The organism is Streptomyces sp. NPDC021100 (assembly GCF_044333095.1).
Lineage (GTDB): Bacteria > Actinomycetota > Actinomycetes > Streptomycetales > Streptomycetaceae > Streptomyces.
In genome coordinates this window covers 1-55,539 of the sequence record NZ_JBIRQH010000025.1, presented here as the reverse complement: position 1 = coordinate 55,539, position 55,539 = coordinate 1, and the positions used below count along the sequence as shown (strand labels likewise).

The 55,539-nt window shown below is 72.6% G+C and carries 53 protein-coding genes and 1 tRNA gene (1 of these 54 only partly in view); 16 read left to right on the top strand and 38 right to left on the bottom strand.

From position 1 onward, the window contains the following. Nucleotides 1–254, top strand: partial view of an ABC transporter ATP-binding protein gene (locus tag ACH4PU_RS31650; RefSeq protein ID WP_398279799.1) — the 3' portion only. It extends 925 nt beyond the left edge of the window; the window shows 254 of its 1,179 coding nt (coding positions 926–1,179); its start codon lies beyond the left edge, outside the window; its stop codon occupies nt 252–254. 32 nt (nt 255–286) lie between these two features. Here ACH4PU_RS31650 and ACH4PU_RS31645 read toward each other — a convergent pair whose 3' ends face one another. From ACH4PU_RS31645 to ACH4PU_RS31620, 6 genes are all read right to left on the bottom strand, one after another. After that, on the bottom strand, nt 287–775 hold the full coding sequence (locus ACH4PU_RS31645; protein WP_398279796.1) for a DUF3180 domain-containing protein: 489 nt from the start codon (nt 773–775) through the stop codon (nt 287–289). 82 nt (nt 776–857) lie between these two features. Then, nucleotides 858–1,451 carry a 2-amino-4-hydroxy-6-hydroxymethyldihydropteridine diphosphokinase gene (folK, locus tag ACH4PU_RS31640; RefSeq protein WP_398279793.1) on the bottom strand — a complete coding sequence of 198 codons (594 nt, stop codon included), beginning with the start codon at nt 1,449–1,451 and terminating at the stop codon, nt 858–860. Beyond that, the gene (folB, locus tag ACH4PU_RS31635) at nt 1,448–1,807 is read right to left on the bottom strand and encodes a dihydroneopterin aldolase (protein WP_185942274.1); all 360 of its coding nucleotides are present in this window, start codon (nt 1,805–1,807) and stop codon (nt 1,448–1,450) included. Before folB ends, folK begins: the two co-directional genes overlap by 4 nt. Nucleotides 1,808–2,188: 381 nt before the next feature. Further along, complete coding sequence (locus ACH4PU_RS31630; RefSeq protein ID WP_398279790.1) at nt 2,189–2,698, bottom strand: nuclear transport factor 2 family protein; 510 nt, start codon at nt 2,696–2,698, stop codon at nt 2,189–2,191. Then, entirely contained in the window at nt 2,695–3,582 is an 888-nt protein-coding gene (gene folP, locus ACH4PU_RS31625; protein ID WP_398279787.1) for a dihydropteroate synthase, read from the bottom strand. Before folP ends, ACH4PU_RS31630 begins: the two co-directional genes overlap by 4 nt. 111 nt (nt 3,583–3,693) lie before the next feature. Next, nucleotides 3,694–5,544 carry a phosphatidylglycerol lysyltransferase domain-containing protein gene (locus ACH4PU_RS31620; protein ID WP_398279784.1) on the bottom strand — a complete coding sequence of 617 codons (1,851 nt, stop codon included), beginning with the start codon at nt 5,542–5,544 and terminating at the stop codon, nt 3,694–3,696. A gap of 170 nt (nt 5,545–5,714) precedes the next feature. Between ACH4PU_RS31620 and ACH4PU_RS31615 the strand changes: the two genes are divergently transcribed. Next, nucleotides 5,715–6,827 (top strand): alpha/beta hydrolase, encoded by a 1,113-nt coding sequence (locus tag ACH4PU_RS31615; protein WP_398279781.1) that lies wholly within the window; start codon nt 5,715–5,717, stop codon nt 6,825–6,827. 72 nt (nt 6,828–6,899) lie between these two features. On the opposite strand, the gene folE is transcribed toward ACH4PU_RS31615, so the two are convergent. From folE to dacB, 6 genes are all read right to left on the bottom strand, one after another. Continuing rightward, nucleotides 6,900–7,508, bottom strand: coding sequence for a GTP cyclohydrolase I FolE (folE, locus tag ACH4PU_RS31610; protein ID WP_004940397.1), 609 nt, complete (start codon nt 7,506–7,508; stop codon nt 6,900–6,902). Between the two features lie 154 nt (nt 7,509–7,662). Continuing rightward, complete coding sequence (gene ftsH / locus ACH4PU_RS31605) at nt 7,663–9,675, bottom strand: ATP-dependent zinc metalloprotease FtsH (RefSeq protein WP_398279777.1); 2,013 nt, start codon at nt 9,673–9,675, stop codon at nt 7,663–7,665. 302 nt (nt 9,676–9,977) lie between these two features. Continuing rightward, nucleotides 9,978–10,517 (bottom strand): hypoxanthine phosphoribosyltransferase, encoded by a 540-nt coding sequence (gene hpt / locus ACH4PU_RS31600; RefSeq protein WP_004940393.1) that lies wholly within the window; start codon nt 10,515–10,517, stop codon nt 9,978–9,980. A gap of 118 nt (nt 10,518–10,635) precedes the next feature. Further along, nucleotides 10,636–11,664 carry a tRNA lysidine(34) synthetase TilS gene (tilS, locus tag ACH4PU_RS31595; RefSeq protein ID WP_398279774.1) on the bottom strand — a complete coding sequence of 343 codons (1,029 nt, stop codon included), beginning with the start codon at nt 11,662–11,664 and terminating at the stop codon, nt 10,636–10,638. A gap of 194 nt (nt 11,665–11,858) precedes the next feature. Beyond that, a complete protein-coding gene (locus ACH4PU_RS31590) occupies nt 11,859–12,986 on the bottom strand; it encodes a zinc-dependent metalloprotease (RefSeq protein WP_185942280.1) in 1,128 nt (375 codons plus the stop codon). 264 nt (nt 12,987–13,250) lie between these two features. Continuing rightward, nucleotides 13,251–14,669, bottom strand: a complete 1,419-nt coding sequence (gene dacB, locus ACH4PU_RS31585; RefSeq protein WP_398279771.1) for a D-alanyl-D-alanine carboxypeptidase/D-alanyl-D-alanine-endopeptidase — start codon at nt 14,667–14,669, stop codon at nt 13,251–13,253. Nucleotides 14,670–14,800: 131 nt separating this feature from the next. Between dacB and ACH4PU_RS31580 the strand changes: the two genes are divergently transcribed. Then, the gene (locus ACH4PU_RS31580; RefSeq protein ID WP_004940362.1) at nt 14,801–15,298 is read left to right on the top strand and encodes an inorganic diphosphatase; all 498 of its coding nucleotides are present in this window, start codon (nt 14,801–14,803) and stop codon (nt 15,296–15,298) included. 136 nt (nt 15,299–15,434) lie between these two features. On the opposite strand, the gene ACH4PU_RS31575 is transcribed toward ACH4PU_RS31580, so the two are convergent. Together ACH4PU_RS31575 and ACH4PU_RS31570 are read right to left on the bottom strand one after the other, a co-directional pair. Then, nucleotides 15,435–17,093 carry a threonine/serine exporter ThrE family protein gene (locus tag ACH4PU_RS31575; protein ID WP_398279933.1) on the bottom strand — a complete coding sequence of 553 codons (1,659 nt, stop codon included), beginning with the start codon at nt 17,091–17,093 and terminating at the stop codon, nt 15,435–15,437. Nucleotides 17,094–17,243: 150 nt separating this feature from the next. Then, nucleotides 17,244–18,497: a VTT domain-containing protein gene (locus tag ACH4PU_RS31570; RefSeq protein ID WP_398279768.1), complete on the bottom strand. Its 1,254-nt coding sequence runs from the start codon at nt 18,495–18,497 to the stop codon at nt 17,244–17,246. A 280-nt stretch (nt 18,498–18,777) separates the two neighbouring features. On the opposite strand from ACH4PU_RS31570, the gene ACH4PU_RS31565 reads away from it, so the two are divergent. Further along, on the top strand, nt 18,778–19,146 hold the full coding sequence (locus ACH4PU_RS31565) for a YbjQ family protein (RefSeq protein WP_004940357.1): 369 nt from the start codon (nt 18,778–18,780) through the stop codon (nt 19,144–19,146). 115 nt (nt 19,147–19,261) lie between these two features. Here the strand turns inward: ACH4PU_RS31565 and ACH4PU_RS31560 are convergent, their stop codons facing one another. The 6 genes from ACH4PU_RS31560 to ACH4PU_RS31535 form a co-directional block, all read right to left on the bottom strand. Beyond that, nucleotides 19,262–20,020, bottom strand: a complete 759-nt coding sequence (locus ACH4PU_RS31560; protein WP_398279764.1) for a MerR family transcriptional regulator — start codon at nt 20,018–20,020, stop codon at nt 19,262–19,264. An 85-nt stretch (nt 20,021–20,105) separates the two neighbouring features. Next, complete coding sequence (locus tag ACH4PU_RS31555) at nt 20,106–20,702, bottom strand: PadR family transcriptional regulator (RefSeq protein ID WP_398279761.1); 597 nt, start codon at nt 20,700–20,702, stop codon at nt 20,106–20,108. Between the two features lie 82 nt (nt 20,703–20,784). After that, nucleotides 20,785–21,000, bottom strand: a complete 216-nt coding sequence (locus ACH4PU_RS31550; protein WP_398279758.1) for a DUF4287 domain-containing protein — start codon at nt 20,998–21,000, stop codon at nt 20,785–20,787. Nucleotides 21,001–21,078: 78 nt separating this feature from the next. Beyond that, a complete protein-coding gene (locus tag ACH4PU_RS31545; RefSeq protein ID WP_398279756.1) occupies nt 21,079–21,630 on the bottom strand; it encodes a DinB family protein in 552 nt (183 codons plus the stop codon). Between the two features lie 99 nt (nt 21,631–21,729). Continuing rightward, nucleotides 21,730–23,196 (bottom strand): aldehyde dehydrogenase family protein, encoded by a 1,467-nt coding sequence (locus ACH4PU_RS31540; RefSeq protein ID WP_398279753.1) that lies wholly within the window; start codon nt 23,194–23,196, stop codon nt 21,730–21,732. 81 nt (nt 23,197–23,277) lie between these two features. Further along, the gene (locus ACH4PU_RS31535) at nt 23,278–24,141 is read right to left on the bottom strand and encodes a helix-turn-helix domain-containing protein (protein ID WP_398279750.1); all 864 of its coding nucleotides are present in this window, start codon (nt 24,139–24,141) and stop codon (nt 23,278–23,280) included. A gap of 319 nt (nt 24,142–24,460) precedes the next feature. On the opposite strand from ACH4PU_RS31535, the gene ACH4PU_RS31530 reads away from it, so the two are divergent. Then, complete coding sequence (locus ACH4PU_RS31530) at nt 24,461–24,949, top strand: ATP-binding protein (RefSeq protein WP_398279747.1); 489 nt, start codon at nt 24,461–24,463, stop codon at nt 24,947–24,949. A 13-nt stretch (nt 24,950–24,962) separates the two neighbouring features. On the opposite strand, the gene ACH4PU_RS31525 is transcribed toward ACH4PU_RS31530, so the two are convergent. From ACH4PU_RS31525 to ACH4PU_RS31515, 3 genes are all read right to left on the bottom strand, one after another. Then, on the bottom strand, nt 24,963–25,202 hold the full coding sequence (locus ACH4PU_RS31525; RefSeq protein ID WP_398279744.1) for a DUF397 domain-containing protein: 240 nt from the start codon (nt 25,200–25,202) through the stop codon (nt 24,963–24,965). Nucleotides 25,203–25,675: 473 nt separating this feature from the next. Next, nucleotides 25,676–26,560 (bottom strand): NAD(P)-dependent oxidoreductase, encoded by an 885-nt coding sequence (locus ACH4PU_RS31520; protein WP_398279741.1) that lies wholly within the window; start codon nt 26,558–26,560, stop codon nt 25,676–25,678. A 253-nt stretch (nt 26,561–26,813) separates the two neighbouring features. Next, a complete protein-coding gene (locus ACH4PU_RS31515; RefSeq protein ID WP_398279930.1) occupies nt 26,814–27,101 on the bottom strand; it encodes a UBP-type zinc finger domain-containing protein in 288 nt (95 codons plus the stop codon). Between the two features lie 423 nt (nt 27,102–27,524). On the opposite strand from ACH4PU_RS31515, the gene ACH4PU_RS31510 reads away from it, so the two are divergent. Both ACH4PU_RS31510 and ACH4PU_RS31505 read left to right on the top strand, forming a co-directional pair. Next, the gene (locus ACH4PU_RS31510; RefSeq protein ID WP_398279927.1) at nt 27,525–28,559 is read left to right on the top strand and encodes a rod shape-determining protein; all 1,035 of its coding nucleotides are present in this window, start codon (nt 27,525–27,527) and stop codon (nt 28,557–28,559) included. Between the two features lie 155 nt (nt 28,560–28,714). Continuing rightward, the gene (locus tag ACH4PU_RS31505) at nt 28,715–29,170 is read left to right on the top strand and encodes a tellurite resistance TerB family protein (protein WP_185942292.1); all 456 of its coding nucleotides are present in this window, start codon (nt 28,715–28,717) and stop codon (nt 29,168–29,170) included. A 68-nt stretch (nt 29,171–29,238) separates the two neighbouring features. Here ACH4PU_RS31505 and ACH4PU_RS31500 read toward each other — a convergent pair whose 3' ends face one another. From ACH4PU_RS31500 to ACH4PU_RS31475, 6 genes are all read right to left on the bottom strand, one after another. Beyond that, nucleotides 29,239–30,357: a type III polyketide synthase gene (locus tag ACH4PU_RS31500; protein WP_398279737.1), complete on the bottom strand. Its 1,119-nt coding sequence runs from the start codon at nt 30,355–30,357 to the stop codon at nt 29,239–29,241. An 11-nt stretch (nt 30,358–30,368) separates the two neighbouring features. Further along, on the bottom strand, nt 30,369–31,577 hold the full coding sequence (locus tag ACH4PU_RS31495) for a cytochrome P450 (protein WP_398279734.1): 1,209 nt from the start codon (nt 31,575–31,577) through the stop codon (nt 30,369–30,371). A 224-nt stretch (nt 31,578–31,801) separates the two neighbouring features. Further along, the gene (locus tag ACH4PU_RS31490; protein ID WP_398279731.1) at nt 31,802–32,074 is read right to left on the bottom strand and encodes a DUF1876 domain-containing protein; all 273 of its coding nucleotides are present in this window, start codon (nt 32,072–32,074) and stop codon (nt 31,802–31,804) included. Nucleotides 32,075–32,411: 337 nt separating this feature from the next. Beyond that, a complete protein-coding gene (locus tag ACH4PU_RS31485) occupies nt 32,412–32,684 on the bottom strand; it encodes a DUF1876 domain-containing protein (RefSeq protein WP_185942296.1) in 273 nt (90 codons plus the stop codon). Between the two features lie 539 nt (nt 32,685–33,223). Continuing rightward, nucleotides 33,224–34,375: a cation diffusion facilitator family transporter gene (locus tag ACH4PU_RS31480; RefSeq protein ID WP_398279728.1), complete on the bottom strand. Its 1,152-nt coding sequence runs from the start codon at nt 34,373–34,375 to the stop codon at nt 33,224–33,226. 94 nt (nt 34,376–34,469) lie between these two features. After that, nucleotides 34,470–36,386, bottom strand: coding sequence for an IucA/IucC family protein (locus tag ACH4PU_RS31475; RefSeq protein WP_398279724.1), 1,917 nt, complete (start codon nt 36,384–36,386; stop codon nt 34,470–34,472). 42 nt (nt 36,387–36,428) lie between these two features. On the opposite strand from ACH4PU_RS31475, the gene ACH4PU_RS31470 reads away from it, so the two are divergent. Beyond that, nucleotides 36,429–37,961 (top strand): IucA/IucC family protein, encoded by a 1,533-nt coding sequence (locus tag ACH4PU_RS31470; protein ID WP_398279721.1) that lies wholly within the window; start codon nt 36,429–36,431, stop codon nt 37,959–37,961. 22 nt (nt 37,962–37,983) lie between these two features. On the opposite strand, the gene sigJ is transcribed toward ACH4PU_RS31470, so the two are convergent. Continuing rightward, nucleotides 37,984–38,874 carry an RNA polymerase sigma factor SigJ gene (sigJ, locus tag ACH4PU_RS31465; RefSeq protein WP_398279718.1) on the bottom strand — a complete coding sequence of 297 codons (891 nt, stop codon included), beginning with the start codon at nt 38,872–38,874 and terminating at the stop codon, nt 37,984–37,986. A gap of 102 nt (nt 38,875–38,976) precedes the next feature. Between sigJ and ACH4PU_RS31460 the strand changes: the two genes are divergently transcribed. The 3 genes from ACH4PU_RS31460 to ACH4PU_RS31450 all read left to right on the top strand — a co-directional run bounded on the left by ACH4PU_RS31460 (nt 38,977) and on the right by ACH4PU_RS31450 (nt 41,868). Further along, entirely contained in the window at nt 38,977–39,765 is a 789-nt protein-coding gene (locus tag ACH4PU_RS31460) for an SDR family oxidoreductase (protein WP_398279715.1), read from the top strand. 88 nt (nt 39,766–39,853) lie between these two features. Beyond that, nucleotides 39,854–40,567 (top strand): SMI1/KNR4 family protein, encoded by a 714-nt coding sequence (locus ACH4PU_RS31455; protein WP_398279712.1) that lies wholly within the window; start codon nt 39,854–39,856, stop codon nt 40,565–40,567. A gap of 119 nt (nt 40,568–40,686) precedes the next feature. Further along, on the top strand, nt 40,687–41,868 hold the full coding sequence (locus tag ACH4PU_RS31450; RefSeq protein WP_398279709.1) for a GDSL-type esterase/lipase family protein: 1,182 nt from the start codon (nt 40,687–40,689) through the stop codon (nt 41,866–41,868). A gap of 44 nt (nt 41,869–41,912) precedes the next feature. Here the strand turns inward: ACH4PU_RS31450 and ACH4PU_RS31445 are convergent, their stop codons facing one another. The 4 genes from ACH4PU_RS31445 to ACH4PU_RS31430 all read right to left on the bottom strand — a co-directional run bounded on the left by ACH4PU_RS31445 (nt 41,913) and on the right by ACH4PU_RS31430 (nt 46,020). After that, nucleotides 41,913–42,458, bottom strand: a complete 546-nt coding sequence (locus ACH4PU_RS31445) for a hypothetical protein (protein WP_398279706.1) — start codon at nt 42,456–42,458, stop codon at nt 41,913–41,915. 156 nt (nt 42,459–42,614) lie between these two features. Then, nucleotides 42,615–42,869 (bottom strand): hypothetical protein, encoded by a 255-nt coding sequence (locus ACH4PU_RS31440; RefSeq protein WP_398279703.1) that lies wholly within the window; start codon nt 42,867–42,869, stop codon nt 42,615–42,617. 191 nt (nt 42,870–43,060) lie between these two features. Then, on the bottom strand, nt 43,061–45,184 hold the full coding sequence (locus ACH4PU_RS31435) for an FtsX-like permease family protein (RefSeq protein ID WP_398279700.1): 2,124 nt from the start codon (nt 45,182–45,184) through the stop codon (nt 43,061–43,063). Continuing rightward, the gene (locus tag ACH4PU_RS31430) at nt 45,181–46,020 is read right to left on the bottom strand and encodes an ABC transporter ATP-binding protein (protein ID WP_398279697.1); all 840 of its coding nucleotides are present in this window, start codon (nt 46,018–46,020) and stop codon (nt 45,181–45,183) included. Before ACH4PU_RS31430 ends, ACH4PU_RS31435 begins: the two co-directional genes overlap by 4 nt. A 735-nt stretch (nt 46,021–46,755) precedes the next feature. Between ACH4PU_RS31430 and ACH4PU_RS31425 the strand changes: the two genes are divergently transcribed. From ACH4PU_RS31425 to ACH4PU_RS31415, 3 genes are all read left to right on the top strand, one after another. Next, nucleotides 46,756–48,372, top strand: coding sequence for an alpha/beta hydrolase (locus ACH4PU_RS31425; protein ID WP_398279694.1), 1,617 nt, complete (start codon nt 46,756–46,758; stop codon nt 48,370–48,372). A gap of 156 nt (nt 48,373–48,528) precedes the next feature. Next, nucleotides 48,529–48,605, top strand: a tRNA-Thr gene (locus tag ACH4PU_RS31420). 127 nt (nt 48,606–48,732) lie between these two features. After that, nucleotides 48,733–49,590, top strand: a complete 858-nt coding sequence (locus ACH4PU_RS31415; RefSeq protein WP_398279691.1) for an RNA methyltransferase — start codon at nt 48,733–48,735, stop codon at nt 49,588–49,590. On the opposite strand, the gene ACH4PU_RS31410 is transcribed toward ACH4PU_RS31415, so the two are convergent. Beyond that, nucleotides 49,548–50,579: a hypothetical protein gene (locus ACH4PU_RS31410; RefSeq protein ID WP_398279688.1), complete on the bottom strand. Its 1,032-nt coding sequence runs from the start codon at nt 50,577–50,579 to the stop codon at nt 49,548–49,550. The two genes, ACH4PU_RS31415 and ACH4PU_RS31410, sit on opposite strands and share 43 nt — an antisense overlap. Before the next feature lie 107 nt (nt 50,580–50,686). Then, the gene (locus ACH4PU_RS31405; RefSeq protein ID WP_398279685.1) at nt 50,687–51,439 is read right to left on the bottom strand and encodes an rRNA methyltransferase; all 753 of its coding nucleotides are present in this window, start codon (nt 51,437–51,439) and stop codon (nt 50,687–50,689) included. A gap of 209 nt (nt 51,440–51,648) precedes the next feature. On the opposite strand from ACH4PU_RS31405, the gene ACH4PU_RS31400 reads away from it, so the two are divergent. Further along, a complete protein-coding gene (locus ACH4PU_RS31400; RefSeq protein ID WP_398279682.1) occupies nt 51,649–52,617 on the top strand; it encodes an NAD-dependent epimerase/dehydratase family protein in 969 nt (322 codons plus the stop codon). Between the two features lie 44 nt (nt 52,618–52,661). Here the strand turns inward: ACH4PU_RS31400 and ACH4PU_RS31395 are convergent, their stop codons facing one another. Continuing rightward, nucleotides 52,662–53,546, bottom strand: coding sequence for a glycosyltransferase (locus ACH4PU_RS31395; RefSeq protein WP_398279679.1), 885 nt, complete (start codon nt 53,544–53,546; stop codon nt 52,662–52,664). 171 nt (nt 53,547–53,717) lie between these two features. On the opposite strand from ACH4PU_RS31395, the gene ACH4PU_RS31390 reads away from it, so the two are divergent. Next, nucleotides 53,718–54,788 carry a GDSL-type esterase/lipase family protein gene (locus ACH4PU_RS31390; RefSeq protein WP_398279676.1) on the top strand — a complete coding sequence of 357 codons (1,071 nt, stop codon included), beginning with the start codon at nt 53,718–53,720 and terminating at the stop codon, nt 54,786–54,788. Nucleotides 54,789–54,840: 52 nt separating this feature from the next. Here ACH4PU_RS31390 and ACH4PU_RS31385 read toward each other — a convergent pair whose 3' ends face one another. Next, a complete protein-coding gene (locus ACH4PU_RS31385; protein ID WP_398279673.1) occupies nt 54,841–55,176 on the bottom strand; it encodes a response regulator transcription factor in 336 nt (111 codons plus the stop codon). Nucleotides 55,177–55,539 lie beyond the last annotated feature (363 nt).

Here is a 55,539-nt window from a genome sequence, read left to right as displayed (position 1 = left end):
TGCGGGACCACGCCCGGCGCATGGAGGCCTGGCTGCCGGTGGGGGCGTCGCTGAAGCAGGCGTTCAGCACGATGCTCCAGCACGACGCCGGGTGGATCGCCGTGCTCGACGGCGACCGCAGGGACCACTTCCTCGGCGTCCTCACCCCGGCGAGCCTGCACGGGGCCCTGCGCCGCTCGGTCGGGGACGACGCGCGGCGGGCCGGCCGGGCGGAGCCGTCCGGCGGGGGCCTGCGGGCCGCCTCACCGAGCTGAGCGGCGGCTCCCGGCCGGCCGGGAGCGGGAGCCTAGGCGGGCTTCCCCTCGCCCGGCCCCTCGTCGTCGTCCTCCGGCAGCTTGCAGACCCGCTCCATGAAGAACGCCGCGGCCACCACACAGGCCCCGGCCAGCACCGAGGCCCCGGCGTAGATCGTCTGCTCCCGCCGGGCGTCCGTCTCCATGCCGTCCAGCAGCAGGAAGACCCCCACCCCGCCGTACGCGCCGGACACCAGCGCCGCGACCAGGGCGCTGGCCTGGCCGAACACCACGGCCCTGGCCGCCAGCAGCGGGTCGACGCCCTTGGCTCCGGGGCGCCGCTCGCGCTGGGCGCGCAGCCGCGCGCGGAGCGAGAGGGCCGTCGAGAAGAGGACGACGGCGATGACGGCCAGCACGATCGGCGCCGCGACCGGCACGCTCGGCAGCGTGCCGAAGGCGTCCCAGAGCCGGGCACCGGCCCAGGACAGCACTCCGGCCGCGGCGAACAGGCCGAGCAGCACCCCGATCCGAAGTTGCTTCACCGAGCCGTCAGCCCCTCGTCGTCATCATCCGTCACCAGTCGTACACATGCCCATGGCGCCCGTGCCGCCACTCGCCCAACGGCTATTCGGGCAGCCGGAGTTCCAGGTCGACCCGCGGCCGTACGCCCTCGCGGGCGAGTCCGTCCAGCAGGTCGGCGACCGGGCCACGTCCCGGAACAACAGCATCCGGATCCACGTCGTACCACGGAACCAGCACGAAGGCACGCTCGTGGGCGCGCGGGTGCGGAAGCGTCAGCAGCGGATCGTCGGAGATCACGCCCTGGTAGGTGACGATGTCCACGTCGATGGTCCGCGGCCCCCAGCGCTCGTCGCGGACGCGCTCGAACGCCTCCTCGATGGCGTGTCCGCGCTCCAGCAGCGAGGCCGGCGGGAGCGTGGTCTTCACCAGCACCACCGCGTTGAAGTAGGACGGCTGCGAACCGGGCTCGACGCCCCAGGGCTCGGTCTCGTAGACCGGGGAGACCGCCTTCACCCGCAGGCCGGGCGTGTCCTCCAGGGCGTCGACGGCGCCCTGCAGCGTCTCCAGGCGGTTGCCCAGGTTGCTGCCGAGCGACAGCACGGCCCACTGCGGATTGCTCAGGGTCACATCGGCGGCGTCCACCTGCTCCACCACGGAGGCGGGCACCGGCTGCACGGTCGGGTCGCTGCTGCTCATACTCGGCTCCGGGTGATCGTTACGGTCACGTCGTCGAAGGGCACGGTGATCGGGGCGTCCGGCTTGTGCACGACCACCTCGACCTCCCGCACCGGGTCGTGCTTCAGGCACTGCTCGGCGATCCGCTCGGCGAGGGTCTCGATCAGGTCGACCGGCTCGCCCTGCACGATGCCGACGACCTCCTCGGCCACGATGCCGTAGTGGACGGTCTTCGTGAGGTCGTCGCCGGCCGCGGCGGGCCGGGTGTCCAGGCTCAGCACGAGATCGACGACGAAGGTCTGGCCTTCCTCGCGTTCTCGGGGGAAGACCCCATGGTGCCCGCGAGCCTTCAAGCCGCGCAGCGCGACACGGTCCACACGAATCACTCCTGCTGGTCGTCGGTGACGGGTACCGCCCGTGCCCTCGCGGCCACGGGGGAGGGACGTCCGGCGGCGGCCGGGCGTCACCCGTCCCCGGCCTTCGACCGGGATACCCAACGTCGAATCTACCTGCGAGCACCGACAGCGTCCGGGCGCGGGTGCCCCGGCCCGGGAACGGCTGTGACGCTGGTCACCGGCGTCCGCCGCGTTCCCCGGCCGGCGTATGAGCACCCATACCCGCCGGGGAAGCAGCTCGAACGAGTGGTCACGGATCCATCAAACTGACGCGCGGTGATGACGCGCCTGGCCCGTCCCTCGCTGGAAAAACGCCCGGAAAGACGCCGGGAAAGGCCCCCGGCACAGCACCCGTAGAGCCCGTCAGCCCAGCGGCCCGACCGGCCCCGAACCCCCGTCCAGGTCCTCGGGCCCCTCCTCGCGCTCCCCGTACTCCTCGTCCTCCCGGCCCGCCAGCACCGGCGACCCGTGGTGCGACCACACCTTCCACTCCGACCCCACCCGCCGGAACGCGTTGGTGGCCACGACCAGCTGGCCCACCAGCGGCCCCAGCTCGCCCTCGGACTCCGCGGGCGCCCCGCTGAGGATGTTCTCGGTGCAGGTCACCAGGGCCGTGTCACCGGCCACCGAGACCTCGACGTCGGTCAGGAAGAACTGGATGTAGTCGGTGCTCGCCATGATCAGCGCGTACGAGCGGAGCACCTCACCGCGCCCACGCAGCACCGGCCAGCCCGGGTGGACGCAGGACACCTCGGTACCGGGGTCGTCCAGCCACATCCGCCGCAACGCCTCGGTGTCGCCGCGTTCCACCGCCTCGTACAGGGCCGTGTTGGCGAGCTCGACCCGCTCGGCGTCGGTGCGCGCCGAGCTCACACCGCCCCCTCGGGGGCTCCGGAGCGCGCGGCGTCCACGGCGCTCACCACGCGCACGGCGTCCGCGCTCGCGCCCACCTCGTGCACGCGCACCGCCCACGCGCCCTCGCGCGCCGCCAGCACCGAGACCGCGGCGGTCGCCGCGTCCCGTTCTCGGGCCGGCGGCGGAGTACCGTCCGGGCCCGCCAGCACCCGGCCCAGGAAGCGCTTGCGGGACGCCGCGACCAGCAGCGGCAGCCCCAGCTCCGCCCGCAGCCGGTCCAGCCGGGCGACCAGGGCCAGATCGTGCCCCGCGTTCTTGGCGAAGCCCAGACCGGGGTCGATCACCAGCCGCTCCGGTTCGATCCCGGCCGCCACGACCGCGTCCACCCGCCGCCGCAGTTCGTCGACGACCTCGCCGACCACGTCGCCGTAGACCGCCCGGCTGTTCATGTCCTCGCTGAAACCGCGCCAGTGCATGACCACGAACGGCACCCGGGCCTGCGCCGCCATCGGGACCATCGCCGGATCGGCGAGCCCGCCGCTCACATCGTTGACCAGCCCGGCACCGGCCTCCAGGGCCGCCTCCGCGACCGAGGCCCGCATCGTGTCGACCGAGACGACGACGCCCTCCCCGGCCAGTTCCCGGACGACCGGGACCACCCGGCGCCGCTCCTCGGCCTCGTCCACCCGCAGCGCCCCCGGCCGGGTGGACTCGCCGCCCACGTCGACCAGGTCGGCACCGCCCGCGACGAGGTCCAGGCCCCGCTTGACCGCCTCGGCGGTGTCGAACCAGCGGCCGCCGTCGGAGAACGAGTCGGGCGTCACGTTGACCACGCCCATCACCGCGCAGCGGTCCCACCGCGGCAGACCCACGGGCCCGATACGAGCGTGCAAGGTACTCATGCCCACCAGCGTAGGCCGTGGGCCGCCGGCGACGACGACCGGCCGACACGGCGAGAGCCCTCCCCGGAAGCGGTTCCGGGAAGGGCTCTCACAGGGGCCGGCGGGCGCGGCTCACGCGGCGCGCGTGACCTCCGCCTGCTCCACCGACGCGTCCTCGTCGAAGCTCGGCTTGGGCGGCGCCGGGCGGCGGCGCAGCAGCCGCGGCAGCTCCAGGAAGCCCTCCGCCTGCATCATCGCGAAGCCGATGCGCGGCAGGTCGCGGCTGTTCGGGAAGACGATGAAGCGCGGCTCCCAGCGGGGCCGGAACTTCTCGTTGAACTTGTACAGCGACTCGATCTGGAACCAGCGCGACAGGAAGATCAGCACCCCGCGCTGGATCCGGACCACCGGTCCGGCGCCCAGCTTGCTCCCGCGCTCCAGGGCGGAGCGGAAGAACGCGAAGTTCAGCGACAGGCGCTTGATCTTCAGCTCGGGCGCGGCCTGAAGGAAGGCGACGATCAGCAGTTCGTTCATGCCCGGGTCGGCGCTGCGGTCGCGGCGCATCAGCTCCAGGGAGCTGCCGTCCTTGCCCCACGGCACGTAGTGCTGCATGGCCCGCAGATCGCCGAAGGGGGCGGTCTCGCCCTCCTCGACGTCCTTGTGGGCGGTGGCGATGATGGCGTCCAGGTCCTTCGGGTCGCCGATCCGGCCGAGCGCCATGGAGAAGCCGCGCTCCTCCTCGGTGTCGCGCCAGGCGTTGGCGGCCTGCTGGACGACCGCGAGCTCCTCGGGGCTCAGGTCGCCGACGCGGCGGACCTTGGTGCTGTAGCCGTTGCGCTCGATGCGCTTGACCATCTGGCGGACGTTGCGCATGGCCCGGCCGCTGAGGCTGAAGTCGGCGACCTCGACGATGGCCTCGTCACCCATCTCCAGGGCGTCCAGGCCCGTCTCACGGGTCCAGACCTCGCCGCCGGTCTCGCTGCACCCGTTCACGGCGGGGGTCCAGGAGTGGCGCTTGGCCAGCTCCATGAACTTCTCGATCGCGCCCGGCCACGCCTCGACGTCGCCGATCGGGTCGCCACTGGCGAGCATGACGCCGGAGACCACGCGGTAGGAGACGGCGGCCTTGCCGGACGGGGAGAAGACGACGCTCTTGTCGCGGCGGAGCGCGAAGTGGCCCAGCGAGTCGCGGTCACCGTGCTTGGCCAGCAGCTCGCGCAGCCGGTCCTCGTCCTCCTCGGTGAGGACGGCCGCCGGGTACTCCGGCCGGAAGGCCAGGAACGCGGTGGTGGCGACGGTCAGCAGGCCGAGGGCGCCGAGGGAGTAGCCGACGACGTAGTCCACGCCGCCGGTGTAGCGGACCGAGCCCTCGAAGCCGAACAGGCCCCACAGGACGTGCTCGATCTGCTCCAGCACCGGCGGGTCGCCGACCATCTGGTCCGGGTGCGAGCCGACGATCACCCAGCCGAGGGCGAAGCTGGCGCCGCCCATCAGGATGAAGTTGGCCAGCGCCTTCCAGCGGCTGCGCGGGTCGGGCAGCGCGGTGAACGCGTTCCGGTGCCGCACCAGGTAGGCGAAGAGCAGCAGCGAGAAGACCGCGCCCGCGATGGAGTGCCGGTAGATCAGGTGCGCGGCGGCGCCCACCGGCAGCACGACGACCGCGGCCCACCAGGCACGCGACTTCGCGCGCTTGAGGCCGTGGGCGAGCATCAGCAGCAGGATGCCGACGACGATCGACGCGGCGGCGGCCAACTGGGTGACGGCACCCGGCAGCACCTCCGCCAGAGTGTGGATCTTGCTGAAGCGGAAGCGCGGGATGACGCCGGCGGCGATGTCCATCAGACCGATGACCGCCGCGACCGTGCCTACGACGGCCGGGACACGCTCCGGCCGAGGCCCCTTGGCCATCCGGGCAAGCACCGACAGCCACTTCGGACCCGAAGGAACCCCATCGGACTTTTTGCCATCTTCCCTGACAGACATCTCTTCCCGTCGTCCATGTCGAGTGGGCATACGGCATCTGGCCGTACCGCTCCGGACAATGTGCGCCCTGTAGGACGACGGTTCAGGGGCGGAGGTTCCGCCGGCGGCGGGCCCGGATAGAAGTAACCATTCCGCGACCCGTTGCCGGGTCGCTCGGCAGAAAGCACCTCATGGGTCTCACCAGCAAGACAGTTCTGCTGTTGGCCGCCGTGCTGGCGGTAGTGCTCTTCGCGTGTACCGTCTGGCTCTGGCCGCGGTTCGGCAAGAAGAGCGTGGGTTCCATCCTGAGCCGCGTCGGCATGCTGCTCGTCACCCAGCTGTCCCTGTTCGCCGCCATCGGCCTCTACGCGAACTACTCGTTCGGCTTCTACGCCTCGTGGGCCGACCTCTTCGGCCAGGAGCAGGACCAGGGCGTCGTGGTGGACCACAGCGCGGGCGCCCACCGCGTCCAGGTGGTCGGCACCCAGCAGGTGAACGTGCCCCGGGCCTCCGTCCCCCGGGTCGCCGGCCGGATCGAGAAGGTGAACATCCAGGGGCCCGAGTCGCGGATCGCCAGCCCGGCCTTCGTGTACCTGCCGCCGGAGTACTTCCAGCCCGAGTTCGCCAAGCGCACCTTTCCGGCCTCCGTCGTGCTGACCGGCTACCCGGGCACCGCCGAGGCGCTGATCAAGGGCCTGCACTACCCGCAGACGGCGCACAAGCTGGCCAAAGAGAAGAAGATGCAGCCCACCATCCTGGTGATGATGCGGCCGACCGTCGCCCCGCCCCGGGATACGGAGTGCATGGACATACCCGACGGCCCGAAGACCGAGACGTTCTTCACCAAGGACCTGCGCAAGGCCATGGCGCAGCAGTACCGGATCGGCACCAAGGCCGCCAACTGGGGCATGATCGGCGACTCGACCGGCGGCTACTGCGCGCTGAAGCTCGCCATGCGCCACCCGGAGGCGTACGGCGCCGCCGCCGCGCTCTCCGGCTACTACAAGGCCCCGCAGGACCCCACCACCGGTTCCCTCTTCGGCGGCAGCAAGAAGCTGGAGCAGGAGAACAACCTGATCTGGCGGCTGAAGAACAAGCCGCTGCCCAAGATCTCGATGCTGGTCACCAGCAGCAAGCAGGGCGAGCACAACTACAAGGACACGATGAAGTTCGTCGACCTCGCCGCCAAGCACCCCACCCGGGTCTCCTCGATGATCCTGGAGAGCGGCGGTCACAACTTCAACACCTGGCGCCGTGAGATCCCCGGCACCCTCCAGTGGATGGGCAGCCGCCTCAGCGCGTGACGCTCTCCCGCCCCCCGGCCGGGCCGCCCGCAGCGCAGCGGGCGGCCTTCGTGTTTCCCGGGTGCCGCCGGCTCAGCGGGCCGACATGATGAGGCTCATCGCCTCCGCGCGGGACGCCGGGTCCCGCAGCTGGCCCCGCACCGCGGACGTGATCGTCTTCGCGCCGGGCTTCCGGATCCCCCGCATCGACATGCACATGTGCTCGCACTCGATCACCACGACGACGCCCCGCGCCTCCAGGATCTCCACGAGCGAGTCCGCGATCTGCGTGGTGAGCCGCTCCTGCACCTGCGGGCGGCGGGCGTAGACGTCCACCAGCCGGGCCAGCTTCGACAGGCCGGTGATCTTGCCGCTGGTCGCGGGGATGTAGCCGATGTGCGCGACGCCGTGGAACGGGACGAGGTGGTGCTCGCACGTGCTGTAGACCTCGATGTCCCGGACCAGCACCATCTCGTCGTGGCCCAGGTCGAAGGTGGTGGTCAGCACGTCGGCCGGCTCCTGCCGCAGGCCGGCGAATATCTCCTTGTAGGCGCGCGCGACACGGGCGGGGGTCTCCCGCAGGCCCTCACGGTCCGGGTCCTCGCCGACGGCGATCAGCAGTTCGCGGACGGCCTGCTCGGCCCGCTTCTCGTCGAACGGCCCGATGGCTCGCTCGCCGTCCAGGGTCACCGGATCGATCATGTTGCCTCGTTCTCTCGTGCGTACGCGCCTGCGGCGGCCCTCCCCGTCGGCCGGCCGTTCACCCAGCCGGAGGAGCGCGCACACATGCGCGATGCCGCGCCCCCAGGCTAGAACCTGGGAGACGCGGCATCCATTCCGGGCCCTGAGGCGCGGTTCACTCCGGGCGGAGGTCCTCCGGCAGATCCACCGACTCGACGCCGGTGGCACCGGTGGCGCCGTTGCTGCTCGGGGCGAGCTCCTTGGGGGAGAGCACCGGCGGGCGGCTGGACGGCGTACGGCGCGAGGAGCCGGTCCACGCCGGGCGGGCCGGGCGCTTCACGACGTGCTTGAAGATCTCGGCGATCTCCTCCTTGTTCAGCGTCTCCTTCTCCAGGAGGGCCAGAACGAGGTTGTCGAGGATGTCGCGGTTCTCGACCAGGATCTCCCACGCCTCGTTGTGCGCGGTCTCGATCAGCTTCTTGACCTCTTCGTCGACCAGCGCGGCGACCTCTTCCGAGTAGTCGCGCTGGTGCGACATCTCGCGGCCCAGGAAGGGCTCGGAGTTGTCGGAGCCGAACTTGATCGCACCGAGCCGCTCGGTCATACCGTACTGGGTGACCATCGCGCGGGCCGTGGCGGTGGCCTTCTCGATGTCGTTCGCGGCGCCCGTGGTCGGGTCGTGGAAGACCAGCTCCTCGGCCGCGCGGCCGCCCAGCATGTAGGCCAGCTGGTCGAGCATCTCGTTGCGCGTGGTCGAGTACTTGTCCTCGTCCGGCAGCACCATGGTGTAGCCGAGCGCGCGACCCCGGGACAGGATGGTGATCTTGTGCACCGGGTCGGAGTTGGGCGAAGCCGCCGCGACCAGGGCGTGACCGCCCTCGTGGTACGCGGTGATCTTCTTCTCCTTGTCGCTCATGATCCGGGTCCGCTTCTGCGGTCCGGCCACGACGCGGTCGATCGCCTCGTCCAGCATGTGGTTGTCGATCAGCTTCTTGTCGCTGCGGGCCGTCAGCAGGGCGGCCTCGTTCAGCACGTTGGAGAGATCGGCACCGGTGAAGCCGGGGGTACGGCGGGCGACGGCCGCGAGGTCGACGTCCGGGGCGACCGGCTTGCCCTTCTGGTGGACCTTGAGGATCTCCAGGCGGCCCTGCATGTCGGGGCGGTCGACGGCGATCTGCCGGTCGAAGCGGCCCGGGCGCAGCAGCGCGGGGTCGAGGATGTCGGGCCGGTTGGTGGCCGCGATCAGGATGACGCCGCCCTTGACGTCGAAGCCGTCCATCTCGACGAGCAGCTGGTTGAGCGTCTGCTCGCGCTCGTCGTGACCGCCGCCGAGGCCCGCGCCGCGGTGCCGGCCGACGGCGTCGATCTCGTCGACGAAGACGATGGCCGGGGCGTTGGCCTTGGCCTGCTCGAACAGGTCGCGGACCCGGGAGGCACCGACACCGACGAACATCTCGACGAAGTCGGAACCGGAGATCGAGTAGAACGGGACGCCGGCCTCGCCCGCGACGGCGCGCGCCAGCAGCGTCTTGCCGGTACCGGGCGGGCCGTAGAGCAGCACACCCTTGGGGATCTTGGCGCCGACGGCCTGGAACTTGGCGGGCTCCTGCAGGAACTCCTTGATCTCGTGGAGCTCCTCGACGGCCTCGTCGGAACCGGCCACGTCGGCGAAGGTCGTCTTCGGGGTGTCCTTGGTGATCAGCTTGGCCTTGGACTTCCCGAAGTTCATCACCCGGGAGCCGCCGCCCTGCATCTGGTTCATCAGGAACAGGAAGACGACCACGATGAGGACGAAGGGCAGCAGGGACAGCAGCACCCCGATGAAGGGGTTCTGCTTGGACGTCGCCACGTTGTAGCCCTCGGGCAGGACGTCCTTGTCCTTCTGGTCGACGGCCTTCTGGAGCATCGCGGACAGCTGGACGCCCTGGTCACCGATGTAGTTCGCCTGGACCTTGCCGCTGCCCTTGATCTTCTGGCCGCTCTTGAGCTCGACCTTGATCTTGTTTTCGTCGCCCGTGGTCAGCTCGGCCGATTTCACCCTGTTGTCACGGATGGCCGCGACAACCTGACTGGTGTCCACCGACTTGTAGCCGCCGGACGAGCCGACGACCTGCATCAACACGACCACGGCGAGGACGGCCAGCACGATCCACATGACCGGCCCACGGAAGTAGCGCTTCACGTCCATCCATACGGGGCGCGAGCGCCCCGTCCCTCCTGCCACAGTGAGGCACGGTGCCCCTCGATCGGGGTGCCTGTGCGTACGGTGTTCTGCTCGACCTTGCAGTACTTGCTTGCGGTGCTTGCTAAAGAATGCTTGAAAAGACTGACCTTCGGACGGTACCCCAGCATTGTCACCCGACGCCGCCGCAGACGGTCAACAAATCCGTCTTCCCCTCCTCCAACGGCGGAAAACCGTGAGGGGTTCCCGGTGGCCCGGCAATCGCCGGGCCCTTCGGGGGGAATGCCGTCCGCCCTGGTCGGGGGTGGTCAGCCGCCGTAGACGTGCGGCGCGAGGGTGCCCACGAAGGGGAGGTTGCGGTACTTCTCCGCGAAGTCGAGACCGTAACCGACGACGAACTCGTTCGGGATGTCGAAGCCGACCCACTTCACGTCGATGGCGACCTTGGCCGCCTCCGGCTTGCGCAGCAGGGTGACGACGTTGAGGGACGCCGGCTCGCGGGAGCCGAGGTTCGACAGCAGCCAGGACAGCGTCAGGCCGGAGTCGATGATGTCCTCGACGATCAGGACGTGCTTGCCCTTGATGTCGGTGTCGAGGTCCTTGAGGATCCGGACCACACCGGAGGACTGGGTGCCCGCGCCGTAGGAGGACACGGCCATCCAGTCCATGGTGACGGGGTTGGACAGCGCGCGCGCCAGGTCCGCCATCACCATCACGGCGCCCTTGAGGACACCGACGATGAGCAGGTCCTTGCCCGCGTACTCCGCGTCGATCTTCGCGGCCAGCTCGGCCAGCTTCGCGTCGATCTCTTCCTTGGTGATGAGCACCGACTTGAGGTCGGTGCCCATGTCCTTCTCGTCCACCCGCGCCACTCTCGTTCGATTGGGGCTCATCCGGCCGTCCGGGCGCCTGCCGCCCGGCCAGGGTCCGGCCGGGCCTGCCCGCGGTCACTCACGGTCGTTCGATTCAGCCCTGCCGAAGGACCAGTCTGCCACCATGCCGGTGGACCGCGACCCGCCCGGGGAGGTTGATGGCCCGCTGACCGCGCCAGCCGGTGATCAGCCGGTCGACCTCCTCGATGTGCCGGGCGAACAGCGAACCGGCCGGGGAACCGGCCTCGATGGCCGCCCGGCGCAGCACCCGGCGGCGGACGGCGGGGGGCAGCGCGTAGAGCTTGGCGACCTCCAGGGCGCCGCTGTCGTCCCGTACGGACGGCTCCACGGCGACGGCCCAGGAGTCGAGGGCGTCCGCGTCGTCCCGGGACAGCTGGGCGGTCCTGGCCAGCGCCTCGACGACGCCCTTGCCCAGCGCCTTCTCCAGGACCGGCAGGGCCTCGTGGCGGACCCGGGAGCGGGTGTAGGCCGGGTCGACGTTGTGCGGGTCGTCCCAGACCGGCAGCGACTGCACCAGGCACGCCTTGCGGGCGGTCTGCCGGTCGAGGCCCAGGAACGGCCTCCGGTAGCGGCCCCCGACCCCGGAGGCCACGGCCATCCCGGACAGCGAACGGGTGCCCGAGCCGCGGGCCAGCCCCAGGAGGACGGTCTCGGCCTGGTCGTCGCGGGTGTGGCCGAGGAGCACGGCGGCGGCGCCGTGCCGTTCGGCGGCCTCGTCCAGGGCGGCGTAGCGGGCGTCGCGGGCGGCGGCCTCGGGGCCGCCCTCCCGGCCGACGGTCACGGGGAGCGCCTCGACGGGATCGAGGCCGAGGGCGAGGAGGCGGCTCACCACCTCGGCGGCGCGGAGGTCGGAGCCCTCCTGGAGGCCGTGGTCGACGGTGACGCCGCCGGCGCGGAGGCCGAGCCGGGGGGCCTCGAAGGCGAGGGCGGAGGCGAGCGCCATGGAGTCGGCGCCGCCTGAGCAGGCGGCCAGGACGAGCGGGGGCCTGGAGCCGCCGGGGGCGCTTGCGGTTGCGGTTTCGGACGGAGCGAGGGTGAGGACGTCGTGGAGAACGCGGCGGACCGCCAGGCGTATCGCCGCGACCGCGGGGTGTGGACCCATGTCCGAGTGTCCAATCGTTCCAACGAGGAGCTGACGGGAAGGGGTTGTGGGGACGTGCGGGCTGCATCGTCACGCTGTGTGCGTAGATGGTGACAGAGATGAGCCTTTACCCGAGCATCGCACGCCCACCCCTGGCACACGGTCCCTCGGACGGGTGATTACGGGAGCGTTCGTCCGTCAGGGGCGTGACACCGTCACCCGTCGGCCCGGCTGTGCACCCGCGCGACCCAGTCCGCGGGTTTGGCGATCTCGGCCTTGGTCGGCAGGGTGTTCGGCGAGGTCCAGACCCTGTTGAAGCCCTCCATGCCGACCTGGTCCACCACCGCCCGGACGAACCGCTCGCCATCACGGTACTGCCGCAGCTTGGCGTCCAGACCCAGCAGCTTCCGCAGCGCCTGGTCCAGCCGGCCCGCGCCGCTGGCCCGCCGCTGCTGGAACTTCTCCCGGATCTCCGTCACGGACGGCACGACCCGCGGGCCCACCCCGTCCATGACGTAGTCCGCGTGCCCCTCCAGCAGGGACATCACCGCCGTCAGCCGCCCCAGCACCTCCCGCTGGGCGGGGGTCTGCACCAGCTCGACGATGCTGCGCCCGCCCCGCTCCCCGTCGTCCTCCGGCGGGCGCCCGCCGGCCAGCGACTGGAGGGCCTCACGGAGCCGCTCCAGCAGGGTGGCCGGGTCGATGTCGGTCTCGGCGAGGAACGCCTGGACCTCGCCCTCGATGTGGTCGCGCAGCCACGGCACCCCCGTGAACTGGGTGCGGTGCGTCTCCTCGTGCAGGCACACCCACAGCCGGAAATCGTGCGGGTCGACCTCCAGTTCGCGCTCCACGTGCACGATGTTCGGCGCCACCAGCAGCAGCCGGCCGCCGCCGGCGCCGCCCGGCAGGTCCCGGGTGGGCGGCGCGAACGTCTCGTACTGGCCCAGCACCCGCGAGGCCAGGAACGACAGCAGCATGCCCAGCTCCACGCCGGTGACCTTGCCGCCGACCGCGCCCAGCACGGCGCCGCCCGGCAGCCCGCCCCGGCGCTTCTCCATCTTCTCCAGCAGCGGCCCGAGCACCGCCCGGAACCCGGCGACGTTCGCCCGGATCCAGCCCGCCCGGTCCACCACCAGCACCGGGGTGTCCGATCCGGCCCCCGACGGCGTCATCCCGGTGAACTCCCGGACGTGCTCCTCCGACGCCTTGGCGTGCCGCCGCAACTCCGCGACCACCGCGCGGGCCTCGTCCCGGCTCACCTCCGGCCCCGGCCGCACGAGCCGCGTCGCGGTCGCCACCGCGAGCTTCCAGTCGACCATCTCCGCACCACCGATGCTCGTCATGAGTTCACGGTACGTGGTGCGGCGCGGTTGCGGAGGGGGTGGAGGGCGCCCCGGTCCCACCCTTTCGCCGTTTCCCGGGGCTCCGCCCCGGACCCCGTATCGCGGCTCCGCCGCTCGTCCTCAAACGCCGGACGGGCTGGATAGCGCGCCCGGGCGCCGTACTCAGCCTGTCCGGCGTTTGAGGACGACCGCGCGGAGCGCGGTTTCGGGGGTGCGGGGGCTTGCCCCCGCAGGAAACGGTGAAAGGGCGGGGCTGGGGCACCCTCAGCGGCCGGCGGCCACCGCCGCCGCCAATGCATCCAACGCCCGCTGCGCCCCCTCCGAATCCGATGTCGCGTCCGCCAGAAACGCGAACGCCAGCAACCGCCCGCTCCCGCCGACCGCTGTCCCGGCCAGCGCGTTCACCCCGGTCAGAGTCCCGGTCTTGGCCCGCACCACTCCCCGCCCCCCGGCCACCCGCTCCCGCAGCGTCCCACTGAACCCCGCCACCGGCAGTCCCGTGAGCACCGCTCGCAACTCAGGCGACCCCCGATCGCCAGCGCGAGCCAGGAGCCGGGCCAGGAGGTCCGCGGAGACCCGGTCGGCCCGGTCCAGGCCGCTGCCGTCGGCGAAGCGCGCACCCGCCGTCGGCAGGCCGAGCCGCGCCAGCCGGGCGGCCACCGCCCGCCCCGCGCCCTCGAAGCTCGCCGGCTGCCCGTCGGCGAGGGCGGTCTGCCGGGCCAGGGCCTCGGCGATGTCGTTGTCGCTGTGGGTAAGGGCCCGCTCGACGAGGTCGGAGAGCGGGGCGGAGGCGACGGCGGCCAGCCGGCGGGCGCCGGCGGGCGAGCGGCCCTCGGCGGGCTCGCCCTCGACGCGTACCCCCCGCTCCCCCAGGAGGGCGGCGAACTTCCGTGCGGCGTCCCCGGCCGGGTCGTCCGTACGGTCCGCGGGGCCGTGGTCGCTGTCGTCCAGCCGGCCCTCGTCCACCATGAGGGCGCTGACCGGTGCGAGGTTCTCGTTGGTGCCGATCGCGTGCGGTACGGGCCCGGTGTAGCGGGAGACGTCGTACCGGAGTGCCGTGTGGTCGGTACCGAGCGTCTTCAGAGCCCGGGCCGTGGCATCGGCCAGGGCCGGAAGGCCGGTGGGCTCCCGGCCGGGCGGGGAGGGGCGGGCGGTGAGGGTGGGGTCGCCGCCGCCGACGAGCACGATCCCGTCGGCCCCGAGCGTCACCGTGGTCTCGATGCGGTGATCCGCGCCGAGCGCGGAGAGCGCCGCGACGGAGGTGGCGAGTTTGACGGTGGAGGCGGGAGTGACCGCCGCGGCCTCGTTCGCACCGAACAGCCGCTCACCGCTCGCCACGTCGACGACGGAGGCCGAGACGCGGGGGCCCAGCGCGGCGTCGGCGAGCAGCGGCTCCAGCGAGGCGGCGAGACCGGCCGCGGCGGGCGCCCCGCCGGACCCGCCTGACCCACCGGCCCCTGGCGACAGCCCCAGCACCCCGGCGAGCACCGGGCCGGCCCGGGAAGACCCGTAGGGCGCGCCCCGGGCGTACGCCCCCCGGTCGGCGGCTGCGGCGCGTACCCGTTCGGCCGTACGCTGTCCGCCGTCCCAGGGCCCGGCAGCGGCCACCGCCCCGGCCGCGGCGAGCAGTCCCACCGCGGTGGAGGCGGCGACGAACCGCCCGGTACCGGACCGCGGCGCCAAGGCTGCAGGCCACCACCGGGCCTGCCGACGGACGCTCCCGGGCATGACGGACCAGCCCCTTTCGCCACCACACACCTGCGTAGGGGACACTTAATCACCAGACGTATGTGTTGATCATGAAGGAGCCACTCGTGGAGTTCGACGTCACCATCGAGATTCCGAAGGGTTCGCGGAACAAGTACGAGGTGGACCACGAGACCGGTCGCATCCGTCTGGACCGCCGTCTCTTCACCTCCACCAGCTACCCCGCCGACTACGGCTTCGTCGAGAACACCCTCGGCGAGGACGGCGACCCGCTGGACGCCCTTGTCATCCTGGACGAGCCCACCTTCCCGGGCTGCCTCATCACCTGCCGCGCCATCGGCATGTTCCGCATGACGGACGAGGCGGGCGGCGACGACAAGCTGCTCTGCGTCCCGGCCAACGACCCGCGCGTCGAGCACCTGCGCGACATCCACCACGTGTCGGAGTTCGACCGCCTGGAGATCCAGCACTTCTTCGAGGTCTACAAGGACCTGGAGCCGGGCAAGTCGGTCGAGGGTGCCGAGTGGGTCGGCCGCGCGGAGGCCGAGGCCGAGATCGAGGCGTCCTACAAGCGCCTGGAGGCCGCGGGCGGCTCCCACCACTGATCCGTGGTGATCTGACGCGCCGGAAGCGCTGATCGCGCCGGTACGGAACGCGCGGCTCCCGAGGGCCCCGGAAGGGCTCCTCGGAGGCCGCGCGTCCGCGTTTCCGGGGTGCTTCGGGGCAGCGCGCCCCCGGCGGTCAGAAGCCGCGCGTCCGCTTCGCCGCGCGCCGGGACGCCGCCGCGCCCGGCACCACCAGGAACATCCGGGCCACCTCCGCCCCCAGGTTCACCCCGATGGCGATGGCCAGGGCCAGGGCGGCCGCCTTGGTGAGGCTGGCCATGCCGGTGTCCAGCTTGTTCTGGGCGAAGTTCAGCAGCGCGAAGTACACCGCGCTACCGGGCAGCAGCGGCCCGATGGCCGCCGTGACGTACGGCAGCGCCGACGTGTACTGGTAGCGCGCGAGCAGCTGTCCGAAGAGGCCGACCAGCCCGGCGGCGATGGCGGTGGCGGGCACCGGGTCGAGGCCGCCGGTGTCGGCGAGCGCCCCGTAGACCACCCAGGCGACGCCGCCGTTGAGCGTCGCGTACAGCACGGTGTGACGTTCCTGCTGGAGCAGGACGGCGAACGAGAAGGCCAGCAGCATCGCCGCGACGATCTGCACGACGGGCCGTTCCTGGCGCTGGAGCGCCGCCTCGGGGTCGAGCGTGGTGCCGCCGATCCGCACACCGCCGTAGAGCACCATCATCACGCCGCAGACGATGCCGACGATCAGGTAGCCCACTTCCAGCAGCCGTGCCGAGGCGGTGATGTAGAAGCCGGTCAGGCCGTCCTGGACGCCCGCGACCAACGCCCGTCCCGGGATCAGGGCGAACAGCCCACCGGTGATCACGGCGGACGCCTGCACGTGCACGTGGTCCTGGGCGGTGCTGAGCGCGACGCCCATCGCCGCCGGGGGCATCGCGGCCACCACGAACTGGTAGAACTCCGGCAGCCCGCGCCCGGAGGCGAGCCACGCCAGCCGGTCGCCCAGCATGGCGCCGACCGCCGCCGCGAGGAACACCACGACCCCGCCGCCGACCAGCATGCTCGCCGCGCCGGCGAGCAGCCCGGCGGACAGCGTCAGGCCCCAGCCGGGGTACGGGTGCCGGTTGCGGCGTATCTCGGCGAGGCCGCGGTACGCCTCCTCCAGGGTGAGCCCCTGGGACGTGATGTCGTGGACGAGACGGAAGACGGCCGAGAGTCGGGTGTAGTCCGTGCCACGCCTGCGTACCGTGCGGCTGGCGGTGACGGGATCGTCCACGAGGGACGGCTGGTAGCTGACGGACAGCAGGGTGAACGTCACGTTCGGCTCGCACCGGTGCAGCCCGTACGCGTGCGCGACGCCGTACATCGCCGCCTCGACGTCCTCGGCGCCCTCGCCGCCCGCGAGCAGCAGCTCGCCGATGCGCAGGGTCAGGTCGAGCACGCGCGGCACGGCCGGCCCGGTCTCCTCCTCCTTGACCGCGCGCTCCGGGAGCGGCCTCTCGCCGACCGGCATCCGGACCATGGTCCGCATCCGGTCCTGCCAGGGCGCGTCCTTGGTGAGGCTGACGAGGGGGGTGCCGAGCGGCGGGGTGATCTCCGGGTACGCGAGGGAGGCGGGCCGGCTGAAGGCCGAACCCTCCGGACGCCGGTCCTCCGGTTCGGCCACGCCCTCGGGGACGGCGAACTCCGACGTCGGGTGCTCGTCCTCCGGCGGCACCGGCAAGGGCACCCCGAGGGGCGGGGTGAACGCGCTGCGCGCCTCGTCGCTCTGCGGTTTGCGGTCCTCGCCCGGATCCGGTGGGCCGCCGCCCCGCTGCCGATCAGCCACCACGCGCTCCTCCACGCCTCCTGCCCAGGTCAACCATGCCCGATCAGGAGTACGAGTGCCCAATGGGGGTGGGGAGACGCGTGTGGGGTTCGGTGAAGGTGGGGGTGAACGGCCCCTCGCGGGGGGACGGCCGGGGAGGTGGCGGGACGGACGTCAGCGGCGCGCGTGCCGGCCGCGGGGGCCGCGGTTCGGGTCCTGGGGGTCGTGCGCGTCCTCCGCGTCCTGCGGGTGCTGTGTGCCCTGCGTGTCCTGTGAGGGCTGGGAGTACGCGGAGTACCGGGGGTCCTCCGCGTACTGCGGCTGCTGCGGCTGCCGGTTGTGGAGAGGCTGCTGGGCGGCCTGGGGGTACGGGGAGGCCGGGGAGTACGGAGGGTTCGGGAGGTGCTGCGGAGACTGCGGGCTCTGCGGGACCGGCGGCATCTGCGCCGCCGGCGCGTAGGGGTACTGCCCGGCCTGTGCCGCCTGCGGGTGCTGTGCCGGCGGGGAGTACTGGCCCGGCTGCGGGTACGGGGCGGCCTGCGGGGGCTGGGCGCCCTGCGGCCCCCGTGCGTCACGGACGCCCTCCGGCGCCGGCCCGGGCTGCCGTGCCGGTCCCGGCTGCGGCTGTGCCGCGGGCTGCCCCTTCCCGGGCTGTCCCTGCTTCCGCGCGGGCTGCTTCCCCTGCTCGGGCTGCCGCAGCGGATACGGCTGCACGTCCTGGTAGTGCGGCGGCACCTGGGTGTACTGCCGGGGCGGCTGGGGCCCGCTGGGCACCCCGTCGGCGTCGGGCGCCGGGCCCTCCTTGCGGGACTTCGACCGGGCGCGCAACAGCTCGATCGCGACCGGCACGACCGACACCAGCACGATGGCGACCAGCATCGCCTCGATGTTGGTCCGCACGAACTCGATCTTGCCGAGCACCGCCCCCAGCAGCGTCACACCGGCGCCCCACAGGGTGCCGCCGATGACGTTGAAGATCAGGAAGGAGCGGTAGTTCATCCGGCTCACGCCGGCGATGATCGGCGTGAAGGTACGGATGATCGGCACGAACCGGGCCAGGACCAGGGACTTCGGCCCGTACTTCTCGAAGAAGTCGTGCGCCTTCTCGACGTTCTCCTGCTTGAAGAGCCTGGAGTCCGGGCGCCGGAAGAGGGCGGGGCCCACCTTCCGTCCGAAGAGGTAGCCCGCCTGGTCGCCGAGGACCGCCGCCAGCACGACCATGGCGCACACCGCCCACAGCGGGTAGTCGTTCAGCTTGCCCGTGGTCACCAGCAGACCCGTGGTGAAGAGGAGCGAGTCACCCGGGAGGAAGAAACCGATCAGCAGGCCGGACTCGGCGAAGACGATCGCCAGCACACCGAGCAGGCCGAACTGGCCGATCAGGTAGTCCGCGTCCAGCCACTGGGGGCCGAGCGCGAGTGTGGTCACGGGGGTCACGGTGACAGGCTCCTGGGTCGAGGGCGCAGGCTCGTGCGAGGCCCGGGCACAGGCGGGGGGGAGAAGGCGTGCCGTTCAACGGTAGCAACGCGGCCGGGAACCCCCCGGTTCCAGTCGCCCCGCCCGCACTCCCCCCGCTCGCCCCTCCCGCCCCGCGCCCCCGGCGATCGCCGCACTTCGCCCGGTCGGGGCAACCCCGTGCCGCCGGGGTGCGTCCCGCTCGTCAGGCGGAAGAATCTCCGTACAGACCGAACGGACGAAGGTGGCAGGGATGGGCATCGACGAGTATGGCGGCGGACAGCACGAGCAGGCCGATGTGCTCGTGGTCACGACGAACGACGTGCCCGGTTACCGGGTCGAGCGTGTGATCGGCGAGGTCTTCGGACTCACGGTGCGTTCCCGGCACGTCGGCAGCCAGATCGGCGCCGGCCTGAAGTCGCTGATCGGCGGCGAGCTCAAGGGGCTCACCAAGACCCTGGTCCAGACCCGCAACCAGGCGATGGAGCGCCTGGTCGAGCAGGCCAGGGCCCGGGGCGCCAACGCGGTCCTGATGTTCCGCTTCGACGTCACCGAGGCGGCGGACGTCGGCACGGAGGTGTGCGCGTACGGCACGGCGGTGGTGATCGCGCCGCATTCGTGACGAGCCGGGGCTCGCGCGGCGGGGTAGGGCGCCGGACCACGGCGCCCCACCCCGGTCCGCGCCCCTCCGCGCGGGCCGCTCGGGCCACCCGGACCGCTCAGGCCACGCAGGCCGCTCAGGCGCGCCGGGCCGCGTTGGCGAGGATCGCGTCCCTGAGGAAGGCCGCCAGTCCCGGCCGGACGGCCTCGTACGTCGCCGTGAACCGCTCGTCCGCGACGTACATCTCCGCCAGCCCGGTGTGGATCTCGTACGAGCACGCGTAGAAGTACCGGCTGATCAGCCTCCGGTGCTCCTCGGCGAGGTCCATGGCGGCCTCGGACGCCGGGGAGGCGCCCTCGTCCAGCAGGCCGGCGATCCGGGCGTTGAGCGCGTCCGTCTCGCCCTTGATGCGCAGCCAGTCCTCCTTGCCGTACGCGGCGGCCCGCCGCTGCGATTCGCGGTACGGGTCTCCCCCGCCCCAGCGCCGTTCCGCCTCCGCCGCGTGTGCATCGGGGTCGAAGTCGCCGAAGACCTCGAACTTCTCCTCAGGGGTCAGTGTGATGCCCATTTTCCGTGCCTCCATGGCGTGTTCGACGGCGACGGCCATCTTCCGGAGCCGGGCGATCCGCTCGGTGAGCAGTCCATGCTGCCGCCGCAGGTGTGCCATCGGGTCGGCACCCGGGTCGTCCAGATGCTCCGCCACCTCGTCGAGCGGGAACCCGAGCTCCCGGTAGAACAGGAGCTGCTGCAACCGGTCGAGATCGGCGTCCTCGTACCGCCGATGCCCCGCGTGGCTGCGCCCGCTCGGGACGAGCAGCCCGATCTCGTCGTAGTGGTGCAGTGTCCGTTTGGTCACACCGGCGACAGCGGCGGCCTGTCCCACGCTGTAGCTCACGTCCGTGCTCCTTCTTCCGTCTGCGTTCCACTGTGGGGCGTCACGTGACGTGAGGTGCAAACGGAAGGCCCGCGGAGTAGGGCTGCTATTCCGGCGACGTGGTGACGCCCGCCCACGGGTCGCCCTCGCCCGCCATCACATAGGCACCCGCTTCCAGGCGCTCGATCAGGCCCCGGGCCCAGTCCTCCCCCGTCGCCACCGTGTGCAGCCAGAGCCCCCGGATCTCACCGAGGTGGCCCTGGTCGTGCGCCTCGCCCGGCGGCGGCCAGTGCCTGCCGATCTCCGTCCGCCAGGCTTCCAGCGCGGCCACGCGCCGCCGGAGCAGGGTGATCGCCTCGTCGCGCGGAAGGTCGACGAGGAAGCCCACCGCGGCCGTCAGGTGGTCGATCTTCCGGTCGTGGTCGGCCAGCGCGTGCCGCAGCAGCCGGAAGTACTCGGCCTCGCCCGCGTCCGTCAGCTCGTATGCGGTGCGCGGCGGGCCGCCGGTCTCACTCGGGGCGGTGTCGTGCGCGGTGAGCAGGCCCTGGCCGGCCATGGTCTTCAGCGCGTGGTAGATCGACCCCGGTTTCGCCTGGGACCATTCGTGCGCTCCCCAGAACTCCAGGGAGGAGCGCACCTGGTAGCCATGGGCGCGGCCGTGCCGCCGGACCGCCCCCAGCACCAGCAGCCGGATCGCCGACATGCCGCCCCGCCCCTCTCCCACCGTCTCCGCCGGATCTGCCGTCCCAGGTTAGGCGGCGTGCCGGGGAGCGGGCGGGCGCGGGTCAGGCCCGGCCGGCGGCCTCGGCCAGGGTGTGGGCGACGAGCGCGTTGGCGTGGCCGTGGCCCAGGCCGTGTTCGGTCTTGAGCCAGGACACCAACTCCATGTGTCTCTCCAGGGGAGCGGAGCGGATGAGCTCCTTCCACTCCGCCACGGGGCGGCCGTACTTCTTCTCGATCGAGGGGAAATAGCTCGCGGGGCCCTTCACTGCTTCGGTCATGGCGCGAGCATCCCACCCGCCACTGACAACGGCCGGGGCGCGCGCCTCCCGTGAGCGCCCCGGCCGCTTCCGCGCGCGTCAGTCCGCCTGGCGCCGCTCCGCGTCGACCAGCTCGAACGCGGTCTTGCCGTCGACCGACTCGCGGATGATGTCCGCGTGCCCGGCGTGCCGGCCGATCTCCTCGACCAGGTGCAGCAGCAGCCAACGCATCGACACCCGGGTGTCCTTGGGGAACCAGGGGGCCGGCGGGAGGGCGAAGGTGTCCTCCAGGGAGGGCAGCGCTCGAATGAAGCGCTCGACCTCGGCGGCCTGCTCCTCCCAGGCGGCGAGGAGCACGGGAACGGTCTCGCTCTCCTCGGGGTGCCAGGCCGCCAGGAAGCGCTTCGTCGCCTCCTCGGCGTCGATGTCGGGACCCGTGCCGCTCGCCATCTCCAGCCAGCTGCGCTCCGCACGCATGACGTGCTTGAGCAGGCCGATCAGGGACATCTCGCTGGCGCTGGGGCGGGAGCGGACCTGCTCCTCCGTCAGGCCGAGGAGCGCCCGGCGGACACCGCCGCGCTGGGCGTCCACGAAGGCCAGCAGAGTGCCCCGCTCGTCACTGACGTCCTTCTCGATCACATGGATAGGCATAGGGCTCCGCCGTTCCTTCCGTCGCTTCCTGCTGACGTCTCCACAGTAGGAGCCCAGTAGGTCAACTCCTGTCCTAATGGGCTCCCGGAAGGGAAGGAATCAGAACGGGAACGTGCTGCGCCCATGCTGCACGGAGATCCACTTCGTCGTCGTGAACGCGTCCACCATGGCGTCCCCGTTGAGCCGCCCGAGGCCCGAGTGCTTCTCGCCGCCGAACGGCACGATCGCCTCGTCGTGCACGGTGCCGTCGTTGACGTGGATCATGCCGGTCTCCACCCGCTGGGCGAAACGGACGCCGCGTTCGACATCTCCCGTGTGGACGGCGCCGCTCAGCCCGTAGGGGGTGGCGTTGGCGATCCGCAGGGCCTCCTCCTCGCCGGAGAACGGGATGATCAGCGCGACTGGCCCGAAGATCTCCTGGCGGAGGACGGCGGAGTCCTCGGGGAGGTCCGTGAGGACGCTCGGCTCCACCAGGGTGCCCACCGTGCGACCCCGGACGAGGGCGGTGGCGCCGTCCGCGACGGTCTGGTCCACGAGGGACGTGATCGCCTCCGCCTGACCCGAGTTGATCAGGGGACCGATGTGCGTGGCGGGGTCGGAGGGGTCGCCGACCTTGAGGGACTTCACTCTCGCCACGAACTTCTCGGTGAACTCGCCCAGCACGGAACGGTCCACCAGCACCCGGTTGGCGGCCATGCAGACCTGCCCCTGGTGGATGAACCGGCTGAAGACCGCCGCGTCCACCGCGTAGTCCACGTCCGCGTCGTCGAGGACGACCAGCGCGCTGTTGCCGCCCAGTTCGAGCACCACCCGCTTGAAGTGCGAGGCGGCGACGGTCGCCACATGCCGGCCGACCTTGTCGGAGCCGGTGAACGACAGCACCTTGGGCACCGGGTGCTCGATCAGCGCGTCCCCGATCTCCGCGATGTCGGTGACCAGGACGTTCAGCACGCCAGGCGGCAGCCCCGCGTCCTCCAGCACCTTGGCGAGCAGGCCGCCGCCGCAGACGGGCGTGTTCTGGTGCGGCTTGAGCACCACCGCGTTGCCGAGCGCCAGGGCGGGCGCCACGGACTTCAGCGACAGCAGGAACGGGAAGTTGAACGGACTGATCACGCCGACGACCCCGACCGGCAGGCGGTAGAGCCGGTTCTCGCGGGTGTCGTCCGGCGAGGGCAGGATGCGGCCTTCCGGGCGCAGAGCGATCTGGAGCGCGTCCCGGAGGAACTCCCGCGCCAGGTGGAGCTCGAAGCCGGCCTTCAGCGCCGTCCCGCCGCACTCCGCCATGATCACCGAGGCCAGTTCGTCCTCGTGGTCGTCGATGATCCGCAGTGCGCGCTCGAAGACCAGCCGCCGGGTGTACGGGTTGGTCTTCCCCCACGCCGCCTGGGCGCGCTCGGCCGCCCGGTACGCCTCGTCGACCTCGTCCACGGCGGCCACCGTGATGGAGGCGAGCTTCTCCCCGTCGTACGGGTTGAAGTCGACGATGTCCCACGAGCCCGTACCGGGCCGCCAGCGGCCGTCGATGTACTGGTACGCGAGGTCCTTGAACGCGGAGGAGTACGACATCCGTCATCCCTGTCTGCCGGAGCCCGGCCGTCCGGCCGGGCTGGTTCAGACTTGCTGATTGGCCGTCATCGTACTGACGCGCTAAGCGAGTTGGAGCAACCGGCGCATGAGGTCGCGCGTTCCCGACGGGGAGAGGCTGTCCGCCCGCAGCCGCCCCATGACGCGCTCGTACTGGCTGACCTCATCCGGCTTGTCCAGGTAGAGCGCGCCCGTGAGGTGCTCCAGGTACACCACGTCGGGAAGGTCCGACTCGGGGAAGCGGAGCACGGTGAACGCCCCGCTCTCACCCGCGTGACCACCGTGCCGGAAGGGCATCACCTGGAGGGTCACATTGGGCTGTTCGGAGAGGTCGATGAGGTGCTGGAGCTGCCCGCGCATCACGTCCGCGTCGCCGTACGGGCGGTGCAGCGCGGCCTCGTCGAGGACGGCGTGGAAGTGCGGCGCCCGCTCGGAGAACAGCAGCTTCTGCCGCTCCATGCGCAGCGACACCCGGCGTTCGACCTCGGCGGGGTCGGCCGTGGGCTGGCCCCGGACGACGACGGCGTGCGCGTAGCCCTCGGTCTGGAGCAGGCCGTGGACGAACTGCACCTCGTAGATCCCGATGTGCGAGGCGGCGCCCTCCAGGCCGACGTAGGTCTGGAACCAGCTCGGCAGCACATCGCCGTAGCTGTGCCACCAGCCGGCGACGTTGGCCTCCCTGGCCAGGCCGAGCAGCGCCTCGCGCTCGCCCTCCCGTGTGATGCCGTAGAGGGTGAGCAGGTCCTCCACGTCCCGCGTCTTGAAACTCACCCTGCCGAGCTCCATGCGGCTGATCTTCGACTCGGACGCGCGGATCGAGTACCCGGCCGCCTCGCGGGTGATCCCCCGGGACTCGCGCAACTTCCTCAGCTGGGAGCCGAGGAGTATGCGGCGCACCACGGAACCGCTCGACTCGCTCGTGGTCATCTCGTCGACCCTTCCTTCCGGTCTGGTCCGGCCTGTCCGTCCGCCGTTTCCCTCGCCCTTCCGAGGGTGACCCCCGCTCCCCCCTCGGCGCCGAAGTCTGCCACCCCCGGGCATCGTTGTGTGCACATCCGGTTACGGATACCGGCCAACGACGGGTGCGGTACGGCGAGGGGCGTAGGAATAATTGCTCCCCAATCCCCTTGTGCGCCCCCAAACCCCCCACGTGCACGTGCATCTGCCCTTGCATCCGCCCCGCGCATCGGAAACGATGGAGCCCGCACACGTGCACGTCACGTCCACGATTGCAGGAGTGCCTCGGATGGGTACCGAAGGATCGACTGTGCTCTCCCCCGTCTGGCGGGGGCTGCCCCGGTTCGACTCATCCGCGGTGTCGAACTCCGCTTCCTGCGCCCTGCCGCCGCGCTTCGAAGCCGTCCGTACGGCCCGGCGGTTCACCGGAATCACCCTGTCGCAGTGGGGGGTCCAGCACATCTTCGACAACGTGGCGCTGGTGGTCTCCGAACTGGTGACCAATTCCCTGCGCTACGCCACACCGACCGGCCGCGTCGACGGAAGGTATGAACCTCCCGTACGCCTGCATCTGATGCGGTGGACGACGCGGCTGGTATGCGCGGTACGCGATCCGAGCGAGGAGGGGCCGCTCGCGGGGGAAGCGGCCCCTGGTGACGAGCACGGGCGCGGACTGCTGCTGGTGGATTCGTTCAGCGACGCCTGGGGCTGGCACCCCCTGGCGGGCGCACTGCACGGCAAGGTCGTCTGGGCGCTGTTCCGACTGCCGCGCGAATAACCGCATTTCGCGGTCACTCGGCCACCAGGTAGTCGAATTCACCGTCCTTGACGCCCAACAGCATGGCCTCGATCTCCGCGGGGGTGTAGACGAGAGCGGGGCCATCCGGGTGGCGGGAGTTGCGTACTGCGACCCCGCCACCCGGCAACTTCGCGAACTCCACGCAGGAACCCTGCGAGTTGGAGTGCCGGCTCTTCCGCCAGACGACTCCATCGATGCCCGATGCAACCATGCCGTTGTAGACGTGTGGCACTGGAGTCTCCCGGATCGCCGCAGGGGGCATCCCCATTCGTTTACGGGGATGGCAACTTCTTCGGATCATAGCCGCGGTTCACATTCCCCGGCACGAGCAGATGCACGTGCACTGAGGGTGGTGCCACCACTACGTCGCGGCGCCGATTTCCCCTGCGCATTTCCGCTTGCCCGGGACAATTGCCGCTGTCGCGGCCGTCATTGACGCACATCCTCCGGATGGCGCGCGGAACGGCGCGGCGCGTGATTCATCCGGGGCCGGCCCTTTCCGGTGCTTCGCCCTCCGGTCCGCCCCTTTCGCGTCGTCGCCCGCCCCTCCTGTATCGCGGCCGTACTCCGCTCTCTTTCCGGCCGTATTCGCGGGGTGCGGAACGGCCCTTTCCCGAAGGGCGGTTCGAAGGGCCGGGCCGTCACCCCGGCGCGCACCGGCCCCGGCTCCGCTCCCGCGCCCGGTGGGGACCGGGCGCCCGGCCGTCACCGGGCGGCGCGCCCCCGGACGTACTCGATGAGGTGGGCGTACCCGTCGGCGCCGTGTCCGTCCTCCACCGCGCGCCCCGCCAGCCCGAGGAACACCCGTGGAAGACCGGATTCCACCCCTCGCTCCTCACCGGCGTGCTCCAGCAGCCCCATCAGCATCAGGTGCTGGTCCAGCGGGAACTCCCCGGCCGGGTACGCGCCCGCGTCGATCTGCCGGGCGTACTCCTCCATCAGCCGGCCGACGGTCCTCATCCAGCGGCCCGCGACCCTGGTGTAGGCAGTCGCCGACACCCCGCCGCCCGGCCCGTCCGCGCCCGTGAGCGCCACGCCGTGCAGCCAGCCGGTGAGCGTGGACCACAGCAGGCCGAGCAGCGCGACGTCGTGGACGGCGGGCAGGGCCGGGTCGTCGCCCAGGTGCACCGGGTCCCCGAGGGCGGCCAGGACGCCGCGGTGCGCGTCGAAGGCGGGGCGCGGTCCGCCGTAGAGCTGGAGGGAGTCCGGCCGGCCCACACCGGACGGCATCATCAGGACCGCGGCGTCGAGGTAGTGGACGTTCCGCTCGCGCGCCCGGTCGGCGGCGTCCCGGGCATGGCCCGGCGATCCGGAGGTGAAGTTGACGAGCGTCCGGCCCGCGAGCCCGGCGGCGCACGGCGACAGCACCTCGCGCACGGCCTCGTACGTCGACAGGCAGACGACGACCAGCGGGGCGGCGCCGACGGCCGCTCCGGGCGAGGCGGCCTCCACCGCGCCCCGCGCGACGAGCGGCAGCGCCTTGTCGCGCGTCCGGTTCCAGACCGTCGTCGAGTGCCCGGCGGCCAGGAACGCACCGGCCAGCGCGGCTCCCATCGCCCCCAGGCCGACCACGCTCACCTCGGTGTCCATGGCGCCCCCGTCTCCGGCCCACCAGCGCGTTCGCTTTCGCGGCTGATTGTCGGAGCCGGAGGCTTCGGCCCGCAATGGCGCGTCTCGGCCATTTGTCCGGTTCGCACACCCGGCAGGCATGGGGGCGGCCGAGGTAGCATGTGGAAATGGTTTTCATTAACGGTGAGAGTCGAGCACCCCGGGGGCGGTCCGTGCTCCGCGACCTGGCCGTCGTCCGCTGCCTGTGCCGACGCGCGCTCCTGAAGGCCGTCAGCTACGACGGGAGGAGCAGCAACTCGTCCGCGTAGCACCAGGCCCAGTCCTCACCCGGCTCGATGGAGCGCGCGAGGTCGTGACCGGGCGTGCCGTGCGCGTGCGCGCTGGCGTGCCGGTGCGGCGAGCTGTCACAACAGCCCACGTGCCCGCAGACCAGGCACGCGCGCAGGTGCACCCAGGTACTCCCGATGCGCAGGCACTCCTCGCAGCCTTCCGGGGTGCTGGGGGTCACCGGGCGGGCCTGCGCCAGGTGGCCGCAGGTGCGGTCCGCGGGGCGGCCCTCCACATCGGCGGCGACCTGCCACGCCGACGGACCGTGCGGTCCGTCCGGCCCCTTCTTCGACGCGCTCATGGCCCGAGCGTAGGGCGAACGGGGGCCGGGCGCGCGTCGGGATGCCAACCGGGCCCGGACGCGCGTCGGGACGCCGGCCGGGCCCCGCTCCGCCCGGAGCCGGCCGGGCCTATGAATCCGCAGGTCAGCGGCGTTGTCAGACCCCCCTGGCAGACTTCTTCGCACCGGGGCCGTGGAGGTGGGTGACGGGGGTGTTCACCTCCGCGTGCCCCGGTGCGCCCCGCCCGCCGGCGGGGCCGCTCCTCCGAGTGGCGCACTCCGGCGGGCGACGCGCCGTGCCGCACCGCACGATGGCCCCAGGGGCCGCCGTTCGGCGGTCCCGCGCCACCGCACCGCCGCCGGGGAGATGAGCCCGTGATGACCCTCAGCCTCGCCCAGCTGAGCCGCTGCACCATCGCCGTCGACCTCGGCGCGTCCCGCACGCGCGTCTACGCCCGCGACACCGGCCTGATCGTCGACGAGCCGAGCATCGCCGCGGTCAACACCAGGACGGGCTCGCTCATCGCCGTCGGCGCCCTCGCCGAGGGCATGGCCGGCCGGACGCCGGCCCACATCCGCGTCGTCCGCCCGGTCTCCGGCGGCACGGTCGTCGACGTCGACATGGCCCAGCGCATGCTGCGCCACCTGATCAGCGACAAGCTGCGCCGCGCCTGGCGGCGCAAGCCGCTGCTGCGGGCCGCGGTCTGCCTGCCGCACGACGCCGAGCCGATCGCCCAGCGCGCGGCGGTGGAGACGCTGACCGGGCTCGGCGCCCGCCGGGTCGAGCTGGTGGACACGCTCGTCGCGGCGGCCGTCGGCTGCGGACTGCCGGTCGAGCTGCCCGAGGCCACGATGATCATCGTCTGCGGCGCGGCCTCCACCCAGGTGGCCGTGCTCTCCCTCGGTTCCATCGTGGCGGCCGAGAAGGTGCAGGTCGGCGGCGACGCCATCGACTACGCGATCGTCCAGCACCTGCGCGGCGAGCACGAGTTGATGCTGCCCACCCAGGGCCTGTACCCGCTGCACATGGCCCTTCGCGCGGACCGGATGGGCGGCGGCACCGAGACGGAGGTCCGCGGCCGGGACGTGGCGACGGGCCTGTCCCGCACCGTGCTGGTGAGCACGGCGCATGTGCGCGAGGCGGTGCGCACGCCGCTCACCGTCGTCCTGGACGCCATAGGGCGCGTGCTGCGGGACTGCCCGCCGGACCTGGTCGCGGACCTGGGGACGCGCGGCGTGATGCTGGCCGGCGGCAGTGCGCTGATGCCGGGGCTCGACACGATGATCGAGGACGCGACGGGGATGACCGTGCACATCGCGGCCAACCCGGACCACTGCTCGGTGCTGGGGCTGGGGGCGATGATGGAGGGAAGGGTCAAGCCGATGGCGCTGGATCCGCTGACGGCGGGGTGAAGGGCGGCGGTCCGCACACGGATTGACGGATACCGGGGGCGTCACGGGGGGTGCGGGCCGATGCGGAGGTGCCGGCGTCGTCCCGGGGGGAACTTCTGCGCCTTCCGGTCAGTTCTGCCTGTGCTACCCCCGTTTTCACAAGGAGAGACACGCACATGGCGCTCTGGGACCGGCTCAAGGAATCGGCCACGACGATGCAGGGCCAGCTGGTCGCGAAGAAGAACGACCTCAAGAGCGGTGCGTTCCGCGACGCGAGCATGGCGATGTGCGCGCTGGTGGCGGCGGCCGACGGATCGGTGGACGCCTCGGAGCGGCAGCGCGTCGCCTCGCTGATCGCCACCAACGAGGTGCTGCAGAACTTCCCGGCGGACGACCTGCACGCGAAGTTCACGGACTACTGCCAGAAGCTGGCCGCCGACTTCGACTTCGGCAAGGTGAGCCTCCTCCAGACCATCGGCAAGGTCCAGAAGAAGCCCACCGAGGCGCGTGCCGTCATCCAGATCGGCATCGTCATCGGCGGCGCGGACGGCGACTTCGACAAGGAGGAGCAGGCCGTCGTGCGCGAGGCGTGCTTCGCCCTGGGCATCGCGCCCTCCGAGTTCGACCTGTAAGCAGGCCGTCGGCGCAGCGAGGAGCGCGGGTCACCGAGAGGGAAGGTGACCCGCGCTCCCGCGTCCGCTCAGGCCGGCAGTGTCACGGAAGAGTTCCGGTCGGCGGACGTCCCGCGGGTGCGGTGGCCGTTGCCGGCGACCGCACCCGACCAGGTGCCCAGGGCGATCTCGGCGGTGATGCCCGGCCCGAAGCCGGCGATCACACCGCGCGCCGCGTGCTCGGCGCCACCGTCCTGGAACAGCCGCTCCAGCGCGTCGAAGACGACCGCGCTGGCGATGTTCCCCCGCTCGACCAGCGTCTGCCGGCTGTAGCGGAACATCGACTGCTCCAGCCGCAGGTACTTGCCGAGGTCGTCGAGGATGCGGGGGCCTCCCGCGTGCACGATGTAGAAGTCCAGATCGGAGACGTCCCACTCGTACGGCTCGGCCATCTCCCGCATCGCCGGGGCCAGCATCGCCATGGTGCCCGGCACGCGTTTGTCCAGGATGAAGTGGAACCCGGTGTCCTTCACCCCGTAGGAGATCCACTCCTCGGTGTCCGGCACCAGGTGCGAGCCGTTGCGTTCGAGCTTCACTCCCGTACCGCCGTCACCGCGGACCACGGCGCAGGCGATGGCGTCGCCGAACAGGCCGTTGGAGAGCAGGTTGCCGACCCCCAGGTCGGTGGGCTGGTAGAGCAGGGAGCAGAACTCACACGCCACGATGAGCACATTGGCCCCGGGGTAGGCGCTGCAGAAGTCATGGGCGCGGTTGACCGCAGCCCCGCCCGCCGCGCATCCCAGCTGAGCGATGGGCAGTTGGCGGGTCTCGCTCCGGAAACCCATGGTGTTGATGAGCCACGCGGTCATCGAGGGCATCATGAAGCCCGTACAGGACACGTACACGATCATGTCGATGTCCCGGACGGTCAGTTCCGCGTGCTCCAGCGCCCGGTTCACCACGTCGGGCACCCGTGCCTTGGCCTCCGCCTCGTAAAGGTTGTTCCGGGCGGTGAAGCCCGGATGCTTGAGGGTGGCCTCGATCGGCTGCACCAGGTGCCGGGTCTGGACCCCGGTGTTGCCGATGAGCCGCAGTGCCAGCTCCAGTTGCGGATGGTCCGCGTGCAGGGTGCGCGCCAGTTCCAGGGTCTCTTCCCTGGTGATGACGTGCTCGGGGACGGCGATGGCCGGTCTGCACAGAGTCGCCATGGTCGGCCTCCTCACCAGGCGACCGGCAGGGTGAGCGGATAACGCCAGATCGACACGGTGTTCCACTGCACCTCCTCCGCCGGTACGGCCAAGCGCAGTTCGGGGAAACGGTTGATGAGCGTGCCGATGGCGATCTGGAGCTCCATCCGGGCCAGGTGGGCTCCGAGGCAGTGGTGGGAGCCGTGGCCGAAGGTCATGTGCGGTACCGGGTCCTCCCGGTCGAAGTCGAGCTCGTCCGCGCGCTCGTAGACCGATCCGTCGCGGTTGGCGCACAGGTACGAGACGTGGACGACGTCCCCGGCCGGGATCGTCACGCCGTCGAACGTGACGTCCTCCAGCGCCACCCGCGGGATGCCGACGCCCTGGCGGAACGGGATGTACCGCAACAGCTCCTCCAGGGCCCGTGGCATGATCTCGGGCCGCTCCCGGAGCTGCGCGAGGTGCTTCGGGTGGGTCAGGAGGGTGTAGATGATGTTGCAGATCTCGTAGGTGCTGGTGTCGTGCCCGGTGACCAGCAGGAGCATGCCCATGACGGCGAGCTCCTTCTCGTCCAGCATCTCCTCGCCGACCCGTGCCGTGGCCAGGGAGCTCAGCAGGTCGCTGCCGGGGTTGCGGCGGCGCTCGGCCGTCAGGCCGGCGAAGTACCGGCGGAGGCCGGCCTTGGCCTCGGCCGCCGCCTCCTTGTCCGCGGGCTTCATGGACATCATGGCCATGGCCCAGGCGCGCAGCTGCGGACGGTCCTCCATGGGGACGGCCAGCAGCTCGCAGATGGTCATCAGCGGCAGCTTCCCCGCCAGATGGTGGGCCACGTCGGCGGGCGAGCCCTCGTCCTCCATGGCGTCCAGCAGCTTGTCGACGAGCTGCTGCGTCTTCGGCCGCAGCTCCTCCACCTGCTTGTTGCTGAACCCGGTGGTCACCAGGCGGCGCAGCCTGCTCAGCGCCGGCGGGTCCATCAGGTTGATCGCCTCCGACTGGGCGATCGGCGCCGGTGTGATGCGCGGAAAGTCCTTCCCGATCAGCGCGGCCCGGCTGAAGCGTCGGTCCTGGGTGACCGTGCGAACGTCCTCGTACCGCGTCACCAGCCAGCACTCGCCCTCGCCGTACGGCATGCGGACCTTGGCGACCGGGGCCTCGGTCCGCATCCGCTCCATGAACGGGTCCGGTTCCAGCGCTTCATCGTGACGGAAGGGACACGTCCGTTCGGATTCCTCAGTGGTCATGCGAAGCACTCCCCATACCCAAGGGCACGGCCTTGGTGGCGCGCCGATATCTACAGACCGATTCCGCAGGGGCAAGCACGCCACACCTGTACCCGGATGATTCACTCGATTTGTGGACTTACCCGTGTAAATGAAACAGGTCTTTGTCGAACACACCAGACCTGTTCACCCGAGTGAGTGACCCTTGTCGAAGCGTCCCGGGGGTGAGTCGGGGCGTGCCCGGATCAGGATTCGATCCCTCGCACGCGTTCGTGCGTGTGCCGCTCGATGTCCTTGACGGCGATGTCGAGGAGTTGGTCCGCCAGGACGTGCAGGGCCCGGGAGGCGGCGAGCTCGTCGCCGATGTCGGGCACGTTCTCGTCCGCGGGATGGCAGCGGGCCGTGCCCTCGCCGACCATCGGGCCCGGGGGCTTGCCGGAGAGGCGGGCCTCGGCGGTGACGACGTGGTCGTGCTCGCTGATGCTGATGCTCACGGTCCAGGACTTGGTGCCACTCATGCGCCGGCCTTTCTGCCGCCTGCTCCTGTGTGCCCTCCCCGGCCCTCCCCTGTCCCCTCCTGCCCCTCTGTCCATCCCTGCCCGCCCCGAGTCGCCAGGCTGGCACGGCACCGCGGCCCCCGCATGCCGGGATGCGCGCACCGCGGCCTGCCATGGCCCGGGCGAACGACGGCCTGCCGGCAGGTGACCGGTGGCGCGCCGACGCGGTGACATCACGGACGCCGTTCATCCGCTCGGCGCGATGCGGGAACGGCGTCCGTGTTCGGTGGAGAAAATCCGTGTTCGGTGGAGAAAGCGGTTCGAGGAAGTGCGGCGCCGGTTCGCGGCGCCGGCGCTCTCAGACCCCGAGTCCCTGAACCGGCTTGTGGGTGTGGCGCTCGATGTCCGTGGCCGCCGTGTTCAGCAACTGGTGGGACAGCGACGACATAGCGCGGGCCACGGCGAGCTCGTCACCGATCTCCGGCACGTTCTCGTCGGCGGGATTGCAGCGGGCCACTCCCTCGCCGACCATCGTCCCGGCGGCGGCCCCGCTCAGCCGCGCTTCCGCGTTCACCGTCTCGGCGTTCTCCTTGATGCTGATCTGTACGTTCCAACTCTTCATGCCGGTCATGGGAGCACCCTCTTCCAGCCACTCAGCATGAACACACTCCGGACACACCCCCGATCACCATCGTCACACCGCGCCCCACCGGCCGCACGCGGGCACCCGGCCGCGGAGGCGGGCTCGCCCGGCGTAGCGGCCCCGGGCGGACACGAGACGGCCCGCGGTCGGGTCCGGACGCGTCCGCCGCCGCGACGCCGCCCCGCACGGCCACCAGGGCGCCGGCGGGAGCGCTCACCACACTCAGGTGGCCGCGACGCGGGCCGGGCCCGGGGTTCGGGCTCGGCGCCGGACCCGGCCTCCGCTGCGCGCCGGGAACGGAGATCAAGGCCATGGCCGTCCTCCTCATCGGTCGATTACGGTACGTGAACCTCTAGTGACCAACCTTCCCCTCGCACACGTCTTCCCCTCATGCCCGAGGGGTTGTGCGGAGGTGCGCCACGAGCGCGCCATGGGCACCCCAAGGCGTACCGGCGACCTCAAGCCCCAACGGCGCTCCGGGCGGCGCCCCGCCCCGCGACCGTCACCGGCACCGGAGGCGGCGCGTTCTACGCCGTGAGGTGGTGGGCCAGGGCGGCGTGCGGGTCCGCGGCGGCGCCCGTCCCGGCGCAGGGTGTGGTGTGGTCGATGTGCACGGTCGCGGCGACCAGCCGGGGCACGGCGTGCAGCAGCGCGTGCTCGGCCGCGACCGCGCGCTCGTGGGCCCGCACCACGCTCAGCTCGGCGTCCACGACGATGTCCACCTCGGCGCGCAGGGCGTGCCCGACCCACCGCATGCGGACCTGCCCGACCTCGCGCACCCCCTCCACCGCCCGGAGGGCGCGCGTCGCGCCGTCCACCAGCTCCGGATCGACGGAGTCCATCAGCCGCCGGAACACCTCGCGGGCCGCGTCCCGCAGCACGAGGAGGATCGCGACGGTGATCAGCAGCCCGACCGCCGGGTCCGCCGCGGGCCACCCGAGGGCGGTGCCGGCGGCGCCGAGCAGGACGGCCAGGGAGGTGAAGCCGTCGGTCCGGGCGTGCAACCCGTCGGCGACCAGGGCCGCCGAACCGATTCTCCGCCCGGTGCGGACGCGGTACCGGGCCACGCCTTCGTTGCCAGCGCACCCCACCAGGGCCGCGGCCGCCACGGCCCACGGGTGGTCGAGGGGCCGGGGGCTCAGCAGCCGGTCGACCGCCTCGTAGGCGGCGAGCGCCGACGACGCGGCGACGGTGAGGACGATCGCGACGCCCGCCAGGTCCTCGGCGCGGCCGTAGCCATAGGTGTAGCGCCGGTTCGCCGCACGCCGCCCGAGCAGGAAGGCGGTCCCCAGCGGGACGGCGGTCAGCGCGTCGGCCCCGTTGTGGACCGCGTCGCCGAACAGCGCCACGGAACCGGACGCCGCCGCGACCGCCCCCTGAACCACCGCCGTCGCGCCCAGGACCGCGAGCGACCACCACAGCGTGCGCATCCCCTCGCGGGACGCCTCCATCGCCCGGTCGACCTTGTCCGCGGCGTCGTGGTGGTGGTCGTGGTGGTGGGGGGCGAGGAGATGGGCGGCCCGGTGCCGTGTCCGCCGGATGCGGTCGGCGAGGGCGAGTCGACCACGGCCGTGCGGTGGGCGGTCATGGGACGGATGGTCGTGGTGCGGGTGGTCGTGGGACGGATGGCCGTGGGGCGGATGGCCACGGCCGTGCGCGCGGGCGTGAGAGCGTGCCATGGGGCCCACCATGGCACGCGGATTCGATCGCGGCCACCATGGTCGTACCACCGCTGACCAGGTGCGAATCCCTTGCAGCTACGAGTTGTTGGTGTCAGGGAGCGGACGGGGGCGGCCCGCTGCGGGAGGCGGCGCGCGCCGGGCCCGGTGCGGTACCGGAGTGCGGGGCGAGCGGGTTGGGGACGGGGAGGTAGCGGGGGTCGGTGCCGTCCGCACCGATCCACCGGGAGAGCAGGTTGGCCTTGCCGGGGAGGGTGGGCGAGGCGAGCAGCGCGCCGAGCTCGGGGAGGGCGGGAAGGCCCGGCAGCGTGCCGCAGCGCTCGAACTCGTCCCGGGCCACGGCCCACAACTCCGCACCACACCACGGAAATCGGTGCGTCAGCGCGCCCGCGACATCGCTGAGGTTGTTGACGACCAGGCAGTAGGCGAGCCGCCGCCACGCCGGAGCCCGCGGCATCTCGGCGAGCACCTTGGCCCCTTCCGCGTCCCGGAAGACGGACTGCACGGGCGTGCCCTGCGCGTCCACGGCGATCAGGGTGTTCTGCAGGTGGCACTCCACCACCACGCCGTACCGTGCGAACGCCTCCAGCACGGGCGGCACGACGCACCGCACATACGCCGCCCACCAGGCCAGCGGTTCCGTGACGCGGTCGAGGGGGTTGCCGTCGAAGCCCTCGGCGAGCGCCGCGGCCAGGACGGCGGTCGTCCCGGGGAGCAGGTGCCGGGAGAGCCCGTCCCGGACGAGGACGGCGCAGGTCTCGAACAGGCCGTCCACAGTGCGGTAGCAGCGTTCACTGAGCCAGGCCGCAGGGCCGCCCATCGCCGCGAAGGCGGCGGTGACCAGGGGGTCGGTGCGGCGGACGTGGCGCAGCTCGTGGCGGCGCATGCGGCGGACGTCGTTGGTGATCTGGACGTCCAGGCTGAACTTCAGGAACAGGTCACCGGCGGTCGCCGGGGAGCGGTGCCCTTCCGGCCGGCGCCGCGGCCCGGTCTCGCGCGGGCTCTCCCCCGGTACGAACACCGTGCGCACCGAGGCCGTGGGCCGGGCCTGCCGGGCCGTGTGACCGAGGCGGACCAGCCGCCCGTCGGCGAACGCCGCCCGCATCTCGGGGCGGTCGCCGACGAGTTCGAGCTGCCAGGGGTGGGCGGGGAGCAGACGGTAACCGGGCGGCGCCTCGCCCAGGGCGTCCAGCGCACGGGTGTCGCCGTCCTCCACGACCGCGTCCTCCCGGACGCCGAGCAGGACGAGCGGGAACCGGGCGTACGCCTCCGGCGCGTACCGCAGCCAGGCGGCGGGCGGCCCCCCACCGCTGCGCGCCTTCGGCGCCGGGTGGAAGGGGTGCCCCATGACGAGCGCCTGCTCGGACCGCAGCCACGGGTCCTCGGGCGGTGCCGTGTGCACCCGGGTGGCGAGGACCGCCTCCACCGCGGCCCGGCTGGCGGCCATTTCGGCGGGCAGTGAGCAGTTCGGCGTACCGGTGGCGGCCCGCATCTCCTGGGCCGCGAGGGACACGAGACCCGCGTGGGGCAGGGGCCGCCAGCTGCGCCCGGTCCACAGCTCGGGCGCGGACGGGCGGTGCCCGGCGCGGACGCGCAACAGGCGGCCGGAGGCGCGGAGTCGGTACACCGCGGGAGGAGCGGACGGGAAGGGGGGATCAGCGGGACGGGGACGGTCCTCGGGTACGGGTATCAAGGGCGGCGGCACCGTGAGCGCCGCTCCGGGGAGGGCGGGGTCCGCCGAAGCCGTGGAAGCCGCGTGAGCAGCGGGAGTCGTGTGAGCCGCAGGCGTCGGGGCCACCGGCACCAGGCCCCGCACCGCCGCGACCCTCGGCGCGCCGTTCACCGCGCCCGCGCCCGGGCCCGGGCCCGGCGCCTCGCCCGGCAGCACGGCCGGCGCCGCGGCGGCCCCGGCCGGCTCGGGGACGTCGGCCGGTTCGGCGGCTTCTCTGAGCAGACAGTTGAGCAGTGGCGTCACGGCCAGCGCGTCAGCGGCCCGGGTGAATGCACTCATCGGCCATCAGTATGTGTGGAGGGTGTTCTCCCGCGGTAGGACATGCGCGTGTGCCGGACCTCCGCCGAGCGGATCCTCGCCAGCGAACTCACCGTCGCCGCACCGGACGTGGCGGCCGTGTACAGCGCGTTCCTGCCCGGCGCCAGGGCGTCCGTACTGACCCGCCTGTGGCGCGGCCTCGTCCACGAACCCCTGCCCTGGGTCACCGCCCGCGCGGACGGCCACGACGGCGTCACCTTGTGCCTGTCCGACGGCCGACGGCTGCACGGCCCGCCGTCCGACCCCTGGTCGACGGCCGCCACCGTCACCGCGCTGGACCTCGGCGGAGCCCGCCACGACCACCCGGCGGAGCTCATGGCCGAGGTGTCGGCACGGCTCGGCCTGACGAACGGGCCGCGCTTCGCCGCGGAACTCGACCACAGCGTCGCCTCCTTGGCCCTCTCCCGCGCCGCCCGCCACGAGCGCGGCACGCCGTTCGCCGTCCGGTCCCCCTGGGAGTGGGAGCAATGGCCGACGGACGGCCACCCCTACCACCCCGCCTGCCGTGCGCGGCCGGGCTTCTCCGCCGCCGAGCAACTGGCGTACGCGCCGGAGCACGGCCCGGTGGTGGAGCTGCGCCTGGCGGCCGTGACGGACGCGGCGGTGACCGGCGCGTGGCCGGACGAACTGCGCGACGGCCGTGACGTGTTGATACCGGTCCATCCCTGGCAGGCCGCGCACGTCCTCGACGGCCGCCCGCTGCGCCCGGGCCCTCCGGCGCACCCCCTGCTGTCCCTGCGCACGCTCGACATGGGCGGGAACGTGCACGTCAAGACGGCGGTCACCACCCAACTGACGTCGGCGGTACGGGACATCTCGCCGTACTCCGTCACCCACGCCCTCGCCACCTCCGACTTCACCGAACGCGTCGCCCGCCGGCTGGACGGCCGGCTGCACATCGCCCGCACGCTCGCGGCGGCGGGGGCGGGCACGGCCGACCTGGCGGCGGTGCTGCGCGAGTCGCCGTACGGGTACGGGGACACGGCGGCCGGGGAACGCGTCGTCCCGGTTGCCGTCCTGCCGGCGCTGCTGGGCTCCCGGCCGCCCGGCGAACGCCCGGCGCGGGCCGCCGCCTTCGCCCGCCTGGCGCTCGGCGTCTGCCTGGACCTGCTCGACGTCGGGGTGGCCCTGGAGGCGCACGGCCAGAACCTCCTCGTCGTCGTCGACCGGGACGACCGCCCCCTGCGCCTCGTCTACCGCGACCTCGCCGACATCCGCATCAGCCCCGCACGGCTCGCCCGGCACGGCATCCCGGCGCCGCCGCTGACCGGCCGCCTGCTGACCGACGATCCGGCCGTCCTCCGCCGCAAGGTCGTCGGCTGCCTCGTCACCGGCGCCCTGGCCCCCCTGGCCGGTGACGCCGCCACCCTCGCGACCCTCCTGGACACCGCGACCCGGGACCTCCCCCCGACCCGGGAGGTCCGCGCGCTCCGGACGGCTCCCCTCCCGGCGAAGGCCCTGACGGCCATGCGGCTGTCCACAGGCGTGGGGGGCGACCTGTGGACGGGCCTGCCGAATCCGGCGGATGCGGGCTAGCCGGTCAGGCGCCCCTTCCGTCTCACTCCGCCACGTCCGGCACCTCGACCCCGGCCAGCCGCTCGGGATCCATCAGCACGTCCACGGCCGCGATCCGGCCGTCGACCACCGTGAACGCCATGACCGTCAGCAACCGCCCCTTCATGACGACCACGACACCGGCGGTGCCGTTGACCAGCACCGGGCGGACGAACGGGGAGAGCTTCGAGAAGGTGACCGCCTGCGAGGCGACCGTGCGGGCGCCGTGCAGGACGGTCGTCCGGCGGGCCCGGGCGGCGCCGCCGTCGGAGCGCAGGACGACGTCGGGGTGGAGGACGGCGACGAGGGCGTCGAAGTCGCCGTCGCGTGCCGCGGCGAAGAACGCGTCGACCGCCTTGCGCTGGTGCGCGAGGTCGCGGTCGGGAGCCGGCGCCTGGCCCCGGACGCGCCGGCGGGCCCGGCTGGCGAGCTGGCGCGTCGCCGCGGTGGAACGTTCCAGCAACGGCGCGATCTCGTCGAAGGGCACGGCGAACATGTCGTGCAGGACGAACGCCAGCCGTTCCGCCGGCGCCAGCGACTCCAGCACCACCATCATCGCCAGCCCCACCGAGTCGGCCAGCAGCGCCTCCTGCTCGGGGTCCGGTGCGTCCTCCCGGCCGATGAGCGGATCGGGCTGGCGCGGAACGGCGTCGAGCGGGTCCTCACGACGGTGTTCGCGGGTGCGCAGGACGTTCAGACAGACGCGAGCGACGACGGTCGTCAGCCATCCGCCGAGGTTCTCCACCTCGCTCACGTCCGTCCGGTCGAAGCGCAGCCACGCCTCCTGGACGGCGTCGTCGGCCTCGCTCACCGAGCCCAGCATGCGGTACGCCACCGCGCGCAGCCGGCTGCGGTGCTCCTCGAACCGGACGGCCGGGAAATCGCTCTCGTTCACCTGTCACATTCCCTTCCCCCTGCGGGTCAGAGAAGTAGATCACCGAAATCGGCGGACGCGCCCGGAGGTTCCGCTTCCGGGTCCGAGCACAGTGGAGCAGTCATGACGTCACCCATCCTCGTCACCGGCGGCACGGGCACGCTGGGCGGCCACGTCCTCCCCCTCCTGCGGCAGGCCGGCCGTGACGTGCGCGTCCTGAGCAGGCACGCCCGCGAGGCGGCGGACGGCGTCGAGTACGTCGCCTGCGACCTGCTCGCGCCGGACGGCGGCCTGGCCCTCGCCGCGGCGCTGGAGGACGTCGAGATCGTCCTCCATCTCGCGGGCGGCCCGAAGGGGGACGACGTCGCGACCCGCAACCTCGTCCGGGCCGCCGCGGAGGCCGGGGTGCGGCACTTCGTGTACATCTCGGTGATCGGCGCGGACCGGGTCCCGCTGGGCTACTTCCGGTCGAAGCTGGGCGCAGAGCGGGCCGTGGCGGAGTCGGGCCTGCCCTGGACGACGCTGCGGGCGGCGCAGTTCCACGATCTGGTCCTGAAGGCGGTGCGCACGATGGCGAAGATGCCGGTGGTGCCCGTACCCGGCGGGATCCGCATGCAGCCCGTCGACGCCCGCGAGGTGGCCGAACGCCTCGTGGAACTGGCCCTCGGCGAGCCCGCCGGCCTCGTCCCCGACCTGGCCGGCCCGACCGTCTACGGCATGGGCGAACTCGCCCGCGGCTACCTCCGGGCGCACGGCAAGCGGCGGCCGATGCTGCCGGTGCGCCTGCCGGGAAAGGTGGGGCGCGCCTATCGCGCCGCCGAGAACCTGTCCCTGGAGGACGTCTCGTTCGGCACCCGCACCTGGGAGGAGTTTCTGGACGCGCACACCGCGAACGCTCACGCGGGGAAGTAGGGCGAGGCCTTGGCGCCCCGGAAGCACCAGCCGCCACCCGGCGAAATCGGGAGGTGAAGGACGGGCGGGGCCAGGTAGCGTCGGCCGCATGACGGACATATGGGCGGGCGTGCGGGAGAGGGTGCTGGCCCTCCGGTCGACGCCGGAGGTGATGGACCAGGTCTTCGGGGCCGTCTGGCTCGACGGCGGGCACCGCTTCGAGCTGGCACCGCCCCTCACCGAGGCCGAACTGGCCCGCGCCGAGGAGCGCCTGGACGTCACCTTCCCCGCGGACTACCGCTCGTTCCTCCTGGAGGTGGCGGCGAGCGGCGCGGGGCCCGAGTACGGCGTGTTCCCCCTGGGCCTGCAACTGACCGGCGAGCAGGGGGCGGCGCCGGACGCCGAGCCCCGGCTCTCCCGGCCCTTCCGGCCCGGTCCGGTCCAGGAACTGCTCGACGAGCACGAGGAGAACGAGCCGCGCCGGGCGGCGTACGCCGACGACGAGACGTACGCGCGGGCCTGGAACGCCTGGGACGCGCGGTGGGACGAGCTCGACGCCGAGCTGACCGAGGGCACCCTGTGCGTGAGCCACCAGGGCTGCGGCTACTACTCGTTGCTCGTCGTGACCGGCGAGGAGCGCGGCCTGATGTGGGAGGACGTGCGCGCGGTCGGGGAGGGCCTGGAGCCCCTGCGGCGACGCGGGGCCGAGCGCCTGACCTTCGCCGGCTGGTACCTCGGCTGGCTGGACTGGGCCGAGCCGAGGATCAAGGCCGCACAGCGCGCGGAGGCCGCGCGGACGGGCGATGTCAGCGGGGCCGCTTAGGGTGGGGGTGTCCCGGTTTCCGCGGCCGGAGGGCGGACGGACGTGCGGGCCGGCCGCCGGGGCCCAGGACGGACGCCAACGGCCCCGCGCCGAGGCCGGAACGAGCACCCCGCGCAGCGATGCCCCGTGAGGAGAACGAAGTGACCGACTGGATCACCACCCCGATCGACACCCGCATTCTGCGCGGCGCCCTGGAGCTGGAACGCACCGAACGCGGGCTGCTGCCGCACCGGTTGCCGGCCGGGGTCCGGCAGCGGTTCCCGGACGAGCGCCTGTTGACGATGGAGTCCCAGCCCTCCGGCGTCCGGCTGGCCTTCCGGACCGGCGCCACCGCCGTCGAGCTGGACGTGCTGCCCACGAAAACCGTGTACCCGGGCCTGCCGCCGCGCCCCTCGGGGACGTACGACCTGCTCGTCGACGGCCGTCCGGCCGGGCGGGCGAGCGCGGAGGGCGGCAATGTGCGGACGGTCGACATGACCTCCGGCTCCTTCACCGTCACCCCCGGCCCGTCCGGCACCCTCCGGTTCGACGGGCTGCCGGGCGAGCCGAAGGACGTCGAGATCTGGCTGCCGCACGACGAGACGACGGAACTGGTCGCCCTCCGTACGGACGCGCCCGTGGAGCCCGTGCCCGACCGGGGCCGCAGGGTGTGGCTGCACCACGGCAGTTCCATCAGCCATGGTTCCGCCGCCACGCGCCCGACCTCGACCTGGCCGGCGCTGGCCGCCGCCAAGGGCGGCGTGGAGCTGGTCAACCTCGGGCTGGGCGGCAACGCCCTGCTCGACCCGTTCATGGCGCGCACGATGCGGGACGTCCCCGCGGACCTGATCAGCGTCAAGATCGGGATCAATGTGGTCAACACCGATCTGATGCGGCTGCGCGCCTTCGCCCCGGCCGTCCACGGCTTCCTCGACACCATCCGCGACGGGCACCCCGACGTGCCGCTGCTGGTGGTCTCCCCGGTCTTCTGCCCGGTTCAGGAGACCACCCCGGGGCCGCTCATGCCCGAGTTCGAGGGGAACCGGATGATCTTCCGGGCCCTCGGCGACCCGTCCGACCCCACCCGGCTGACGCTGACCGTCATCCGGGACGAGCTCGCCCGGATCGCCGCACAGCGGGCGGCCGAGGACCCGAACCTGCACTACCTGGACGGCCTCGCGCTCTACAGCGAGCCCGACTTCGCCGAAGTGCCGCTCCCGGACGGCCTCCACCCGGACGACGCCGGGCACCGCCGCATCGGCGAACGCTTCGCCGAGCGGGTCTTCGGCGCCGGCGGCCCGTTCGCCGCCCGGGAGAAGTGAGGGCGGGTCACTGACGGGCGCTCACCCGGCGCCGCGGGGCCGCGTCACATCCACGTCGTGGCCGTGGCGACGACGTGCGCCTCGCGGGGCCGGTCCGGGTTGCCGTAGCGGACCTCGACGCGGGGGTTCCGGCGGGTGAAGTCGCTGTCGACCAGCCGGACCCGCCGCGGGTCCTTGACCGTGCGGTAGGCGATGTCGGTGTCGAGGAAGAAGCCGAACTCGCCCTTCGCGGGCGCGTACGCGAAGAACTCCCCGCCCTGGTAGTGCCGCTTGAGGCGGTCCTCGGTGAGGGCGAGCGACCAGTAGCCCACACAGCGCCCGGCCGGGCACATGAAGCGGAACTCCGCCTTGAGGCCGTCCAGCTCCATGGCGCGGAAGGGATTGTCGTCGGCCGGAGCGGTCTGCTTCGCCGACGGAGCCGCGGCGGAACCGGCAGGCGCGGTGGGCACGGTGAGTGCGTTCGGTGTCGTGCGCGCCGGTATGCTCCCGTGCTCCGCCGCGGACGCCGGGGCGCCCTGGGCGACGGCGAGGCTCAGAGCGGCGGCCGCCAGGGCGGGGGCGACGGCGCGGAGCGCGATGCGGAATGCCATGTCCGATCTCCAGTCCTCTGCGTGATCGAATCGCTGCGATACGTGATCATCGCGAAGGGAGGAGCCCCCGGCAACGGGCGGGAGAGGAATCCGGCCAGCCCGGTGGACCGGCGGGCCGGTGGCCCGGCGGACTGGCGGACTGGCGGCCTGACTGGATCAGACGATGCCCTGCAACGGGTTGGGCAGACGCACGAGGTCGGTGCGGAGAACCTGCGCGGCGATGCCTCCGTTCATGACGGCATCGGCCACACCGCCCAGGAGGTGCGCGTCGACCTCGGCCTGGGCCGGAGCCGCGAGGGCGACGCCGCTCAGGCCGAGCAGCGCGGTGGCGGCGGCCGTCGTCAGCATACGGCGGACGCGGACGCCGTGCGGGCTGCCGAGGGCACGGAGGACGTGGGGGACGCGCTGCATGGTGAGCTCCTCTCGCGGCGCTGCCGGATCTTTCGGATGCCGCCCCGCCGGTCTGCCCCGGGCCGGTGGCCGGCATTCCGGCCGCGCGCCGGTGCGCCGGTCCCCGCGCCTCCACCCGCCGCACGCGCCCCCACGCCCCTATGGCCCATGGCCCCGGGCGCCGGCTGCCGCCCGCCGTCATCCCGGAGGCGTCACCCCCGCCCGCCGGCCGCGTCCAGCGCCCGCCCGCGCAGGGCGAGCCGCGCCGGGACGAGCGAGGCCAGCAGGGCGAGGACGAGGCACGTACCGGCCGCCACGCAGGTCACCGCCCAGGGGAGGCGGAAGGCGGGGACGGCCGCGCCGTCGATCCACCGGTTGTAGAGCCAGGCCGTCGTCGCCTGCGTGGCCAGCGTGACCAGCAGCCCGAGGACCGCCGCCGTCGCCGTCGTCAGGACCGCCTCCCCGGCCACCATCCCGAGGACCTGGCGGTCGCTGCCGCCGGTGAGCCGCAGGGTCGCGAAGTCGCGGAGGCGGTCGCCGGTGGACATGACCATCGTGTTGACGACGGCGATGAGGGCGTAGAGCACGGCCGGCCCGAGGGTGGCGGCCAGGGCGATCCACAAGTAGCGGTTCTGCGGACTGTCGTTGCCGCCCGTCCACTCCTCGGCGGGCGTCACCCGCACCCCACCGGCGCCTTTCTCACCAGGATCCACTCCGAACAGGAAGGAGACGGACGCCCGGGTATCGGTGGACACATAGGCCGTGCCGGCCCGCAGGGACCGGTCGTGGCCCGCCACCGCCGCGTACGGGACGAGGACTTCGGACAGGCTCAGCGGCGTACGGACGACCGCGACCACCCGCAGGGTGGCCTTCGTGCCGTCGGCGAGACCGGTGGTCAGGCGGTCGCCGAGCCGCCAGTGCCGGCTCTTCGCGAGCCCGGCGGAGACCGCGACCGTCCCCGGCCCCTTGAGGTCGGCGAGGGAACCGGCCTCGGCAGGCAGCTCCCAGGCCCGGGTGATGTCGCCGTCGACCACCGTGGCGGTGGTGACCGCCGCGCCCGCCGCCGCGTCCCCGGATCCCCCGTCGAGCCCGGTCAGCGGGGTGTCGGCCACGGCGGTGACGTACAGGCCCATCCGGTCGCCGCCGCCCATCCGGCCGAACGCGCCCAGCCGGCCGCCCGTGCCCTTGCCGGCGCCCCCGCCGGTCGCGTCCTCGTCCCGGTCCCCGGGCGCCCCCAGGGGGAACTCGGGCGGGATGCCCTTCGGACCGTCCGCCTCCATGACGTACTCGGCCCGCAGCGCCGCCCGCGTCTGCTCGTCGCGCGCCTCGGCGAACGCGGCGGTGGAGCCGACGACGCTGCCGGCGAGGGCGACGACGAGGAAGACGGGCGTGGCCGTGGAGACCGTCCGGCGGACGGCCGTGAGCGCGTTCTGCCGCGCGAGGAGCCCGACCGCGCCGGCGGACAGCCGCACCGGCAGGGTGAGGAGCCGCACGAGCGGCGGGACCAGCAGCGGGGCCAGCAGCGCCACCGTGGTGATGGCCAGCAGGTCGCAGACCAGGGCCCAGTCGGGGAGGTTGCGGGGGTCGCGCAGCTGGGGGTCGCGGCGCAGCGGTTCGGGCATCGCGGCCAGCAGCAGCGGGACGGTGACCGCGACCGCGAGGGCGAGAACGGCCCACAGCAGGCGGCCGGCGGTCGTGCGCCCCCGGTCCACGGCCGCCTGGCCGAGCGCCTCGGTGGGGCGCACGCGCCCCGCGCGCCGGGCCGCCGCCCATGCGCCCAGCAGGGCGACGGCGGCCTCGACGGCGACCGCGGTCAGCAGGGGCCCGGGCGTCGTGGGGGCGGAGAAGCCGTCGGGGGCGACGGCGCGCCGGACGAGCCAGTCGGCGAGGAGCGGCGCGAGGACCGGCGCCAGCAGGGCGCCGCAGCCGGACGCCACCAGCGCGACCAGCAGCGCCTCGCCCAGCACCAGCCCTCCGACCTGCCGGGGCGTGGCCCCGACGGCCCGCAGCAGCGCGGTCTCGCGGCGGCGGGCGGCCACCGCGAACGCGAAGGTGGAGGCGACGACGAAGACCGAGACGAAGCCGGAGACGCCCGCCGTGAAGGTGAGCAGTTTCTTCAGCGAGGGGGCGGCCGGGTCGGGGCTCTCGATGTCCGCGGCGGCCTCGGTGAGCAGGCCGGTGGCGCCGATCAGGGCGACGCCGAGGGTGAGGGCGACGAACGAGCCGGCGAAGGCGGTCCACCGTTTGCGCAGCGAGGCGGCGGCGACGGGGAGCAGGAGGGCGAGGGGCAGCCCGCGGGGCGCGTCCGTACGGCGGGAGCCGCTGCCGCCGCTCAACGGAGGCTCGCGGAGCCGTGGTTCAGCGAGGACTGCCGCGGCCCACCGTGGGCGCGCGCCGGTTCGAGGCCGGCCATGCGTTCCGCGATCCGCTGCGCGCCGGCGCCGTGGAGCTCGTCGCGGATGCGCCCGTCGGCGAGGAAGAGGACCCGGTCGGCCCAGGAGGCGGCCCCCGGGTCGTGGGTCACCATGACGACGGTACGGCCCCGGACGTCGACGAGGGTGCGGAGCTGTTCGAGGACGGTCCGGCCGCTGCCGCTGTCGAGGGCGCCCGTGGGCTCGTCCGCGAACACCACCTGCGGCTCGGCGATCAGTGCGCGGGCGATGGCGACGCGCTGCTGCTGTCCGCCCGACATCCGGGACGGCAGGTGCCCCTCCCGTCCCGCCAGTCCGACCTGCTCCAGAGCCTCGCGCACGGCCCGCCGGTCGGGGCGGCGCCCGGCGAGCCGGAGCGGGAGGCCGACGTTCTGGGCGGCGGTGAGGGAGCCGAGGAGGTTGAACGCCTGGAAGACGAAACCGATCCGTTCGCGCCGGAACTCGGTCAGCTGCTTTTCGGAGAGCGGCCCCAGATCGGTACCGTCCACGAGGACGCGGCCCGTGTCCGGCCGGTCCAGCCCGGCGGCGCACTGGAGCAGCGTGCTCTTGCCGGAGCCGGACGGGCCCATCACGGCGGTGAACGTGGCCCGCCCGAACGTCACGGAGACGTCGTCGAGCGCGCGGACGGCGGGCGAGGCACCCGCGGTGTCGTAGGTCTTGCCGACACCTTCCAGCGCGATGGCCGCGGTGACGGCCCCGGTGGCACGGCCGTGCGGCGCGACGACGTGATCGCCTGACATGTTCCCCCCGATATCGCGTCGGCGCCCCGCCCGGCGGCAAGGTGCCGCCCGGTCCGCTCTCACCGACCGCGTCATTATGCGGAGCCCCGGTCATGGCTCCGACGGGGGGTGGCGCCGGGCCCGTACGCACCGGCAACCGGCGTTGAGCGCAGGTCGGTTGGGCGCGTCGACGAGGCGAGTTAACCGCTTCTCCGGCGGAGGAAAAGATTCCCCTTCCGTGCCGCGGCTTCCGCGCCACGGCATACGGCAGCCCCCGGTGCTCCACGCCGGACCGCGCACCTGGGCCGTCACCCGCGGCACCGATCCCGGCAGGAACCCTCCCGGGGGCCTGGCCAGTCGACGAGATGGGGGTCACTCGGGCCGATGAACGTCTTCATCGACGGTGCGGCTCTCACCGTTGGCTGGTGTATGACCAGTCTGCTCCGCATATGTCCAGAGTCAAGAGGTTCGCGAAATTCACACCCTCCCTGCGCGCCCCCGCCGACCGGCCCAGCACAAGAGGCCCGGGGACACCACAACCCGAGTGAATCCTCACTCGTACGAGCCGACCTGACCGCTCGAACGACCCCTTTCCGGTAGACGTCCGGATACTCTCCGTACACCCGTGCCCGGCCCGGTACGGCTCGCGAATCCGCGCGAATCCACCCACACGCGGCCAGAACCACCGCATCCCCGGTGATCGCCGCACGCCGTACGCCGCACGCCCACCTGTCTGCCACACAGAGGGACCTGCCGATGGACACCAGCCGCCTGCTCCGTACCTCCGGCACCCTGGCCGCCACCGCGGCCCTCCTGCTCTCCGCCCTGGCCGCCGGCGGGCCCGGCCCGGCCGCCGCCGCGCCGAGAGACCGTGACGAACCCGGCGCGTCCGCCCGCACGACCGCCGGCGACACCAGCGCCACCGACACCGACACCGCCGACACCGCCGCCCACGCAGATCCCCTGCGCCCGTACTACCGCCAGAAGCTGCGCTGGCGCTCCTGCGGCGGCGGGAAGAGCGCCGCGTTCGAGTGCGCGAGCATGAAGGTGCCGCTGGACTACCACCTCCCCCGCGGCGGGGACGTCACCCTCGCCGTCTCCCGCAAGAAGGCCGCGGGACCCGGCAAACGCCTGGGCTCCCTGCTGGTCAACCCGGGCGGCCCGGGCGGGTCCGCGATCGGCTACCTCCAAGGCCACGTCGCCGGGAAGTACCCGTCGTCCGTCCGCGCCCGCTACGACCTCGTCGCCGTGGACCCGCGCGGCGTGGGCCGCAGCGCCCCGATCACCTGTCTGTCGGACGGCGAGATGGACGGCTACGCCCAGTCCGACCCCACGCCCAGGAACGCCGCGGAGACCCGCCGCTTCGTGGCCAACCTGAAGAAGTTCGCCAACGGCTGCGCCGCCCGCTCCAGCCGGATGCTGCGGCACGTCTCCACCGTCGAGGCGGCCCGGGACATGGACGTCCTGCGGGCCCTACTCGGCGACGACAAACTGCACTACGTCGGCGCCTCGTACGGCACCTTCCTCGGCGCGACCTACGCGGAGCTCTTCCCCTCCCGCGTCGGCCGGCTGGTGCTGGACGGCGCGCTGGACCCGTCGCTCGACGCGGCGCGCGTCAACCGCGAGCAGACGGCCGGCTTCCAGACCGCGTTCACCGCCTTCGCCCGCGACTGCGCGCGGCACGCGGACTGCCCGCTGGGCACCTCCGGGCCGACGGACGCCGGGAAGCGCCTGCGCACCTTCCTGGACCGGGTCGACGCCCGCCCGCTCCCCACCGGCCAGTCCCGCCGGCTGACCGAAGGGCTGGCGACGACGGGGGTGATCGCGGCCATGTACGACCAGGCCGGCTGGCCGGTCCTCCGCAAGGCCCTGGCCCTGGCCGCCGCCGGCGACGGCTCCGTGCTCCTCGCCCTCTCCGACGCCTACTACGAGCGGGACGCGAACGGCTCGTACTCCAACCTCATGGCCGCCAACGCCGCCGTGAACTGCCTGGACGCGCCGTCCGCCTTCCACGGCCCGGACGACGTCCGCCAGGCGCTCCCCGCGTTCCGCAAAGCCTCCCCGGTGCTCGGCGAAGCCCTCGCCTGGGCCTCCCTGAGCTGCGCGTACTGGCCCACGCACCCCACCGGCCGGCCCCACCGCATCACGGCCCGCGGCGCCGCCCCCATCCTCGTCGTCGGCACCACCCGCGACCCCGCCACTCCCTACCCCTGGGCCCGGGCCCTCGCCTCCCAGCTCTCCTCCGGCCGCCTGCTCACTTACGAGGGCGACGGCCACACCGCCTACACCCGCGGCAGCGCCTGCGTGGACTCCGCGATCAACTCGTACCTCCTCACCGGTACTCCCCCGCGCTCCGGCCTCCGCTGCTCCTGACCCCCGCCGGCACCGCCCGCCCCACGCCTCCCGCGGCACCCCCGCCCTGGCCCCTCCGGTCCGCTCATAGGCCCATAGGACCGCCCGGTACGGAGCACGCTCCGGACCTGTGTAGACTTAGGTCCGCTGCTGATGCCAGTCTTGGCCCGGCAGCTTGCCGCCTTAGCTCAGTTGGCCAGAGCAACGCACTCGTAATGCGTAGGTCGCGGGTTCAAATCCCGCAGGCGGCTCCAAAGAATCCCAGGCCAGAGTCTCTGGCCTGGGATTTTCTGTAGAGCCCGGCACAGCGTGGGCCGGGCCCGGCCGGCACCCGGCCGGGCTATAAGCTCGCGCAAAACGGCAAGATCACAGGGAGTGCGGATGCCGGCCGCTCGGCGGATCACCTCACGCAACGCTCGCTTCCAGCAGTGGCAGGCACTGCTCGGCAACCGCAACAAGCGCACGCGTGCCGGTGAGTTCCTGGTCATGGGCGTCCGCCCGGTCTCGCTCGCGGTGGAGCAGGGCTGGCCCGTGCGCACGCTCCTCTACGACGGGCAGCGGCAGCTCTCGAAGTGGGCGCGGGAGCTCCTCCGCACGGTGCGGACCGAGCAGGTCGCGATGGCCTCGGACCTGATGATGGAGCTGGGCGAGAAGAGCGAGGCGCCGCCCGAGGTCATCGCCGTCGTGGAGATGCCCGCCGACGACCTGGGCCGGATCCCGGTCCGGGAGGACTTCCTGGGCGTGCTGTTCGACCGGCCGACCAGCCCGGGGAACATCGGCAGCATCATCCGCTCGGCGGACGCCCTGGGCGCGCACGGCCTGATCGTGGCCGGGCACGCCGCCGACGTCTACGACCCCAAGTCGGTCCGGTCGAGCACCGGCTCGCTGTTCTCCCTGCCCGCCGTCCGGGTGCCGTCGCCGGCCGAGGTGATGGAGTGGGTGGAGGCCCGCCGGGCCGGCGGGACGCCGATCGTCCTGGTCGGCACGGACGAGGACGGCGAGTGCGACGTCTTCGACTTCGACTTCACCCAGCCGACCCTGCTGCTGGTCGGCAATGAGACGGCCGGGCTGAGCAACACCTGGCGCGGGCTGTGCGACCACACGGTCAGCATCCCGATGACCGGCTCCGCGAGCTCGCTGAACGCCGCGAACGCGGCGACCGCGGTCCTCTACGAGACCGTCCGGCAGCGGGTCGGTCAGCGGAAGAACGCCAGCAACTCGCCGAGCAGCCGGGGGTAGTCGTACCGGGCCCGGGCCTGCTCCTGGATCCGCCCCACGAGCTCCGCGTGCCGCTCGAAGTCGCCCGCCAGCCGGCCCAGCGTCGCGGCGGGATCCGGGCCCAGGAGCAGGGACTCCGCCTCCCCGCCGTACAGGAAGGACAGGAACTCCGCCGCGGCCGGAAGCACCGGGAGCGAGCCGGAGGCGAGGGTCTCGAACACCCGGGCCGTGAGCAGCCCGGTGTCGGCGACGAGCGGGCTGACCAGCACCGGGGTGATCAGCGACCGGCCCATCTCCGTGACGACGTGCCCGAACGGCACCGGCGGCCGGACCTCCACGCCCGCCAGCCGTGCGGGCTCCGCGGAGGTGATGTCCTCGAACCCGGGGCAGGTCTCGTCGTCCCACCACCGCCCGCAGACCCGGATCCGCCGCAGCCCGGCCCGCCGGGCCGCCTCCACGACCTCGACGAACGGGTCCCACCGCCCCCAGTTGCTGCCGATGTACTGGAGGTCGCAGTCCCGCTCGCGACCGAGTTCCCGGGGGTGCCGTACCGTGCCGGGCATTCCGAAACACGGGAAGAACTCCGCCCCGTCCGGCAGGGGGCCCGTCTTGGGCTGGAGGACGAGGTCGGCGAGCGTGGAGTAGAGCCGCTGCCAGTTCTCGGTCGAGTGGGTTCCGACGGAGCTGTCGCCGGCGGTGGCGACGCCGCCCCAGTGGCCGTCGAAATCGATGATCAGGCGCCGGTCCCGGGGAAGGGAGCAGGCCAGTTCGACCTGTTCGTCGGAGAGGTATTGCCGGGCCTCGAACATGAACACCAGATGCGTTCCCCACGCCACGTCCGGCTCCACCGGCAGGTGCCGCGGGATCTGCTCGTCCATCCGCGAGAGGGGGCCGCTGACCCGGACCTCGCAGCCCGCCGCACCCGCCGCCTCCACATAGGCGGCGACGGTCTGGCTGAACCCCGCCTGCCAATGGAAATTCCCGGCTATGAGCACCCGGGCTCCCGCCATTCCGCCCTCCCAAGAACACACCTGAAGCCATCCTGGCGTGGTGAGTCTAGGGAAAAGGAACTGGGGAAAACCTCAGCCCGGTCCGCCATTTGGGGCCGGGCCGGGACTCAGGGGCAGGCGTCCAGCACATCCGCCGCCCGGACCAGCACGGCCGACCGGGTCCCGATCTTCAGCCGCTCCAGGGTGGGCACCGGCGCGACCGGGATCTTCCGGCTGCGGTCGGTGACGGCGATCACCGCGTGCGCGGGCAGCACCGACGCGAGCGAACGCAGCATGCCCGCCACCGGCTGCCCGGGCACCGCCCCGTCCCAGTGCGTCCGCTCGCCGTACGGCAGATCGGTCAGCACGACGTCGGGGGCGGCCCCGGCGACGACCGCCGACAGCGACCGCGGGTCGAAGACGTCCGCGGGGCCGACGGCGTACGGCAGCGCACCGCCGTCCGCCTCCAGGCGCTCCCGCAGCCGGCGGGCGGCGGCCGCGGACTCCAGGTAGGAGGGCTTGGCGAAGCGCTCGCTCTGCTCGCGCCGTTCGCGCTCGCGCGCGGTCAGCCCCTCGGGGGAGAGCAGGGCGAGGTTCTTGGCCGCGAGCTCCAGCGGCGCGGGGTCCACGTCGGAGGCGATCACCCGCCGCAGCGAGCGGCGGTGCAGCAGCCCCAGCACCGTCAGGAGGTAACCGCTGCCGCAGCACGGGTCCCACAGCGTCACCGGGCCGTCGCCGGGGAGCCTGGCCCGGGCCCGCAGGAAGATCTCGGTCGCCAGGCGGACGGGGAAGGCGGGGTAACCCGGCGCGGAGTGGAGCACGACGCCGCAGGCGAAGTCGGAACCGTCGCTCCGCTCGACGGCGTGGCGGTACGAACTCACCTGTCCACTCCCAGCAACTCGGCACCGCTCCCGTCGCGGCCCCGCGGCGGTCGTACGGCGCGCCCCGGCGCGTCCGGGGCTGTCCATTGTCCCAGGTGGAGCGGGGTGCTCGGCGCGGGTCCGCGCGGGAGGAACTCTGAGGTTTTCCCGAACGCGTCCCGCCTTACGATCGCCGCACTCCGATGCTGTCGTTGCGAGGAAGGGCGGCCATGTCCATGTTCCCGGGATTCTCGGACGGAACGCGTCTGCTGGTGACCGGAGGGGCGGGCTTCATCGGCTCGCACGTCGTCGACACCTTGCTGGAGGCCGGGGCCGAGGTCACCGTGCTCGACGATCTGACCACCGGCGACCCGGAGCGGCTGGACCCGCGGGCGGACCTGCGCCGCGTCGACGTGACCGACGCCGCCGCCCTCGACGAGGCGGTGCGGTCCGTACGGCCCGCCGCCGTCTGCCACCTCGCGGCCCAGATCGACGTCCGGGTCTCGGTGGCCCGCCCGGCCGCCGACGCGCGCGTCAACGTGGAGGGGACGATCAACGTGCTGGAGGCGGCCCGGGCCGTGGGAGCGCGGGTCGTGTTCGCCTCCACCGGCGGGGCCCTCTACGGGGAGGGCGTCCCCGTCCCGACCCCCGAGGACACGCTGCCCGGGCCGGGCGCGCCCTACGGCACGGCCAAGTACTGCGCGGAGCAGTACATCGGCCTCTTCAACCGGCTGCACGGAACCGCGCACAGCGTGCTGCGGCTCGGCAACGTGTACGGGCCCCGGCAGAGCCCGGGCGGGGAGGCGGGTGTCATCGCCATCCACTGCGGGCTGGCCCGCGACGGCGAGGTGCCCACCGTGTACGGCGACGGCGCGCAGACCCGCGACTACGTGTACGTCGGCGACGTCGCCGAGGCGTTCACCGCCGCCCTCCGCCACCCCGCGCCCGGCGTCTGGAACATCGGCACGGGCAGGGGCAGCACGGTGCTGGAGGTCCTCGACCACATCGCCGCCGCCGCCGGGCGCGAGCTGCGTCCCCGCTTCGCGCCCCACCGGCCGGGCGAGATCCGGCACAGCACGCTGGACGTCACGCGCGCCGCCGCCGACCTGGGCTGGACCGCGTCCGTCCCGCTGGAGAAGGGCATCGCCGCCACCTACGACTGGGTCCGGTCCGGCTCGCCCGTCCGGCAGCGGGCCTGACCCGGCGGCCGGGGGCCGTCAACGCCCCCGGCCCGCCCCGGCGTTCACCTGCCGCGCAGGCGGAGCAGGAGGCCGTGGCCGACGCCGATCGCGGTGGCGGCGCCGTACAGACAGAACAGCAGCGGGGTACAGCGGGACTCCGGGGCGGTGCGGTGCCGGTTCAGCTCCTTGCGGAGCCCCGCGACCGACTGGTGCCGCCGCGCCTCCGAGTGCCCCTGCCAGTAGGCCCTGCGCAGCAGGTAGCGGAGGGTCAGCCGGCCGTGGTCGATGTCGTGGACGACCGCGTGCTCGGGCAGCAGGCGCTCCACGGCGCCCGCCTCCTTCATCAGCGCGATGAAGGTGGTGTCCTCGCCGGACTGCAGGTTGCCGCCGGTGCGGCTGAGGCCCAGGTCGAAGAGCAGGCCCCGGCGGTGCGCGAAGTCGGCGTCGACGCCCATGCAGGCGCCCCAGATCTTGATGTCCCCGCGGGCGCGGTGCCACCCGACGAGGTGGAACTGCCCCGAGGACAGGAACCAGGGCAGCCGGCCGATGTCGTGCGGCGGCCGCAGCCGCGCCCCGACCACGTGCGCCCCGGCGCGGAACGCGGCGCGGACGGCGTCCACGGCGGAGGCGTCGAGCCGCACGTCGTCGTCCACGAACAGCACGTGCCGCCCGGCGTACTCCCGCAGCACCGTGTTGCGGGACGCCGACAGCCCGCGGGTGGCGCCCAGGACGCGCATCGTCCCCCCGGCCTCGTTCACCTGGGCGGCGACCTTCTCGGCCTCGGGGGTCACCGGCCGGTCCAGCAGGACGAGGTATTCGTCGCCGTTCAACTGGTCGAGGTTGTGCCGCAGATGCCGGCGCACGTTCTCCAGACGGAAGGCACAGACCGCCACCACCATGGGACGCTGCCCGGGAGTGCCCCGGTCCGCAGTCTCTTTCTTGTCCACAGTCACTCCAGTATGGCTGCGTTCCGTTGGAGGGGGCACTCGGGAGTGCCGGTCGGGATTCATTGTAGGAACCGCTTTCTAAGAAATGCACTAGAGAATCCACGGCCCCAACTCCATTGACTGCTGTTAGTGTCGGGGCGTCGGCCAACGGAACGACTGGACAGGTGAGGGATGTTGGAAGCGGGGCGCCTCATTCAGGCGGACGACCCGGTACTGACCTATCGCGGTGCGGTCTCCCTCCAGGAGGTCGACGGCGGAATACTGCCCTGGCGAATACCTTTTCAGGAACGGCATCTGTTCTTTCCCGAGGGCAGCGTGGGGCGCGCCGCGATGCCGTCGGGAGTGCGGATCACTTTCCGGACGGACGCGGATGGGTTCGCTTTCCGCTACGCCGCCCGTCCCGCCCACGAGATGCCGGGGCCGCCCGAGAATCCGCAGGTGGACGTGCGCGTGGACGGCAAGCCGTTCGCCAGTCTCCCGCTGGTGACCGACCAGGGGATCCACACCTGCCGCGTCGGGTCCCTGCCGGGCGCCGGCGGCAGCCGCCTCGTGGAGCTGTGGCTGCCCTGCCTGAACCAGTTCACCCTGCACGGGGTGGAGGTGCCGGCGGACGCGGAGGTGAGCGCGGACACCACCACCGCGCCCCGCTGGGTCCACTACGGGTCCTCCGAGTCCCAGGGCCGGGGGGCGCTGTCGCCCAGCCGGAACTGGACCGCGACCGTCGCCACGGATCTCGGACTGGACCTGACGTCGCTGGCGATCGGGGCGGGCTGCTACCTCCAGCCGATGTTCGCGACCCTGCTCCGCGATCTGCCCGCCGATCTGATCACGTGCATGGTCGGCATCAACATCTACGGCACCCGGGCCCTCAACCAGTTCACCTACCGTCCCAACCTGATCGGCCTGATCCGGATCATCCGGGAACGGCACCCCTCGACGCCCCTGCTCATCGCGTCGCACCACCACTCCCCGTGGCACGACCCGCTGAAAGGAGACGGCTACCTGTCCCTGCCGGAAGTCCGGGAGCAGACCCGCGAGGCGGTCGAACTGCTGCGCGCGGACGGCGACGAGAACCTGCACTACGTCCACGGTCCGAGCCTCGCCGGCCCCGAGACCGCCCATCTGTACGTGGAGCCGCCGCACCTCGATCCGCTGCACTTCGGCCAGGAGGGGCACGATCGGCTCGCGGCCGCCTTCCGGCGCACGGTCGAGGAGCTGGTGCCGGGCCTGGCGCGGGCGTAGCGGCCGGACTCCCGTGCCGTGCACGGATGTTCCCTCGGCGGCGGGTACGGCGCTACGGCACGGCGGCGGAGACCCCGGTGCCCCGTAGTGAGTCACCGGTGAGCGCCGAGAGCCCGTGGGCGAAGGCGACCAGTCCGGCCTGCAGACGTGACTCGACCCTGAGTTTGGCGAGGATCTGGGCCATATGGGCCTTCACGGTGCGCTCGGTGACCCCGAGCAGTGCCGCGATCTCGCGGTTGGAGTAGCCGTGGCTCAGCAGGGAGAAGACCTGGAGCTCGCGCTCGGAGAGCAGGTGTACCTGGCTCAGCCCTTCCAGCCAAGGGAACCGGTCCTCACGGCGGACTCGATCGTCGACAGAATGACTGGTGTCGCATTCGGAATACGGCAAAGTGGCCCCCCGTATGAGCCTGTGTTCCGTGCATCCCTAAGAGGTCATCCGACGCATCGAGCAGTACGGCACCGAAAGAGTGCCGCCGGACAATGAAGTCGTGCCGCGATACCGCCTACGCGACGAATGGCCCTGGACATAACCCACTGAGATCATCTTATCGCATCCACGGCCACGATCCTTGGTGCCGCCAACCAATATGCGCGGGGCCGGCCGGCGCGTCGGGCAAGGCGGTCCGCGTCCGGCGTGCGCGCGACAATTGCGTTGCCAGTGAGCACCTTTCATCCCGGCCCTTGAGGATGAAAGGGCTGATCAGAGGGATGGGTGACGTGGCAGGGCCCCTCGTCGTTGGCGTGGTGATTC

Bases quoted from the DNA above. Each gene is read 5' to 3' on its own strand.
- folK (WP_398279793.1), bottom strand. From the start codon at position 1,451: ATGAGCAGCAGCGACCCGACCGTGCAGCCGGTGCCCGCCTCCGTGGTG.
- folP (WP_398279787.1), bottom strand. From the start codon at position 3,582: ATGAGTACCTTGCACGCTCGTATCGGGCCCGTGGGTCTGCCGCGGTGG.
- ACH4PU_RS31620 (WP_398279784.1), bottom strand. From the start codon at position 5,544: ATGTCTGTCAGGGAAGATGGCAAAAAGTCCGATGGGGTTCCTTCGGGT.
- ACH4PU_RS31615 (WP_398279781.1), top strand. From the start codon at position 5,715: ATGGGTCTCACCAGCAAGACAGTTCTGCTGTTGGCCGCCGTGCTGGCG.
- folE (WP_004940397.1), bottom strand. From the start codon at position 7,508: ATGATCGATCCGGTGACCCTGGACGGCGAGCGAGCCATCGGGCCGTTC.
- ftsH (WP_398279777.1), bottom strand. From the start codon at position 9,675: ATGGACGTGAAGCGCTACTTCCGTGGGCCGGTCATGTGGATCGTGCTG.
- hpt (WP_004940393.1), bottom strand. From the start codon at position 10,517: ATGGGCACCGACCTCAAGTCGGTGCTCATCACCAAGGAAGAGATCGAC.
- tilS (WP_398279774.1), bottom strand. From the start codon at position 11,664: ATGGGTCCACACCCCGCGGTCGCGGCGATACGCCTGGCGGTCCGCCGC.
- ACH4PU_RS31590 (WP_185942280.1), bottom strand. From the start codon at position 12,986: ATGACGAGCATCGGTGGTGCGGAGATGGTCGACTGGAAGCTCGCGGTG.
- ACH4PU_RS31565 (WP_004940357.1), top strand. From the start codon at position 18,778: ATGGGCATCGACGAGTATGGCGGCGGACAGCACGAGCAGGCCGATGTG.
- ACH4PU_RS31555 (WP_398279761.1), bottom strand. From the start codon at position 20,702: ATGTCGGCGATCCGGCTGCTGGTGCTGGGGGCGGTCCGGCGGCACGGC.
- ACH4PU_RS31550 (WP_398279758.1), bottom strand. From the start codon at position 21,000: ATGACCGAAGCAGTGAAGGGCCCCGCGAGCTATTTCCCCTCGATCGAG.
- ACH4PU_RS31545 (WP_398279756.1), bottom strand. From the start codon at position 21,630: ATGCCTATCCATGTGATCGAGAAGGACGTCAGTGACGAGCGGGGCACT.
- ACH4PU_RS31540 (WP_398279753.1), bottom strand. From the start codon at position 23,196: ATGTCGTACTCCTCCGCGTTCAAGGACCTCGCGTACCAGTACATCGAC.
- ACH4PU_RS31535 (WP_398279750.1), bottom strand. From the start codon at position 24,141: ATGACCACGAGCGAGTCGAGCGGTTCCGTGGTGCGCCGCATACTCCTC.
- ACH4PU_RS31530 (WP_398279747.1), top strand. From the start codon at position 24,461: ATGGGTACCGAAGGATCGACTGTGCTCTCCCCCGTCTGGCGGGGGCTG.
- ACH4PU_RS31520 (WP_398279741.1), bottom strand. From the start codon at position 26,560: ATGGACACCGAGGTGAGCGTGGTCGGCCTGGGGGCGATGGGAGCCGCG.
- ACH4PU_RS31510 (WP_398279927.1), top strand. From the start codon at position 27,525: ATGACCCTCAGCCTCGCCCAGCTGAGCCGCTGCACCATCGCCGTCGAC.
- ACH4PU_RS31505 (WP_185942292.1), top strand. From the start codon at position 28,715: ATGGCGCTCTGGGACCGGCTCAAGGAATCGGCCACGACGATGCAGGGC.
- ACH4PU_RS31500 (WP_398279737.1), bottom strand. From the start codon at position 30,357: ATGGCGACTCTGTGCAGACCGGCCATCGCCGTCCCCGAGCACGTCATC.
- ACH4PU_RS31495 (WP_398279734.1), bottom strand. From the start codon at position 31,577: ATGACCACTGAGGAATCCGAACGGACGTGTCCCTTCCGTCACGATGAA.
- ACH4PU_RS31490 (WP_398279731.1), bottom strand. From the start codon at position 32,074: ATGAGTGGCACCAAGTCCTGGACCGTGAGCATCAGCATCAGCGAGCAC.
- ACH4PU_RS31485 (WP_185942296.1), bottom strand. From the start codon at position 32,684: ATGACCGGCATGAAGAGTTGGAACGTACAGATCAGCATCAAGGAGAAC.
- ACH4PU_RS31480 (WP_398279728.1), bottom strand. From the start codon at position 34,375: ATGGCACGCTCTCACGCCCGCGCGCACGGCCGTGGCCATCCGCCCCAC.
- ACH4PU_RS31475 (WP_398279724.1), bottom strand. From the start codon at position 36,386: ATGAGTGCATTCACCCGGGCCGCTGACGCGCTGGCCGTGACGCCACTG.
- ACH4PU_RS31470 (WP_398279721.1), top strand. From the start codon at position 36,429: ATGCGCGTGTGCCGGACCTCCGCCGAGCGGATCCTCGCCAGCGAACTC.
- ACH4PU_RS31460 (WP_398279715.1), top strand. From the start codon at position 38,977: ATGACGTCACCCATCCTCGTCACCGGCGGCACGGGCACGCTGGGCGGC.
- ACH4PU_RS31455 (WP_398279712.1), top strand. From the start codon at position 39,854: ATGACGGACATATGGGCGGGCGTGCGGGAGAGGGTGCTGGCCCTCCGG.
- ACH4PU_RS31450 (WP_398279709.1), top strand. From the start codon at position 40,687: ATGCCCCGTGAGGAGAACGAAGTGACCGACTGGATCACCACCCCGATC.
- ACH4PU_RS31445 (WP_398279706.1), bottom strand. From the start codon at position 42,458: ATGGCATTCCGCATCGCGCTCCGCGCCGTCGCCCCCGCCCTGGCGGCC.
- ACH4PU_RS31440 (WP_398279703.1), bottom strand. From the start codon at position 42,869: ATGCAGCGCGTCCCCCACGTCCTCCGTGCCCTCGGCAGCCCGCACGGC.
- ACH4PU_RS31430 (WP_398279697.1), bottom strand. From the start codon at position 46,020: ATGTCAGGCGATCACGTCGTCGCGCCGCACGGCCGTGCCACCGGGGCC.
- ACH4PU_RS31425 (WP_398279694.1), top strand. From the start codon at position 46,756: ATGGACACCAGCCGCCTGCTCCGTACCTCCGGCACCCTGGCCGCCACC.
- ACH4PU_RS31415 (WP_398279691.1), top strand. From the start codon at position 48,733: ATGCCGGCCGCTCGGCGGATCACCTCACGCAACGCTCGCTTCCAGCAG.
- ACH4PU_RS31410 (WP_398279688.1), bottom strand. From the start codon at position 50,579: ATGGCGGGAGCCCGGGTGCTCATAGCCGGGAATTTCCATTGGCAGGCG.
- ACH4PU_RS31400 (WP_398279682.1), top strand. From the start codon at position 51,649: ATGTCCATGTTCCCGGGATTCTCGGACGGAACGCGTCTGCTGGTGACC.
- ACH4PU_RS31390 (WP_398279676.1), top strand. From the start codon at position 53,718: ATGTTGGAAGCGGGGCGCCTCATTCAGGCGGACGACCCGGTACTGACC.